The 55,068-nt window shown below is 61.9% G+C and carries 57 protein-coding genes (2 of these 57 cut by a window edge); 23 read left to right on the top strand and 34 right to left on the bottom strand.

Annotation, left to right across the window (positions count from 1 at the left end; all coding sequences use genetic code 11):
- Both ctaD and IVA95_RS03210 read left to right on the top strand, forming a co-directional pair.
- Positions 1–2,469 carry the 3' portion of a cytochrome c oxidase subunit I gene (gene ctaD / locus IVA95_RS03215; RefSeq protein WP_247509179.1) on the top strand. The gene continues 54 nt to the left of window position 1, outside the view, so only the last 2,469 of its 2,523 coding nucleotides appear in the window; its start codon lies off the left edge, out of view; the stop codon is at positions 2,467–2,469.
- Positions 2,466–2,843 (top strand): hypothetical protein, encoded by a 378-nt coding sequence (locus IVA95_RS03210; RefSeq protein WP_247509178.1) that lies wholly within the window; start codon positions 2,466–2,468, stop codon positions 2,841–2,843. The genes ctaD and IVA95_RS03210 overlap by 4 nt, the downstream gene beginning before the upstream one ends.
- Here the strand turns inward: IVA95_RS03210 and IVA95_RS03205 are convergent.
- From IVA95_RS03205 to xoxF5, 5 genes are all read right to left on the bottom strand, one after another.
- Positions 2,840–4,030, bottom strand: coding sequence for a fumarylacetoacetate hydrolase family protein (locus IVA95_RS03205; protein ID WP_247509177.1), 1,191 nt, complete (start codon positions 4,028–4,030; stop codon positions 2,840–2,842). The genes IVA95_RS03210 and IVA95_RS03205 overlap by 4 nt on opposite strands.
- 432 nt (positions 4,031–4,462) lie before the next feature.
- Complete coding sequence (gfa, locus tag IVA95_RS03200; protein WP_247509176.1) at positions 4,463–5,026, bottom strand: S-(hydroxymethyl)glutathione synthase; 564 nt, start codon at positions 5,024–5,026, stop codon at positions 4,463–4,465.
- Positions 5,027–5,060: 34 nt separating this feature from the next.
- Complete coding sequence (locus IVA95_RS03195; RefSeq protein WP_247509175.1) at positions 5,061–6,167, bottom strand: S-(hydroxymethyl)glutathione dehydrogenase/class III alcohol dehydrogenase; 1,107 nt, start codon at positions 6,165–6,167, stop codon at positions 5,061–5,063.
- 72 nt (positions 6,168–6,239) lie between these two features.
- A complete protein-coding gene (locus IVA95_RS03190; RefSeq protein ID WP_247509189.1) occupies positions 6,240–6,701 on the bottom strand; it encodes a c-type cytochrome, methanol metabolism-related in 462 nt (153 codons plus the stop codon).
- 114 nt (positions 6,702–6,815) lie between these two features.
- Positions 6,816–8,621 carry a lanthanide-dependent methanol dehydrogenase XoxF5 gene (gene xoxF5, locus IVA95_RS03185; protein WP_247509174.1) on the bottom strand — a complete coding sequence of 602 codons (1,806 nt, stop codon included), beginning with the start codon at positions 8,619–8,621 and terminating at the stop codon, positions 6,816–6,818.
- A gap of 416 nt (positions 8,622–9,037) precedes the next feature.
- On the opposite strand from xoxF5, the gene IVA95_RS03180 reads away from it, so the two are divergent.
- On the top strand, positions 9,038–10,006 hold the full coding sequence (locus IVA95_RS03180; protein WP_213252304.1) for a helix-turn-helix domain-containing protein: 969 nt from the start codon (positions 9,038–9,040) through the stop codon (positions 10,004–10,006).
- Between the two features lie 78 nt (positions 10,007–10,084).
- Here IVA95_RS03180 and IVA95_RS03175 read toward each other — a convergent pair whose 3' ends face one another.
- Positions 10,085–12,271, bottom strand: a complete 2,187-nt coding sequence (locus tag IVA95_RS03175; RefSeq protein ID WP_247509173.1) for a TonB-dependent receptor — start codon at positions 12,269–12,271, stop codon at positions 10,085–10,087.
- Between the two features lie 402 nt (positions 12,272–12,673).
- The gene (locus tag IVA95_RS03170; RefSeq protein WP_247509172.1) at positions 12,674–14,026 is read right to left on the bottom strand and encodes a histidine kinase; all 1,353 of its coding nucleotides are present in this window, start codon (positions 14,024–14,026) and stop codon (positions 12,674–12,676) included.
- 167 nt (positions 14,027–14,193) lie between these two features.
- Here IVA95_RS03170 and IVA95_RS03165 point away from each other — a divergent pair, with 167 nt between their 5' ends.
- The 7 genes from IVA95_RS03165 (at position 14,194) to IVA95_RS03135 (ending at position 20,249) form a co-directional block, all read left to right on the top strand.
- Positions 14,194–14,850 carry a response regulator transcription factor gene (locus IVA95_RS03165; RefSeq protein WP_247509171.1) on the top strand — a complete coding sequence of 219 codons (657 nt, stop codon included), beginning with the start codon at positions 14,194–14,196 and terminating at the stop codon, positions 14,848–14,850.
- Complete coding sequence (fghA, locus tag IVA95_RS03160) at positions 14,847–15,692, top strand: S-formylglutathione hydrolase (protein WP_247509170.1); 846 nt, start codon at positions 14,847–14,849, stop codon at positions 15,690–15,692. The genes IVA95_RS03165 and fghA overlap by 4 nt, the downstream gene beginning before the upstream one ends.
- Positions 15,693–15,807: 115 nt before the next feature.
- The gene (locus tag IVA95_RS03155; protein ID WP_247509169.1) at positions 15,808–16,989 is read left to right on the top strand and encodes an ABC transporter substrate-binding protein; all 1,182 of its coding nucleotides are present in this window, start codon (positions 15,808–15,810) and stop codon (positions 16,987–16,989) included.
- Positions 16,974–17,978, top strand: coding sequence for a YVTN family beta-propeller repeat protein (locus IVA95_RS03150; RefSeq protein WP_247509168.1), 1,005 nt, complete (start codon positions 16,974–16,976; stop codon positions 17,976–17,978). Before IVA95_RS03155 ends, IVA95_RS03150 begins: the two co-directional genes overlap by 16 nt.
- 68 nt (positions 17,979–18,046) lie before the next feature.
- Positions 18,047–18,796: an ABC transporter ATP-binding protein gene (locus tag IVA95_RS03145; protein ID WP_213252399.1), complete on the top strand. Its 750-nt coding sequence runs from the start codon at positions 18,047–18,049 to the stop codon at positions 18,794–18,796.
- Positions 18,793–19,641, top strand: coding sequence for an ABC transporter permease (locus IVA95_RS03140; RefSeq protein ID WP_247509167.1), 849 nt, complete (start codon positions 18,793–18,795; stop codon positions 19,639–19,641). Before IVA95_RS03145 ends, IVA95_RS03140 begins: the two co-directional genes overlap by 4 nt.
- A gap of 41 nt (positions 19,642–19,682) precedes the next feature.
- Positions 19,683–20,249 (top strand): hypothetical protein, encoded by a 567-nt coding sequence (locus tag IVA95_RS03135; RefSeq protein ID WP_247509188.1) that lies wholly within the window; start codon positions 19,683–19,685, stop codon positions 20,247–20,249.
- Between the two features lie 3 nt (positions 20,250–20,252).
- Here the strand turns inward: IVA95_RS03135 and IVA95_RS03130 are convergent, their stop codons facing one another.
- The gene (locus IVA95_RS03130; protein WP_247509166.1) at positions 20,253–20,828 is read right to left on the bottom strand and encodes a PQQ-dependent catabolism-associated CXXCW motif protein; all 576 of its coding nucleotides are present in this window, start codon (positions 20,826–20,828) and stop codon (positions 20,253–20,255) included.
- A complete protein-coding gene (locus IVA95_RS03125) occupies positions 20,825–21,709 on the bottom strand; it encodes a substrate-binding domain-containing protein (RefSeq protein WP_247509165.1) in 885 nt (294 codons plus the stop codon). Before IVA95_RS03125 ends, IVA95_RS03130 begins: the two co-directional genes overlap by 4 nt.
- 237 nt (positions 21,710–21,946) lie before the next feature.
- Between IVA95_RS03125 and IVA95_RS03120 the strand changes: the two genes are divergently transcribed.
- Positions 21,947–22,873 carry a quinoprotein relay system zinc metallohydrolase 2 gene (locus IVA95_RS03120; RefSeq protein WP_247509164.1) on the top strand — a complete coding sequence of 309 codons (927 nt, stop codon included), beginning with the start codon at positions 21,947–21,949 and terminating at the stop codon, positions 22,871–22,873.
- A gap of 50 nt (positions 22,874–22,923) precedes the next feature.
- Entirely contained in the window at positions 22,924–23,748 is an 825-nt protein-coding gene (locus tag IVA95_RS03115; protein ID WP_247509187.1) for a quinoprotein dehydrogenase-associated SoxYZ-like carrier, read from the top strand.
- Between the two features lie 212 nt (positions 23,749–23,960).
- Here the strand turns inward: IVA95_RS03115 and IVA95_RS03110 are convergent, their stop codons facing one another.
- On the bottom strand, positions 23,961–24,320 hold the full coding sequence (locus tag IVA95_RS03110) for a hypothetical protein (protein ID WP_247509163.1): 360 nt from the start codon (positions 24,318–24,320) through the stop codon (positions 23,961–23,963).
- An 85-nt stretch (positions 24,321–24,405) separates the two neighbouring features.
- On the opposite strand from IVA95_RS03110, the gene IVA95_RS03105 reads away from it, so the two are divergent.
- Genes IVA95_RS03105 through IVA95_RS03085 form a run of 5 tightly spaced genes read left to right on the top strand, consistent with a single transcriptional unit; the run spans position 24,406 to position 28,060 of the window.
- The gene (locus IVA95_RS03105; protein WP_247509162.1) at positions 24,406–25,380 is read left to right on the top strand and encodes an ABC transporter substrate-binding protein; all 975 of its coding nucleotides are present in this window, start codon (positions 24,406–24,408) and stop codon (positions 25,378–25,380) included.
- Position 25,381: 1 nt separating this feature from the next.
- Positions 25,382–26,119 carry an ABC transporter permease subunit gene (locus tag IVA95_RS03100; RefSeq protein ID WP_213252318.1) on the top strand — a complete coding sequence of 246 codons (738 nt, stop codon included), beginning with the start codon at positions 25,382–25,384 and terminating at the stop codon, positions 26,117–26,119.
- A complete protein-coding gene (locus tag IVA95_RS03095) occupies positions 26,109–26,837 on the top strand; it encodes an ATP-binding cassette domain-containing protein (protein ID WP_247509161.1) in 729 nt (242 codons plus the stop codon). Before IVA95_RS03100 ends, IVA95_RS03095 begins: the two co-directional genes overlap by 11 nt.
- A gap of 48 nt (positions 26,838–26,885) precedes the next feature.
- A complete protein-coding gene (locus IVA95_RS03090) occupies positions 26,886–27,680 on the top strand; it encodes a pentapeptide repeat-containing protein (RefSeq protein WP_247509160.1) in 795 nt (264 codons plus the stop codon).
- A 35-nt stretch (positions 27,681–27,715) separates the two neighbouring features.
- Positions 27,716–28,060, top strand: a complete 345-nt coding sequence (locus IVA95_RS03085; protein ID WP_247509159.1) for a hypothetical protein — start codon at positions 27,716–27,718, stop codon at positions 28,058–28,060.
- Positions 28,061–28,081: 21 nt separating this feature from the next.
- On the opposite strand, the gene IVA95_RS03080 is transcribed toward IVA95_RS03085, so the two are convergent.
- The 13 genes from IVA95_RS03080 to phnG all read right to left on the bottom strand — a co-directional run bounded on the left by IVA95_RS03080 (position 28,082) and on the right by phnG (position 37,796).
- Complete coding sequence (locus IVA95_RS03080; protein WP_247509158.1) at positions 28,082–28,318, bottom strand: hypothetical protein; 237 nt, start codon at positions 28,316–28,318, stop codon at positions 28,082–28,084.
- A 114-nt stretch (positions 28,319–28,432) separates the two neighbouring features.
- Positions 28,433–29,299, bottom strand: a complete 867-nt coding sequence (locus tag IVA95_RS03075) for a hypothetical protein (RefSeq protein ID WP_247509157.1) — start codon at positions 29,297–29,299, stop codon at positions 28,433–28,435.
- A gap of 308 nt (positions 29,300–29,607) precedes the next feature.
- Positions 29,608–29,688, bottom strand: a complete 81-nt coding sequence (pqqA, locus tag IVA95_RS03070) for a pyrroloquinoline quinone precursor peptide PqqA (protein WP_072824652.1) — start codon at positions 29,686–29,688, stop codon at positions 29,608–29,610.
- Between the two features lie 299 nt (positions 29,689–29,987).
- The gene (locus tag IVA95_RS03065; protein ID WP_247509156.1) at positions 29,988–30,314 is read right to left on the bottom strand and encodes a hypothetical protein; all 327 of its coding nucleotides are present in this window, start codon (positions 30,312–30,314) and stop codon (positions 29,988–29,990) included.
- Positions 30,315–30,890: 576 nt separating this feature from the next.
- Positions 30,891–31,502: a pyridoxamine 5'-phosphate oxidase family protein gene (locus IVA95_RS03060; RefSeq protein ID WP_247509155.1), complete on the bottom strand. Its 612-nt coding sequence runs from the start codon at positions 31,500–31,502 to the stop codon at positions 30,891–30,893.
- 13 nt (positions 31,503–31,515) lie between these two features.
- Positions 31,516–32,115 (bottom strand): phosphonate metabolism protein/1,5-bisphosphokinase (PRPP-forming) PhnN, encoded by a 600-nt coding sequence (gene phnN, locus IVA95_RS03055; RefSeq protein ID WP_247509154.1) that lies wholly within the window; start codon positions 32,113–32,115, stop codon positions 31,516–31,518.
- Entirely contained in the window at positions 32,112–33,266 is a 1,155-nt protein-coding gene (locus tag IVA95_RS03050) for an alpha-D-ribose 1-methylphosphonate 5-triphosphate diphosphatase (protein ID WP_247509153.1), read from the bottom strand. The genes phnN and IVA95_RS03050 overlap by 4 nt, the downstream gene beginning before the upstream one ends.
- A gap of 15 nt (positions 33,267–33,281) precedes the next feature.
- Entirely contained in the window at positions 33,282–33,980 is a 699-nt protein-coding gene (gene phnL / locus IVA95_RS03045) for a phosphonate C-P lyase system protein PhnL (RefSeq protein WP_247509152.1), read from the bottom strand.
- Positions 33,981–33,988: 8 nt separating this feature from the next.
- Positions 33,989–34,789 carry a phosphonate C-P lyase system protein PhnK gene (gene phnK, locus IVA95_RS03040; protein ID WP_247509151.1) on the bottom strand — a complete coding sequence of 267 codons (801 nt, stop codon included), beginning with the start codon at positions 34,787–34,789 and terminating at the stop codon, positions 33,989–33,991.
- The gene (locus tag IVA95_RS03035; RefSeq protein WP_247509150.1) at positions 34,782–35,666 is read right to left on the bottom strand and encodes an alpha-D-ribose 1-methylphosphonate 5-phosphate C-P-lyase PhnJ; all 885 of its coding nucleotides are present in this window, start codon (positions 35,664–35,666) and stop codon (positions 34,782–34,784) included. Before IVA95_RS03035 ends, phnK begins: the two co-directional genes overlap by 8 nt.
- Positions 35,663–36,766, bottom strand: a complete 1,104-nt coding sequence (locus IVA95_RS03030) for a carbon-phosphorus lyase complex subunit PhnI (protein WP_247509149.1) — start codon at positions 36,764–36,766, stop codon at positions 35,663–35,665. Before IVA95_RS03030 ends, IVA95_RS03035 begins: the two co-directional genes overlap by 4 nt.
- 3 nt (positions 36,767–36,769) lie before the next feature.
- A complete protein-coding gene (gene phnH, locus IVA95_RS03025) occupies positions 36,770–37,378 on the bottom strand; it encodes a phosphonate C-P lyase system protein PhnH (protein ID WP_247509148.1) in 609 nt (202 codons plus the stop codon).
- 4 nt (positions 37,379–37,382) lie between these two features.
- Positions 37,383–37,796: a phosphonate C-P lyase system protein PhnG gene (phnG, locus tag IVA95_RS03020; RefSeq protein WP_247509147.1), complete on the bottom strand. Its 414-nt coding sequence runs from the start codon at positions 37,794–37,796 to the stop codon at positions 37,383–37,385.
- A 152-nt stretch (positions 37,797–37,948) separates the two neighbouring features.
- Here phnG and phnF point away from each other — a divergent pair, with 152 nt between their 5' ends.
- Positions 37,949–38,674 (top strand): phosphonate metabolism transcriptional regulator PhnF, encoded by a 726-nt coding sequence (gene phnF, locus IVA95_RS03015; protein ID WP_247509146.1) that lies wholly within the window; start codon positions 37,949–37,951, stop codon positions 38,672–38,674.
- Between the two features lie 15 nt (positions 38,675–38,689).
- Here the strand turns inward: phnF and phnE (IVA95_RS03010) are convergent, their stop codons facing one another.
- From phnE (IVA95_RS03010) to phnC, 4 genes are all read right to left on the bottom strand, one after another.
- The gene (phnE, locus tag IVA95_RS03010; protein WP_247509145.1) at positions 38,690–39,544 is read right to left on the bottom strand and encodes a phosphonate ABC transporter, permease protein PhnE; all 855 of its coding nucleotides are present in this window, start codon (positions 39,542–39,544) and stop codon (positions 38,690–38,692) included.
- On the bottom strand, positions 39,541–40,428 hold the full coding sequence (phnE, locus tag IVA95_RS03005) for a phosphonate ABC transporter, permease protein PhnE (RefSeq protein WP_247509144.1): 888 nt from the start codon (positions 40,426–40,428) through the stop codon (positions 39,541–39,543). The genes phnE (IVA95_RS03010) and phnE (IVA95_RS03005) overlap by 4 nt, the downstream gene beginning before the upstream one ends.
- A 68-nt stretch (positions 40,429–40,496) precedes the next feature.
- Positions 40,497–41,405: a phosphonate ABC transporter substrate-binding protein gene (gene phnD, locus IVA95_RS03000; protein WP_247509143.1), complete on the bottom strand. Its 909-nt coding sequence runs from the start codon at positions 41,403–41,405 to the stop codon at positions 40,497–40,499.
- 75 nt (positions 41,406–41,480) lie between these two features.
- Entirely contained in the window at positions 41,481–42,296 is an 816-nt protein-coding gene (phnC, locus tag IVA95_RS02995) for a phosphonate ABC transporter ATP-binding protein (protein WP_247509142.1), read from the bottom strand.
- Positions 42,297–42,478: 182 nt separating this feature from the next.
- On the opposite strand from phnC, the gene IVA95_RS02990 reads away from it, so the two are divergent.
- From IVA95_RS02990 to IVA95_RS02980, 3 genes are read left to right on the top strand one after another with little or no spacing between them, the layout of a single operon-like run.
- Positions 42,479–43,141 carry a DapH/DapD/GlmU-related protein gene (locus IVA95_RS02990; protein WP_247509141.1) on the top strand — a complete coding sequence of 221 codons (663 nt, stop codon included), beginning with the start codon at positions 42,479–42,481 and terminating at the stop codon, positions 43,139–43,141.
- Positions 43,138–44,331 carry an alpha-D-ribose 1-methylphosphonate 5-triphosphate diphosphatase gene (locus IVA95_RS02985; protein ID WP_247509140.1) on the top strand — a complete coding sequence of 398 codons (1,194 nt, stop codon included), beginning with the start codon at positions 43,138–43,140 and terminating at the stop codon, positions 44,329–44,331. The genes IVA95_RS02990 and IVA95_RS02985 overlap by 4 nt, the downstream gene beginning before the upstream one ends.
- A 20-nt stretch (positions 44,332–44,351) precedes the next feature.
- Positions 44,352–45,041, top strand: a complete 690-nt coding sequence (locus IVA95_RS02980; protein ID WP_247509139.1) for a DUF1045 domain-containing protein — start codon at positions 44,352–44,354, stop codon at positions 45,039–45,041.
- Positions 45,042–45,053: 12 nt separating this feature from the next.
- Here IVA95_RS02980 and IVA95_RS02975 read toward each other — a convergent pair whose 3' ends face one another.
- Genes IVA95_RS02975 through IVA95_RS02965 form a run of 3 tightly spaced genes read right to left on the bottom strand, consistent with a single transcriptional unit; the run spans position 45,054 to position 48,020 of the window.
- Positions 45,054–46,553 (bottom strand): tripartite tricarboxylate transporter permease, encoded by a 1,500-nt coding sequence (locus IVA95_RS02975; protein ID WP_247509138.1) that lies wholly within the window; start codon positions 46,551–46,553, stop codon positions 45,054–45,056.
- Positions 46,554–46,580: 27 nt separating this feature from the next.
- Positions 46,581–47,030, bottom strand: a complete 450-nt coding sequence (locus tag IVA95_RS02970; RefSeq protein ID WP_247509137.1) for a tripartite tricarboxylate transporter TctB family protein — start codon at positions 47,028–47,030, stop codon at positions 46,581–46,583.
- A gap of 9 nt (positions 47,031–47,039) precedes the next feature.
- Positions 47,040–48,020 carry a tripartite tricarboxylate transporter substrate binding protein gene (locus tag IVA95_RS02965; RefSeq protein ID WP_247509136.1) on the bottom strand — a complete coding sequence of 327 codons (981 nt, stop codon included), beginning with the start codon at positions 48,018–48,020 and terminating at the stop codon, positions 47,040–47,042.
- Positions 48,021–48,255: 235 nt separating this feature from the next.
- Here IVA95_RS02965 and IVA95_RS02960 point away from each other — a divergent pair, with 235 nt between their 5' ends.
- Together IVA95_RS02960 and kdgD are read left to right on the top strand one after the other, a co-directional pair.
- Positions 48,256–49,152, top strand: a complete 897-nt coding sequence (locus IVA95_RS02960) for a LysR family transcriptional regulator (RefSeq protein ID WP_247509135.1) — start codon at positions 48,256–48,258, stop codon at positions 49,150–49,152.
- A 93-nt stretch (positions 49,153–49,245) separates the two neighbouring features.
- The gene (gene kdgD / locus IVA95_RS02955; RefSeq protein WP_247509134.1) at positions 49,246–50,196 is read left to right on the top strand and encodes a 5-dehydro-4-deoxyglucarate dehydratase; all 951 of its coding nucleotides are present in this window, start codon (positions 49,246–49,248) and stop codon (positions 50,194–50,196) included.
- A 240-nt stretch (positions 50,197–50,436) separates the two neighbouring features.
- Here kdgD and mmsB read toward each other — a convergent pair whose 3' ends face one another.
- From mmsB to IVA95_RS02935, 4 genes are all read right to left on the bottom strand, one after another.
- Positions 50,437–51,618 carry a multiple monosaccharide ABC transporter permease gene (gene mmsB / locus IVA95_RS02950; protein WP_247509133.1) on the bottom strand — a complete coding sequence of 394 codons (1,182 nt, stop codon included), beginning with the start codon at positions 51,616–51,618 and terminating at the stop codon, positions 50,437–50,439.
- Positions 51,615–53,177, bottom strand: a complete 1,563-nt coding sequence (mmsA, locus tag IVA95_RS02945) for a multiple monosaccharide ABC transporter ATP-binding protein (RefSeq protein WP_247509132.1) — start codon at positions 53,175–53,177, stop codon at positions 51,615–51,617. Before mmsA ends, mmsB begins: the two co-directional genes overlap by 4 nt.
- Positions 53,178–53,256: 79 nt before the next feature.
- The gene (chvE, locus tag IVA95_RS02940; protein WP_276577687.1) at positions 53,257–54,330 is read right to left on the bottom strand and encodes a multiple monosaccharide ABC transporter substrate-binding protein; all 1,074 of its coding nucleotides are present in this window, start codon (positions 54,328–54,330) and stop codon (positions 53,257–53,259) included.
- Positions 54,331–54,443: 113 nt separating this feature from the next.
- Positions 54,444–55,068, bottom strand: the 3' portion of a protein-coding gene (locus IVA95_RS02935) for an SMP-30/gluconolactonase/LRE family protein (RefSeq protein ID WP_247509185.1). Its footprint extends 260 nt past the window's final position; 625 of the gene's 885 nt are visible here — the last part of the coding sequence; its start codon lies beyond the right edge, outside the window — the gene reads right to left on this strand; it ends in the stop codon at positions 54,444–54,446.

Here is a 55,068-nt window from a genome sequence, read left to right as displayed (position 1 = left end):
GCTCAGCTCGAAGCAATATGGGCTATGCCTAGAGGCTGGCGGATCGTCACTGACGTCAACAACACCGTGATCGGCCTTTTTTATGCCGGTACTGCTGTGCTGTTCTTCCTGTTGGCGGGCATCCTCGCACTGCTGATGCGCCTTCAGCTCGCGGTGCCCAGCAATACCTTCCTCAGCCAGGACACCTACAATCAGATCTTCACGATGCATGGCACCGTGATGATGTTTCTGTTCGCCGTCCCCGTCGTCGAGGCAATGGGCATACTTTTGCTTCCCCAGATGCTCGGTGCGCGCGACCTGCCTTTTCCGCGACTCGGCGCTTACGCGTTCTGGGCCTATCTGGTCGGCGGTCTGATCTTCTTCAGCACGTTGTTCTTCGACCTCGCGCCAACGGGCGGCTGGTTCATGTATCCGCCGCTGACCAGTTCGCAGTTCTCGCCCGGACCGGGGGCGGACTTCTGGCTCCTGGGTATTGGTTTTATCGAGATCTCAGCGATCGCCGGTGCAATAGAAATCATCGTCGGCGTGCTGCGTACCCGCGCACCCGGCATGAGGCTTGACCAGATACCGATATTTGCGTGGACGATGCTGATCTTCGCCGGCATGATCGTCTTCGCATTCCCGGCCGTGATCCTTGCCACGCTGCTGCTCGAACTGGAACGCGCGTTCAATTGGCCTTTCTTCATCGCCGCGAGGGGCGGCGATGCGTTGCTCTGGCAGCATCTTTTCTGGTTCTTCGGACATCCGGAAGTATACATCATTTTCCTGCCGGCTGCCGGCATGGTGTCGATGATCGTGCCGACCATGTGCGGTACGCCACTTGTGGGCTATCGGCTTATCGTCGTGGCGCTGATCGCAACCGGCTTCTTCAGCTTCGGCCTGTGGGTCCACCACATGTTCACCACCGGAATTCCGGCGCTGTCGCTTAGTTTCTTTTCGGCCGCCAGTATGGCGGTGGCGTTACCAAGTGGCATTCAGGTTTTCGCATGGATCGCGACAATCGCGTCTGGCCGCTTACGGTGGACAACGCCGTCCCTGTTCGTGCTGGGCTTCCTCTTCATTTTCAGCCTCGGCGGCCTCACTGGCGTAATGGTCGCGATGGTCCCGTTCGACTGGCAGGCGCACGACACCTATTTCGTTGTCGCACATTTCCATTACGTGCTGGTCGGCGGAGTGGTGTTTCCGCTGTTCGGCGCATTTTACTACTGGGCGCCGGCATTTAGCCGTCTGGCACTATCCGAGCGACTTGGAAAGTGGATCTTCTGGCTGATGTTCGCCGGCTTCAACGTCGCGTTCTTTCCGATGCACCTCACCGGCCTGATGGGGATGCCGCGGCGCGTCTATACATATCCGGCAGTTATGCAATGGGACGTGCTGAACATGATCTCCACGATCGGCGCCTTTCTGTTGGCCGTCGGCATTGCCATGTTTCTGGTCGACTTAATTCGCAACCTGCGTCCCGCCATGTCGAAACCAGCGGGCAATATTTGGGGAGGAGCAACCCTCGAGTGGCTGCCCAATAATGTCTATGGGCTCCGCAGCATTCCGACCGTAACCAGTGCAGACCCGCTGTGGCATCATCCGCAGCTAGCCAGGGAGGTCGAAGACGGACGGCACTTCTTGCCCGGTTCGATCACCGGTCTGCGCGAAACCATCGTCACCTCGCCCTTCGATGCGACGCCGCAATACTTGCTTCGCCTTCCCGGCCCGGGCTGGACGCCGCTTTTGGCGGCGGTGCTCACTGCGGCTTTCTTTATGCTGCTCACCGTCAAGGCGGTGGTGCTTGCGCTGATCTGCGGGCTGCTCGGAATTGCGATGACGGTCGCGTGGATGTGGGGTAGCGACCTGAAGCCGCTGCCACCCGTCGATATCGGAGCGAACCTCAAGCTCCCAATCTATGCAACTGGTTCATTGTCGCATGCCTGGTGGGCGATGATCGTCCTGTTATTGGTCGCCGGTTCGCTCTATCTCTCTTATGTGTTTTCCTACCTCTATTTGTGGACTGTCTCACCACAGGTTTGGCCGAGGCTTTCAGCGCTTGCACCGATCGCATACCCTGTCTTATCGGCTTTGCTGCTTGTTTTTGGCAGTGCGATCCTGGAAATCGCCCGACGTGCTTTACCCGGAAGGTCTCGCAGCAGTGGCGCCTTCGTAGGGTTTGCCGGTCTCGCCGCGGCCGCGCTTACCGCCGCGCTGGTGATCGACGTGTTCGCGCAATGGCGGGCCGGGCTGCGCCCGGAATCCGATGCGCATGGGGCGATGGTCTATATGGCTGCCTTCCTGCAGGGGCAGTTAACCCTTGCGGTTCTGGCCATGACGGGATTTGCGATTGCGCGGAGCTTCGCTGGCCGTCTTGATCGAAAACGACGCGTGGTCTTCGACAATCTGGGTCTGCTATATCACTACACGGTCGGCCAAGGCCTGCTGGGGCTTCTCCTCGTGCACGGATTTCCGAGGCTTGCGGGATGAGCCACACTTTCAAGCCATCTCTTGGCAATCTTCTGCAGGTGCTTGCGCCGCTCCTTATCTGGTTTGTGCATCTGACCATCGTCTACGCCGCCGAAGCGCTGATCTGCATTGGACCAGCGGCCGCGGTCGCTACCATGATGGCCTGGACGATTGCTCTCGCCACTGCCGCAGCCTTAACCGCCCTCCTCCTGACAGCATGGACGCTCCATCGCGGTAATACCCGGCATGCCCAGAGCCCCGGCAGCTCTCGGTTCCTGCTTGGCGTATCACACCTTCTGATTCTGCTTTCGCTTCTTGGGATCGCGTGGACGATCCTGCCGGCTATCTTCCTGCCCACTTGCGCATTAGATTCCGAACTTGCTTCCGTCGGCTAGTTGCTGCTTCGGCCGGCGCCCTTACGGCGCATCAATGCGGCGAAGAGATCGGCCAAGCCGAACTGCCAGGGCTCGCAATCGCCGCTGTGACGCATCCGGTTGGTCAGCCGACCAAGTTTCGGCGTGGCGACCGTCACCAGATCGCCTTCCACATGGGTGAACCCCTGCCCCTTCGCCGCGCGATCCTGGATCGGCGCGAACATCGTGCCGAGGAACAGCACAAAGCCATCGGGATATTGATGGTTCTCGTTGATCGTCTGCCCGACAATGTCCGCCGGGTCGCGGCTGATCTGGGTCAGCGAGGATGTGCCGTGCAGCACGAAGCCCTCCGGCCCTTTTACCTCCAGCGAGATCTCCATCTTCCTGACATCGTCGAGCGTGAAGCTCGCGTCGAAAAATCGCACGAACGGCCCGATGGCGCAGGACGCGTTATTGTCCTTGGCCTTGGACAGGAGCAGCGCCGAACGTCCCTCGAAGTCGCGCAGATTGACATCGTTGCCGAGCGTGGCGCCAACGATGCGGCCATCGTTCGCCACCACCAGCACCACCTCCGGCTCCGGATTATTCCAGGTCGATTTCGGATGCAGGCCCGCATCCACGCAAGTACCGACCGCCGACAGCACGGGCGCCTTGGTAAACACCTCGGCGTCCGGCCCGATGCCGACCTCAAGATACTGGCTCCAGGCGTTCTGGGAAACCAGCACGTCCTTCACATGCTGCGCTTCGGCCGAGCCCGGCTTCAGTTGCGACAGGTCGGTACCGACGATCCGCGTCACCTCGGCCCGGATCGCCTCGGCCGAATCCGGATTGCCGCGCGCCCGCTCCTCGATCACCCGCTCCAGCATCGACACGGCGAACGTGACGCCGGCGGCCTTGATCACCTGCAGATCGATCGGGGCGAGCAGCCATGGCCTGGTCGGATCGCGGGTGTCAGGCGGCGTGTTGTCTAGGAGATCCTGCAGTGTGCCGACCCGCTCGCCACGCGCGGCGCGCAGCGCCTGGGCCGGATCGGCAGCGGCGGCAAGCTGGCTGGCAGTAGGGAAGTCCTCGGTAATGTCGAACACGCCGTCCTGGCGGATCGCGACCACCGACGGGCCGGCAAGATCGGGACGCCAGACGCGCCCCATCAGCGCGGCACCGGCGAAATCGTCGGGCAGAATGAAGGCGGCGTCGGTGACGATCGGCATCGTGGGGATCCTCGCGACATCTATGCGGTCAGCACCGTCCTTAGAAGGGAACCGCTCAATGGGTCAACACCTCCCGGGAATGTCCGTCCCCAGCATCGCGGCCGCCATGACATCCCACCGCACCGCAGCATGCAAAATCAGACGATCGGTCAAGTGCAGCCGATTGCACGCCCTGAAACAACCATGGCGGCATGGCGACTGCGCGAAGACTTCGAAGGGCTCCGATGTCTGGGAATTAGGCGCGGAACGCACCGCCGGCCCGATCGCTGAAGACTAGCGGCCGGCAGGCCTACTCATCTGTCGGCCCAACGGAAAGGACATGGGACCGCCTCGCCGTACGCTCAGAGCGCGGTTGCGCTGACTACGACCGCCCTCAGCGCAACTTTGGTAATCGTGCGAGCTCAGGCTGGTGCCCGCTCCAAGCCGGTTTGTTCAAGCAGCCTTGGACTTGGCCACGTGGCTTGAGATCGCATCCATCAAGGGCGGCGACAGGCAATCATACGGCTCCAGTCCGAGTTCCTTCAGCCGGGCTCTGATGCCGTCCATCTCGCTCGGTTGGACGCCGGACTCCAGCACGGACGACACGAACGCCGCAAACCCCGGAGCTGCCCACCCGCCTTCCTGGAACAGCTCGGGATGGATGAAGTCGAGGCCGTAGAACGGATGCCCCGTGTTCTCGATCCGGCCGTACATATGCGTCCCGCAAGCCTGGCAAGCGTAACGCTGAATCGCCGCCGCCGAGTCGACGATCTGCAGCTTGTCGCCGTTCTCGATGACTTTCACATTGTCGCGCGGGACCACGGCGACAACAGAGAAGATCGCCCCCGCGGGCTTCCAGCATTTGGTGCAGCCGCAGGCGTGGTTGTGGGCCACGTCGCCCTTGATGGCAACCTTGACCGGCCTGTCCGCGCATTTGCAGACCAGGGTGCCACCGGCGAAATTGCCCGTCCCCTGCTTTACGCCGCTGTCAATCGATGGGTGAATATGAACAGTCATAGGCCTATCCTCCTTGTGTTTGAAGTTCCCCGATTCAGAACACGACAACCGAACGGATCGACTTGCCTTCGTGCATGAGGTCGAATCCCTTGTTGATCTCCTCCAACTTGAGGACGTGGGTGATCATCGGATCGATCTCGATCTTTCCGTTCATGTACCAGTCGACGATTTTCGGCACATCCGTGCGGCCGCGCGCGCCGCCAAACGCCGTGCCCTTCCAGACGCGGCCGGTCACGAGTTGGAACGGCCGGGTGGCGATTTCCTTGCCGGCCTCAGCGACCCCGATAATGACCGAGACGCCCCAGCCGCGGTGGCACGCTTCAAGCGCCTGTCGCATCACGCCGGTGTTTCCGGTGCAGTCGAAGGTGTAGTCGGCGCCGCCGTCGGTGAGCCCAACCAGATGCTGGACGATATCGCTGACCTTGGTCGGGTTGACGAAATGGGTCATGCCGAAACGGCGGCCCCAATCCTCCTTGGAATCGTTGACGTCGACGCCGACGATCTTGTCGGCGCCCACCATCTTCGCACCCTGGATGACGTTGAGCCCGATGCCGCCGAGACCGAACACGACGACGTTGGCGCCCGGGGTCACCTTGGCGGTATTGACCACGGCGCCAACGCCCGTCGTCACCCCGCAACCGATGTAACAGCTCTTGTCGAAGGGCGCGTCCTCGCGAATTTTTGCCACCGCGATTTCCGGCAGCACGGTAAAGTTCGAAAATGTCGAGCAGCCCATGTAGTGAAAGATCGGCTTGCCCTGATAGCTGAAGCGCGAGGTGCCGTCCGGCATCACGCCCTTGCCCTGCGTCGCGCGAATGGCCGTACAAAGATTGGTCTTGCCACTCAGGCAGCTTTTGCACTGGCGACATTCCGGCGTGTAGAGCGGAATCACATGATCGCCGGCCTTGACCGACGTCACGCCCGGCCCGACTTCGCGGACAACGCCTGCACCCTCATGACCGAGAATCGAAGGAAAGATTCCCTCGCTGTCGAATCCGTCGAGCGTGTAGGCGTCGGTGTGGCAGATTCCTGTGGCCTTGATTTCGACGAGGACCTCGCCGGCCTTCGGGCCTTCCAGGTCGACCTCGACAATTTCAAGCGGCTTCTTGGCTTCGAATGCAACAGCAGCGCGGGTCTTCATCGTAAACTCCACCTTAGCTCTTCAAATCGCCGCACGGATGTACCAAGACTGCACCTCGCATGTTCGGCATGATCATTTGCTTCCCATGCAGGACTTTTCTGTCTCGGTGTACGCCTCGGGTTTGTCTTCCTTCTTCGCAGGGCGGACGCGCCCGACGGCGTCATGGGCGCGGGCACGCAGATACACATAAAGATCGTCCATGTAGCAGGCGACATTCGGATTATCGCCGAGGGCCGGCATGACGGAGTTACCGTTCTTGCGGCCGCTCGCGACGACTCCGACGAAGTCGCCGTAGCTCATCGTCTTCAGCGACTCCTGCAATGCCGGCGCATAGGTCGACCCCATCGCGTCAGGACCATGGCAGACGTGGCATTCGGAATGATAGCGACGGTATCCGGAATAGGTGTACCAATCGACCGTGCCGTCGGCCCCGACTTTGTACGTCGGATTTCCTTCCTTATCGAAATACTTGCCGTCCTCAGACTTAATCGCGGCAGCATCATCCGCAGCGAAGGCAACTGTTCCCGGCGCCACGAACGTGAGAGTGGCCGCAATCAACCAAATTTTACGCAAGAGCTCATCCTTGATCTTCGATGCAGACGAGCCGGCGCGTGGAGCGAGCCACGCGCCGGACGAGGTGGTCCTGTTTTACTGCGGCAGCGCGAACACGGTGAGCGTGCCGCCTAGCGCGGTATAGTTGCTCAGCGCGGCATAGCCGCCGACGGCACCAAGACCCGCAGTCGGATCAGTCAGACCTGCAGCAAGGCCTATACCCGCCCAGCCGCCGACGCCGGACAACACGGCCACATACTGCCTGCCGCCCTGCTCATAGGTCGTGACGTTGCCGATGATGCCGGACGGAGTCTTGAACTTGTACAGCTCCTTACCCGTCTTGGCGTCGACCGCCTTCAGGTAGCCTTCGAGCGTTCCGTAGAACACCACACCACCAGCGGTCGCTAGCGCACCCGACCAGACCGAGAACGGCTCCTTGTTCGACCACAGGATCTTGCCGGTCTTGTTGTCCCAAGCGATGAAGTTGCCCATGTGGGTTTCGCCGGGAGGCGGATACATCGAGAGCGTCGCGCCCACATAGGGCTGACCCGCCGTGTAGCTCACCTTGAACGGCTCATAGTCCATGCAGACGTGGTTGGTCGGCACGTAGAACATCTGCGTATCGGGCGAGTAAGCCGCCGGTTGCTGATCCTTGGTACCGAGCGCCGCCGGGCAGATACCCTTGACGTTTACGTCCTCACCAGCCTTGTCCGTCGAGTACTGGTCGACCACCTTCGGTCGGCCGTAGGTAGGCGAGTTCTTGTTCATGTCGACGCCGGTGGTCCAGTTGACCTTCGGGTCGTACTTCTCGGCCACCAGCAGTTCGCCGCTTTCGCGATCCATCGTATAGGCGAGCCCGTTGCGGTCGAAATGGGTCAGCAGCTTGCGAGGCTGGCCATTGAACGGCTGATCGGTAAGGATCATTTCGTTGACGCCGTCATAGTCCCATTCGTCGTGAGGCGTCATCTGATAGACCCACTTGGCCATTCCGTCATCGGCATTACGCGCGAAGATGGTCATCGACCATTTGTTGTCGCCGGGACGCTGTTTCGGATTCCAGGTCGAGGGATTTCCCGAACCGTAGTAGACGAGGTTCAGGCTGGGATCATAGGACATCCAGCCCCATGTGCAGCCGCCACCAATCTTCCACTGGTCGCCCTGCCAGGTCTTGAGGCTCGAGTCCTTGCCGACTGGCTTGCCGAGCTCGGTGGTCTTCACGGGATCAACCTTGATCATATCGTCCGGCCCCTCCGAGTAGGCGCGCCAGACCTGCTTGCCGCTCTTGAGGTCGTAAGCCGTAACGTGGCAATGCACGCCGAACTCGCCTCCCGAGATACCGATTAGAACCTTGTCCTTGACGACCAGCGGCGAAGAAGTGCCCGTCTCACCCTTGGCGGGGTCGCCGTTCTTTGTGGTCCACTCCACCTTGCCGGTCTTGGCATCGAGGGCGACCAGCGTGGTGTCGGCCTGGTGCAGCAAGATCTTGCCGTCGCCATAGGCTACGCCGCGGTTCACCGTGTCGCAGCACATCACCGGAATCACGTTCGGATCCTGCTTCGGCTCGTACTTCCAGACGATCTTGTTATCCTGCGAAAGGTCAAGAGCATAGACCTTGTTGGGGAACGGCGTATGGACGTACATCATGTTGCCGATGATGAGCGGCCCGCCTTCATGGCCGCGCAGCACGCCGGTCGAGAAGGTCCATGCGACCTGCAGCTTGCCGGCATTGGACGCGTTGATCTGGTTAAGCTTCGAGTAGCGTGTATTGGCGTAGTCGCCGGCCGGCTGCACCCAATCCTTTGGGTTCTGCGACATCTTGATCAGTTCTTCGTTGGCGTATGCGACGCCGACAACGAATGTCGCCATAGCGCCAAGACAGGCTGCGGATAGCACCTTGCGCATAGTGGTTTCCTCCAAGATACGGGTTTTGGGTTTCCGCCGAAACGGCCCATTCTTCCATTATTGGTCCCTATTCCTATCCCGTCCGGAAATGGGAAACTTGCCCAAGAGCGAAGCGCGTTTGCTCAATAGCGAACCCAATTAATTTTTTTAAATTTCGCCCTGGCGCGCGGTTTCGGCTCTGCCGTGATGCTGCGAAGCGTCATGCCGTGGGCGTGTTCCCCCGGTCTTTCCTGCGCGACTCTCGGTCTAGGTTTCCCTTGACGCCGCCGAAACTAAGTTGGAGGATTGTCAAAGGGATATTGGGAAGAATCTGCGCGACTTCCCTCACGACTGCCTAAATTGGGTCCAAATGTCGCAACCATTTGACCGACGCCTCGGCGAAGGTTGCAGCCTGTTCTCAAATCGGTGGCTGGGCAATGTCTGACACAGTCCGTTCACTCAGCACTTCCGGGTTGGCACCAAAGAAGCAGATCCAAACTTGGTCAGATGCACTGACCGATCTATGTGGCCAGTTTGACGTCGATCCGCTGGAAGGTTCCTCGCTGGAGGGGCGGATAAATTACACGACCGTCTCGCAGCTCAAACTCTGTCAGATCGAGGCCAGCCAGCATCGTATCGCGCACACGGTCTCGGGCACAAAGCTGAGCGAACATCCCTACGTCAAGATACTGTTCCAAACCTACGGCATCTCGCATTTCGAACAGAACGGCCGTCGCATCGACATCATGCCTGGCGATTGTCTTGCCTATGACGTCTCCTGTCCGCACACGATCGTCAGCCCCTCGCTGACGCGGCACGAGGTCGTGATCGTCCCCAAGGAGCTGCTTCACGAACGCGGCTTCCGCACGGCGAAGATGTTGCCTTGCAAGCTCTCCGCGCGCAACGGCACTGGCCGCATCGCCTACGACTTCGTGCACACCGCGTTTGATGAAGCAAAGAGACTGTCGCCGCACAACGCCATCGGCGTCGCCGATTCGCTCATCGATCTCTTGCTGTTGCCGCTGCGAGAGGCCGACACGATGTTCGACCGCGTCGGTCCCGAAGCGATGTACATTCGCGCGCAGGCCTTCATCCGGGAACATTTGCGCGACCCGGATCTTTGCATCGACCAGATCTCGGCAGCATTGGGCTGCACCAAGCGCTATCTGCACATGCTGTTCAGCGACAAGGGCATGACCGTCAGCGATTACATCTGGCGGGCGAGACTGCTGCACTGCCGACAGGAGCTGGAGACCCAGAACGGAAAGACGATCACGGATGTCGCATTTTCGTGGGGCTTTTCGAGTTCGTCGCACTTCAGCCGCGTGTTCCGGAAGCATTTTGGCTTCGTTCCGTCCGCGATCCACAAGGCGCACTGCGTCGATCCGGCGACGGATGCTTCCTGACGAGAACGTCCCGGTGGCGCGGCAAGCTGAACGCTCTGCCGCGAATCATCGCTGAGCCGCCTTTACGCCTCCCGTTCTCTAGAAAGTTGCCTTCAGGCCCGCGTAAAAGACGCGCGGCCGCGCCGGGCTCACCGTGCGAGGGTCGGTGAAATCCACGCCGCCGTTGGTGAAATTCGGTACGTCTCCGGTCTCGAAGAACGTCCCGTAAGTCGCATAGCGATTATCCAGGATATTGTCGATGCGGCCGTAGATCTGAAACGTCTTGTTGATCTGATACGAGGCGTGCAGGTTGAAAACCGAATAGCCTGGCAATCTCGCCGCCTGATTGGATTCATCGCCGACAAAATACTGGCTGCCGACGAACAACGCATCGCCCCCGACCTTGAAGGCGTCGGTGACCCAGTAGTCGATGCCAACCTTGACCCGGTTGCGAGGTATCGCCGGAATTCGATTGCCCGGCAGGACCTGGACTACACCGTCAACGGCGAACGGGCTATTGGAGCCGATCTGCAGGGCGTCGAGAAAGCGCGCATCTACGAGGGCATAGCTGGCATAAAGTTGCAGCGTCTTCGACGTCAGATTGACCTGAGCCTCAATGCCCTGGCGCCGCGTCCTGCCCACGTTCTGGAAATAGCCAAACCCCTGAAACTCCGGACTGGGAATCGCCAGAATGTCATCGGCATTCGTCGCGCGGAACGCGCCGACCTTCCACCCGAGCGTTCCGATATTCAGCTCCTTGGTACCGCGCAGACCGGCCTCAACAGTGCGGGATACAACCTGCTTCAGCGGCGGGTCCGCGATCAGGAAGGCCGCGATGAGACAGGGGCGCGCGGGGTCGGCGCATGCGAGTTCCAGCGGCGTCGGTGCGCGATTGGCTTCGGAATAGCCGGCATAGGCCGTCAGTTCCGGCGTAATCTTGTAGGTGCCGCCGATCATCGGATTGAAGCGGCTGAAGGTATGATTGCCGTTGAGCGCGGTGCCGATCTGATCCTGAAGGACGATGTTTGCATAGTTGAACCGGCCGCCGCCCGAGATAGAGAACGCGTCCGTGACGTCGAACGTGTCGAGCGCATAGACGCCGGTGTACCGGTTGGTGGCGCGGAGCGAGACCGGGCCGATGGATACCGGCTCACCGGACGGGCCGAGGAATATGCCGCTGCCGCTGACGACGTAGTTCGAGCCGATCGTGCCCAGTTCCGCGCTGGCTCCGAAGCGGGTGACGCCAGAATCAAAACTGGTGCCAATCATGAACTGATTGTTGTGGCCGAACAGCTGGTCGGTGTTGGTTGCCTGCAGGGTCGCCCCTGTCGTCGTCGAACGGGTTGTGGTCCGATCGATCTGCCCCAGCACTGCAGTGTCGGGGAACAGATTTGCAAGCTGGACGCCGTTAAGGCCCCTTGCCGGCACGTCATCGTCGTTGAAGCAAAGTAGCCCGGGGTCGGCGGCACATCGCTCCGTCTCGGTCGGGTTTCCGTCCACCGTCTTCTGCCGGAAGGCGCGGACGCGCGCCGAGCCTTCGATCGTCCAGGTCGGCGTCACCTCGACCTTTCCGGTCAAATTGGCGTAGGCAACGCGATTGTCCGTGGTCTGCGGTGTCGTATAGGTCGCCCCCCAATACCTCTGCAGCAGTTCGACCGGCACCGCCGCCGCGGCGCCGAAATTGTTCTTGGCAACGCCCACGTTGAGGTGAAATTCACTGCTATCGGTTCGGTAGCCGACGTCCCCGTAAAAACGGCGAATCGCCGACTCCGAAAAATTGCGATAGCCGTTGTCACGCACGCCTTCGAGCGCGGCATAGACGGAAAAATTGTCGATCTGCTTGCCATACTGCGCCGAGCTCTGGATGCGCCCGAACGAGCCGCCCATCGTGTTGATTTCGGCACCTTGATAGCTGAAACCGTCCTTCATCAGTACGTTGACGGCTCCGCCGAGCGCGTTGAGGCCGAATGCCGGGTTATTGGTCACGACGGTGACCGACCTGATTGCGGCTGTCGGAATCAGATCCCAGTTGACGGTGTCGCCGAACGCCTCGTTGATGCGCACCCCGTTCTGGTAAACTGCCAGTCCCTGAGGCGTGCCCGCCACTGGCGATGCAACGAAACCTCGAAACTGTACATCAGGCATAAAGGGATTTCCGGTCGTGTCACTTAGGACGATACCCGGCACCTGTTGCTGTAATGTATCTGCGATGTTCAGCGAGCCCGTGCGCGCAATCTGCCCGGCTCCAACCGCATTGATCGCTGCCGGCACCTTATCGACATCCATTCCCGATCGTGCCGTCGGCGTAGGCGCGGTCGGGTAAATATAGACCCTGCGCACATTTCGGGTGGGTCGAGGTGCGGTACTGCCGCGGGCTGGTCTGGCCGCTGGTCTGGCTGATGTCGTCGGGGCGACTACCTCGATGGCGGGCAACACCTCACTCTCGCCAGATGCGGTTTGGGCCTCGGCACGGTCGATTCCTGGAACCAGGCATAGTGAGATTGCCCCGATCACCAGTACGCGTGCGCCCATGTCCCCACCCCACTACACTCCGGCGAATTGGCGATGCCGGTTCGATGCAGACGATACTAGTGAGAAGACATCGACACGCGCTAGCCGCAAAAGGTCGGGTTCCCTAAATGCCTTCCTTCCCGAAGAGATCGGGAAAATTTCCCGATTCGCCATCCATCAATGGTGCGATCCATGGGGAACGATCGCTTCTACCGTGAGGCCCCCGTTGCCGGAGACGACATTCAGCGTACCGCCCAGCGCCAGTATTCTCTCGCGCATGCCGATCAAGCCGAAACCCAGCTTGTGATCCGGTGCCAAACCGCGGCCGTTGTCGCTGACGCGCACCAAGGCGCAGGCGCGACTTCCGTGCATTCCTGCGGCCTGTTCCACCGTGACGCTGACGGCGGTCGCGTCGGCGTGGCGGAAGGCGTTTGTCAGGGCTTCCTGGACGGTACGATAGATCGTCAAGTCCGCGACTTCTCCGGTCTCGCCCGGCGCGCAGGCAATGTTCGCCTCAATGGCAACGTCGGGACGGGACTCACGCCACAAACGCAAGAGCACGCCGAGCGCCTCGCGAAGTCCAAGCTCTGCAAGTCCAACAGGCCGCAGCTTTTCCAGTATCCTGCGGTTGAATTGCTGGAGCGCGTTGATCTGCTCCATGATGGCGGTGCCATGCTTGCGTAACGCATCCGCGCTCGGCGTGCGCCCGTCTTCCGCTAGCCGCATCAGGGCGCCAGCGTGGGCGCGCAGCGTAAAGAGATAGGGCCCAAACTCATCATGCAGCTCGCGCGCAATCTCCTTGCGTTCCATATCCTGCAGCGAGACCGTGCGTTCGGCGAGCCGCCGCTTGTCTTCGACAGCTTCGCCAAGAGCGCCCGCGAGATGGTTCAGCTTGGCACAGATCGCCGCCAGTTCGGGCGTGCCGCCGGGCTCGACGCGTGATCCATAGTGGCCGGCCTCGATGCTTGCCATGGTCTGCGAAAGCGCCTGCAGCGGCGCCAGCGCGCGGCCAACCACGACTATCGTAACCATAAAGAGCGCGATGGCGAGCGCGGAACTAACCGCTAGCTGGGTAACGATTCCGTCCCAGATTTCGGCCATTTCGTCGTTCGGATGCGAAGTGATCAGGAGCGACTGCGGCTTTCCGTGGATCGTGATTGGTACGCTCACGGTGGTCGTTTCCGGATGCACGAGCGCGATAAACCATGCCGGCGGCGATCGTTCGTCGCCGCCATCGCCCGGGCGCTCGGCCACGGTTGCATCGCCCTGCCGTGTGATACTGACGTGACGGAGCCTGCTGAGGTCGTGGACGATCTGGTTCAGCCGCGCCTCCGGATCGGCCGCCTCATTCAGGCCGGGAACGATCGTCTCCACGAACTCACGCGCCAGCCGGATGACGCTTTGATCTTCCGCCCGGACACGGGGCCCCGCCTCCACCACCAGCCGCGCGATGTTGATGGCCAAGCCAAGCGTGAGACCCAGCGCCAGCAGCAAATTAATCCGCCCACGCAACGATAATTTCTGCCACATGAGGTTTGCCCCAATCGCGTCGCAATCTGTCCCCCGTCGAGAGGACCGTTGACAGTCAAAAAACGGACGATCAGATTGAAGCGTACAGCAATCTCGCGGGCGATGCATGACAAGCCAGCCTGACGCGATGCAGCAAGGGACCGAAGCAGCTATCGAGGATCGATGCAATGCGTGTTCTGATCGTCGACGATCATCCCATCGTTGCTTCGGGCTGTCGCACCGTATTTGCCGACGAACCGGAGGTCGTGCTGCTGGAGGCCGCCGACGCGGAGAGCGGCGAACGCGTATTCGTCACTGAGCGCCCCGACATCTGCGTGATCGATATCAACCTTCCGACCGTCTCGGGGTTCGAACTGGCGCGGCGCATTCTTGCGCGCACTGCGTCGGCACGAATCATCATGTTCAGCATGAACGACGATCCGGTCTTCGCCGCGCGCGCCATTGAAATCGGCGCCAAGGGCTATGTCGCGAAGACGGGCGATCCGCAGGATCTCGTCGAGGCCATCCGTGAGGTCGGCAAAGGCGGCGTCTACCTGCCCTCCGCGATGGCGCGAAGCATTGCATTCGCCGGACCCGCTTTCGCTCGCAGCCCGCTTGCAAAACTCACTTCGCGGGAAATGGAGATCCTGCGCCTGCTCAGCGCGGGCAAGAGTCTTTCCGAGATCGCGTGGCTGGTTCATTCCTCCTACAAAACCGTTGCCAACACCTCGTCGATCATGCGCCAAAAGCTCGGCGTGCGAACTTCCGCCGAACTGGTGCGGCTGGCAATCGAAAGTGGCATTGGCGTAAGCGTGCCGCACGGCGCCGGAGTAGCAAGACCATGAGCATGCAGACGGTTTCACTGAACAAGGCATATGGCGGAACGCAAGGCGTCTACCGGCACGCCAGCCGCGAAACGCGAGCCGACATGACCTTCTCGGTGTATGTGCCCCCGCACGCCGCCGGCACCAGGCCGCCGGTCGTCTGGTATCTCTCGGGCCTGACCTGCACCCACGCCAACGTGACGGAAAAGGGCGAATTCCGCAGCGCCTGCGCCGAACTTGGCCTGATCTTCGTTGCGCCCGACACCAGCCCGCGCGGCGAAGGCGTGCCGGGCGATCCCGCCAATGCCTACGATTTCGGGCTTGGCGCCGGCTTCTATGTCGATGCGACGCAGGAGCCGTTCGCCCGCAATTACCGCATGTGGAGCTATGTCACGGAGGAACTGCCAAAACTGGTTGCCGAAAACTTTCCAGTCGACGCAAGCCGGCAATCCATTCTTGGCCATTCCATGGGCGGCCACGGCGCACTGACGATCGCTTTGCGCCATCCCGGCCGTTACCGCGCTGCCAGTGCCTTTGCGCCGATTGTCGCACCCTCGCAGGTGCCATGGGGTATCAAGGCGCTCGGCGGTTATCTCGGCACCGATCGGCAAGCATGGCGCAAGCACGATGCGGTAGCGCTGATCGAGGACGGCGCCAGATTATCCGATCTGCTGGTCGACTATGGCGATGCCGACCAGTTTCTGACCGAACAGCTCCGCCCGGAGCTGCTGCAAAGCGCATGCGAGAAAGCCAAAATCCCCCTCACCTTGCGCCGACAGCCCGGCTATGACCACAGCTACTACTTTATCTCCACGTTCATGGCCGATCATCTGCGTTGGCACGCCGCGCGCCTGAAGGGCTGAAACGGCGTGATGCCGCCCCAACGGAGAATTGGGTTGCAAGCCAAAACAATTCGGTCATGGTTCAAGCCAAAGGCTTTCCACGCGGCGGCGTGAAAAGGCCTGTCAGGGAGGAACTATGATCCGATGCTTGGTCGCTGCGATCGGCTTGAGCATTGCAGCTACCTCCGTGCTCGCGGCCGCCCCTATCGAGATCGGCGTCGGCTATCTTGGCCGCGCCGGCATCAAGGCGAAATTGTCCCTCGTCGAACTGCCGGCGGAGAACGACGGGCTTGCCGGCGCACGCCTTGCCATCGAGGACAACAACACCACGGGCAAGTTCCTCAATCAGCGCTTCACGCTGGAAGAAGTTCGGCTCAAGGACGATGAGGACGTCGCGAAGGCGGCGGCGGCGCTTGCCGAGCGCACCGGCTTCATCATTGCCGATCTTCCGGCGGACGACCTGCTGAAGGCCGCCAACGCGCTCCGCGAACGTGGGACGTTGCTATTGAACGCCGGAGCAATCGACGATCGCCTGCGCGAGCAGGATTGTCGCGCCAACGTGATCCATGTCGCGCCGACGCGCTCGATGCTTGCGGATGCGCTCGCGCAATATCTGGTGTGGAAGCAATGGAAGCGCTGGTTGCTTGTGGTCGGCTCGCATGATCAGGACAAGCTCTACGCCGACGCACTGCGGCGCGCGGCCACGCGCTTTGGCGCCAAGATCGTTCAGGAGCGAACATTTGAAGATACCGGCGGCGCGCGCCGCACAGACAGCGGCGTCACCCTGATCCAACGGCAAATTCCGGTATTCACCCAGCAAGCACCGACCTATGACATCCTCGTGGCAGCCGACGAAAGCGAGGTGTTCGCGTCCTACCTGCCCTATCGCACCTGGGATCCGCGCCCGGTTGCCGGCTCGGCGGGCCTTGTTCCGACAAGTTGGCACGCCGCGCAAGATCAGTGGGGCGCGATCCAGATTCAGAACCGATTTGCCAAACTGAACTCGCGACACATGAGCGCATTGGACATGCAGGCCTGGACGGCAGCACGCATGGTCGGTGAAGCTGCATCGCGCACGAAGTCCGGCGACCCAAAGGCGGTGTCGGATTTTCTTAGAGGGAAAGACTTTTCCGTTGCTGCGTTCAAAGGCCGGCGGTTGACGCTGCGGGACTGGAATTTGCAGCTTCGCCAGCCGATCCTGCTGGTCGATGGACGCATGGTGGTCTCGGTTTCTCCGCAGGAGGGATTCCTCCACCAGGTCTCCGAGCTCGACACGCTTGGCTTTGATCGACCGGAAACCAAATGCAGGTTGAATTGAAGGAGGATGGATTGCATATGTGGCGTCATTGCCTGCTTTTCGGGGTGGCTGGATGGCTAGCGGCGGCGACGCCCGCATCGGCCTTCATCGCTTATGTATCCAACGAGAAGAGCAACACCGTATCGGTGATCGATACGAACAGTTGGACCGTTACCAAGACCATCAAGGTTGGCCAGCGGCCACGCGGCATCGAATTCACCAGGGACGGCAAATTTGTGTTCGTGGCGGTTGGCGACGACGACAGCATTCAGGTCATCGACGTTGCCAAGCAGGAAGTAGTCGACACCCTGCCCTCCGGCCCGGACCCCGAACTGTTCGCCCTCGATGCTGACGGCAAGATCCTCTACGTCGCCAACGAAAACGACAACACGGTGACCATCATCGATGTGGAGAAGCGCGCCCGTCTCGGCGAAATCCAGGTCGGTGTCGAGCCCGAGGGCATGGCGATCAGCCCGGACGGCAAGATCCTAATCAATACGTCCGAAACGACCAACATGGCGCATTTCATCGACACCACGACGCGCCAGATCGTCGCCAACGTTCTGGTCGATGCGCGCCCGCGCTTCGCCGAGTTCAAGCGTGACAATTCGGAAGTGTGGGTATCGTCGGAGATCGGCGGCACCATTTCGGTTATCGACCCGGTCAAACGGGAGGTGATGAAGAAGATTACATTCGAAATTCCCGGCTTGCGGAGCGAAGCCATCCAGCCGGTCGGCATCGGCATGACCAAGGATGGCAAGACCGCTTTCGTCGCGCTCGGCCCAGCTAATCGCATCGCGGTCGTCGATGCCACCAGCCACAAGGTCACCAAATATCTGCTCGTGGGTCAGCGTGTCTGGCACGTGGCATTCACCCCGGACGAAAAATATCTGATGGTCACCAATGGCGTATCGAACGATGTCTCGGTGATCGACGTTGCCGCGCAGAAGGTCATCAAGACAATTCAAGTCGGCGAACTGCCCTGGGGTATCACGATTGCGCAACCATGACGGCCACTGACGCATTTTCCACCGGTCAGAACATGCGGGACATCTCTTCCCGGCCCGAGGCCGCAGATATGCCTGCATTATCGATCGATGGCGTCAGCCATTCCTATGGCGCCCGACAAGCGCTGATCGACGTCGGCTTCACCGTCGCACCGGCAAGTTTCACGGCGTTGCTTGGCCTCAATGGTGCCGGCAAGAGCACGCTGTTCTCGCTGATCACGCGGCTTTTTGGAATTCAGCGCGGTCATATCGGGATTTTCGGTCACGATATCGCGCAAGCGCCCGGCGAAGCCTTGCGGCTCCTCGGCGTGGTGTTTCAGCCCCGCACGCTCGATCTCGACCTTTCAGTGATGCAGAACCTGCTTTATCACGCCGCTCTGCACGGCATTGCCAGGCGCGACGCCCGCGCGCGCAGCGGCGAGGTGCTGGCCCGTATCGGCCTTGCAGACCGCGCCGGCAGCAAGGTGCGCGACCTCTCCGGCGGCCAGATGCGACGACTGGAAATCGCGCGGGCGCTGCTGCACCGGCCGCGCCTCCTCCTGCTCGACGAGGCGACCGTCGGCCTCGACGTCAAGGCGCGCGCCGACATTCTGAGCCACGTGCGCCAGCTCGTTGCCGAACAGGGAATTAGCGTGTTGTGGGCGACGCATCTGTTCGACGAGATCGGCTCGACTGATGATCTCGTTGTCCTGCATCAAGGCCGGGTATTGGCCCGAGGCAAGGTTGCGCAGGTTATCGCCGACGCCGGCGGTAACGATATCAACACGGCGTTCATGCGGCTGACCGGCTCCGCCGCGCAAAGCGGGAGCCCGACGTCATGACATCGGTCACCATAAGGCAAATCCGGAGCGGCTTCTCGCTCGCCGAATATCTTACCTGCCTGAACGGCATCGTATGGCGCGAGGCGCTTCGCTTCCTGCACCAGCGCGAACGTTTTGTCTCGGCGCTGGTGCGGCCCTTGGTATGGCTCTTCATCTTCGCCGCCGGCTTCCGTCAGGTGCTCGGCCTTTCCATCATCCCGCCCTACGAAACCTACATTCTGTATGAGGTGTATATCGCGCCCGGCCTGATGGCGATGATCCAGCTCTTCAACGGCATGCAGTCCTCGCTCTCGATGGTCTATGACCGCGAGATGGGCAATATGCGGACTTTGCTGGTGAGCCCGCTGCCGCGATGGTTCCTGCTGTCCTGCAAGCTTCTGGCGGGAACCGCGGTCTCGCTGCTCCAGGTCTATGCCTTCCTGTTGATCGCCTGGTTCTGGGATATCGCGCCGCCTTCAACCGGCTATATCACGGTGCTGCCCGCGCTGGTCCTGTCGGGCCTGATGCTCGGCGCGTTGGGCATGCTGATCTCTTCCGGCATCAAGCAGCTCGAGAACTTTGCGGGTGTGATGAACTTTGTCATCTTTCCGATGTTCTTTGCTTCCTCGGCGCTTTATCCGCTGTGGCGCATTCTGGAGAGCAGCCCGATGCTCTACTATGTCTGCCTGTTCAATCCGTTCACGCATGCCGTGGAGCTGATACGTTTTGCGCTGTATGGACAGATGAACTGGATTGCGCTCGCGGTGGTGGGAGGCTGCACGATTACTTTCATGATCGGCGCCATCCTCGCCTACGATCCATCGCGCGGCCTGATCCGCCGCGGGCCGGCCGGAGGCGAGACATGAGGTACCGGACTGCGTTCGCCGTATTTCTTGCCGTCGCGGCCATGAGCGGGTACGGCCATGCCGCCGATCCGCGCTATCCGGACTGGCCGTGCACGCAGGCCAAGGTACCCGAGATATCCGTCGCCGCGGTGTGGGCAGGCCCGCCACTCGACGACGTCGCCGGCAAGTGGAAGGACGATGCCACGGTCAGCGCGCTGGTCGCGAAGCTCGCGGCAAGGCGAACGCCGCTTGAGGAGGCGCAAAAGGCAATCACGGAATATCTGAACAGTTCAGCCGACAAGACCGCAAGCGGGAAACTGCTATTTGCCGGCCTGTTTGAATCCCTCAATGCCCAACGCTCCCAGGTGATGAACGGGCTGGAGCGCGTCACCCGCAAGCAGCGCGAGGCAGCGGATAAGATCCGCAACGACACGCTTGCTTTGCAGGCGCTGCAAAGCGAAACGCCGCCCAACCAGGCGAAGATAGACGAGCTCTCAAATCAGCTTATCTGGCAGACGCGCATCTTCGAAGACCGGCGGAATGTCATCAAATTCGTCTGCGAGGTGCCGACGGCGATCGACCAGCGGCTGTTCGCCCTCGGGCGAACGATTCAGCAGGAGATCGAATAGTCGCTAACGCGGCGATGCGGTCTCCTCACCTGTCCTCGGCTCCGGTTGCGACTCCGCCAGCGTCAGGCCAGCCCGTTCCCAACCGTCGGTCCCGTCAGGGTACCACGCCACGTTGGAATAGCCGTAACTGAGGATGCGCTTGGCCGCGTTCCAGGACATCCAGCAATCGGCAAGACAGTAGATCACCACCAGCGCAGCATTGTTGCCTGCCGTCGCGCGGACAAGCCCGCGCCGCAGATAATCTTCCGTCACGGCCGCGAGCTTTCCGTAGCCGGTGTCCGGCAGCCACACGCTGCCGGGAATGTTGAGCCGCGGCTGATCGCGCCAGATAGTGCCCTCAGGAAGGTTTTGCGGTTTCGGCGCGCGGGGCATTACGTCGATGAATGCACCGGCCTTGGCTCGCCAGATCGCCTCGGCCTCTGCGGTGGTCAGCACGCGTACACCGGCAAGGGTCGAAGGAACCGGCGCACGGTAGTCTTCCATGCGGTACCCGCCGGGCTCGGGAGGGCTCTCCTGCGCAAAGCTCGAGACGATGAATGGGAATGCCGCAAGGATCAGGCCTGCGAGCGCTTCTCTCATGGCTTCTTTGTTGCCGTCTCCGCGCCGATCGGTCGGTCATTCTCGTCGAGCAAGGGAACGCCGAAGTCCAGCAGTATCTTGTTGACGGCCGGCTGGTTTTCCTGGATCAGGCGATTGAGCTGCCGCTTCCAGTTCTGGTCGGCCGCCCGCACCCCCATGCCGATACGATACGCCAATCGAGGACCTGTCTTTTCCTTCACGAGTGGCGTGACATGGAGCGGCGGGTCCGCCTTCTTCGCATAGAAGCCCGCCATCGGTCCCCAGAGAATGCCGGCGTCGATCTTACCGGACATCAGGTCGGCTATCATGGCCTCTGCTGACGACTCCAAGCGGGTATCGACCATCAACTGATACGGTTTGGCATTTACCATCAGGCCGTTGACCGCCATATTCGTGGCAGGCGGTGTCCCGGCCACGATGCCGATATGCTTGCCCTTGAGACGCTCGTCTTCCAGCGTGGTTACCTCGTCGAGGCCGCTGCCCTTCTTAGCGACCAGCGCGTAGGCGGTGCGGTAGTAGGGATTGGTGCCCTGAACGAGATCATCTCCCTGCGGGAAGCCCATGATGACGTCGCAGCGATGGGCGCCAAGCGTCATCCGGACGAAACCCGTCGCCTGCGGGAAGTACATGTAGTCCAGCTTCTTGTGCAGCTTCTCGGCGAAAAGTTCGGCGATTTTGTTCTCGAATCCCTCGCCCTTGTCGTTGGAGAACGGCAAGTTATGCGGGTCGGCGCAGACGCGCAGCACCTTGGGATCGACGAGCTCAATCGACAGATCGCCGCCTTCCTTGATCTGCGCGCGCGCGGGCGCATGACCTAGGAGCGTGGCGATGATCGTCACCACGAAAAACGACAGCCAGCACTTTCGCCCGGCACTTGTCATCGAAAGCTTCTGCACTTCCGGCCCGCCTTGTTGCCAATTTCGACTTGTATCGGCAACCTCGACGAACCGAAGTTCTATTGAAGCCGCAGACACGCAAAATGCTATGCTTGTCGGTTGAAGGCTGCAACAGGAATAATCCTCGCGGCGAATTGGCCGCTTGTGCTGCGATGCAACGATCGTTTCGATGGAACACGGGGAATTGCCGATCACGCTTCGTGGTAAGACGGAGGTCGAAACATGGCTTATCGCGCGTTGATCGTTGCCGTGCTCGCAACGTTCGCTCCGGCGACAGCCTCGCTCGCGCAGCAACGGGAGCTGCCCGTCAACTCCATTGCGGACGGCGTATTCGTGCACAACGGCCAAATCGCGCAGATGACGCGCGAGAATAACGGCGCGATCGCCAATGTCGGATTCATCGTTGGCCAGGATGCCGTCGCGGTGATCGATACCGGCGGCAGCCTCCGCGAGGGACGGCAATTGCTGGCAGCCATTCGCGCCCGGACCGACAAGCCGATCCGCTACGTCATCAATACGCACGGCCACCCCGATCATGTCTTCGGCAATGGCGCTTTCGTGCAGGACGGAGCGACGTTTGTCGGCCACGCGAACCTGCCGCGCGCGCTGGCCGCGCGCGGTCAATTCTATCTCGACGCATTTCGCCGCACGATGGGCGATCAATTGATCGACGAAATACGTATCGTGCCGCCAACGCTGCTCGTCAGCGGCACGCTCCAGCTCGATCTCGGCGGACGAACCCTCGCCGTACGGGCGTGGCCTGCCGCGCATAGCGATTGCGATCTCACGGTGCTTGATGAAACGACCAGAACCCTGTTCGCGGGCGACCTCGTGTTTCTCACCCACACGCCCGTGCTGGATGGTAGCATCCGCGGCTGGCTGGCCGTCATCGGTGAGCTCGGTGCCATGCCTGCGGAGCGCGTGGTTCCCGGTCACGGTCCCGTGAGCGGATGGCCGGCCGCCTTCGCTGATCAGCGCCGCTATCTCGAAACGCTGGCCTCAGACGTACGCGGACTCGTCGCCCGCGGCGAGCCGATAAAAGCCGCGGCGGGTACCGCAGCGAGCTCCGAGCGATCTCGGTGGGAATTGTTCGACGACTTCAATGCCCGCAACGCAACCGCGGCATTTTCGGAAATTGAATGGGAATAGCACGCGCATTGTCCTATATTGCGCGCGTTGCTTCCAACCGTGCGAAGGTCGTGACCATGCCCGGATATCTGTTCCGCCTCGTCGGCGTCGTTGGCTTGCTGCTGTTCGGCGCGCCCTTGCCGCTCGCGGCGGAGACAAACGGCCTCTGGCCCGGCCTGGTGCAGGACATCTTCAACAATCGCCCGATGAACGATGGTAGCGACGTGATCGGCATTGAAATGCCGTCGCGTGCCGAGGACGCCGCAATAGTCCCGGTGACCTTGCGAACGAAACTTGCGGCCGGCGATAGCCGGCAGGTGCTGAGCATTACGCTGGTCATCGACCAGAACCCCGCGCCGATGGCGGCGAAGTTCCAGCTTGGACCGGACGCCAAGGTCTCGGAAATCTCCACCCGCGTGCGCGTCAACAATTACACCGATGTCCATGCGGTGGCCGAACTCAGCGACGGCAAACTCTACATGACCAAAACCTATGTGAAGGCCTCCGGCGGCTGTTCGGCACCTGCCGCCAAGAACGCCGACGATGCCAAGGCCAGGCTCGGCCAGATGCGCTATCGGCAGTTCGCGAAGGCCGGCGAAGGGCCGGCCAGTGGCGCGCGCGAAGCCCAGATCATGATCGGGCATCCCAACAATTCCGGCTTGCAGATGGACCAGGTCACGCACCTGTATGTCCCGGCTTTCTTCGTCAATGAACTGCGGCTCTGGCAGGACGACAGCCTGGTGTTGACGATGGAAGGCGGCATTTCCATTTCGGAAGACCCCAATATCAGGTTCACCTACGTCTCCAATGGCGCGAAACGCTTTCGCGCCGAAGCAAAGGATACCGAGGGGCACGTCTTCCAGCGCGAATGGAAGATCGACGATTCCGGAATCTGATGCCTCTACGGTTAGAATAGCATCATGTCCCGGACGCGGTGCAGCGCGACATCGCTGCTCCGCAGAGCCGGGACACATTGCGGACATCGTGCGCTCTGGTGACATGGGCCCCGGCTCTGCAGCGCCTTACTCGCGTGCTGCGCTGCGTCGGGGCAAGAGAGAAAAACGGTTGCCGCCTGGTCGTCGTCCCCGAAGCGGCGGCCGCGTCGCACTCAGAAGCAGCGCACTTCCGCTTCGGCCTGGGCCCGCCTCAGCTCGTTGACGGCGCTTGCCGCCTGCTCCGACGTGCGGAACGGGCCGCCCAGATCGCCCCGGACCTGCGACATGCTAAGCACGGTTTCGGCCGTGACATAGCGCTGATAGGGCATGAGCGAAGCGATAACATCGATCGAACAGGAGCATTGCTCGATCGCTTGCCGCGTCTCGCCATTCGCCTTCAAACAGCCAAACGCGTATTCGACGCGCGCCGACGTCGGGTAATCGTTGAGGTCCTCGGCGCGCGCGATCACCGCAATCGTCATCAGCGCTGTCAACGTGGCGACAATACGTCGTACCCATCCGGCAAGCGTCATCGTCTTCCTCCGCTGCTAACTGTGGAAGCTATGCTATGACTGGCCCGCTGAAAAGCAGACGTTCAAGGATACGGCTCAAGGCACCATGACGCATTTTGTTCGCACGCTGCTTGCTACGATTGTCCTGATCTCGCTCGGCACGTGCTGCAGCGCCGAAGCCTTACGCGTTGCGGTGCAGAAGACCGGAACATTCGCCTGGGAACTTGCAGTGATCCGTGCGCACGGCCTCGACAAGCAGGCCAACCTTTCGGTCCAGGTTCTCGAACTGGCGAGCCCCGAGGCGGGCAAGATTGCGCTTCGGGCCGGGAATGCCGACATTGTGGTCACCGACTGGCTTTGGGTGTCGCGCGAACGCGGGCTTGGCGCCAAACTGACCTTCTATCCCTATTCTAGCGCGCTCGGGGCCGTCGTGGTCCCTGCCTCATCGCCGGTCCGGACCTTGGCCGATCTCAAGGGCCGCAAGCTCGCCGTCGCGGGCGGACCGATCGACAAGAACTGGCTGCTGCTTTTGGCATGGTTTAAACAGGGCGGCATCGACCTGAAGTCGGACGCGACAATCGCTTACGGCGCGCCGCCGCTGCTGGCAGCCAAGACGCTCAGCGGCGAAATGGATGCGACCGTGAACTACTGGAATTTCTGCGCGGCACTGGAGGCGAAGGGCTTCCGCCGCATCGCCGGCATCGAGGATCTGCTGCCGAAGCTAGGCGCCAAGGGCCGCACCGCGATGCTCGGCTACGTCTTCGACGAAAAATGGGCGAACACAAACCAGGACAAAATTGCCCGCTTCATCGCCATGACCCGCGCGGCGAAAGAGATTCTGTCGACCTCGGATGCCGAGTGGGAGAAAATTGCGCCGCTGACCGGCGCTCCAGACGCCGCAACGTTGCGCGCCTATCGTGATCGCTATCGAGAGGGAATTCCGCGTCGGCCGATCGCCGATGAAGAGGCCGACGCGCGTATTCTCTACCGCGTGCTGGCTGAAATCGGCGGCCACGAACTTGTCGGGCCCGTGCCTGAACTGGCTGCCGGAACGTTCTATCACGCGATCCCGGGAGATTGAGGTGGCACGCCTGCTGTCTTTCGCGGTGTTCGTCGCAATCTGGTGGATCGCCTCGCTGCTTGCCGGTGACGCGAAGCTTCCACCTCCCCCCACCGTGCTCACGGCCATGATTGCGGAAGCCCGATCGGGTAACCTGTTCTTCCATCTCGGCGCGACATTGGCACGCGTTGCGCTCGCCTTCACTCTGGCGATGGCGCTGGGCGCGGCCATCGGATACCTGATGGGCCGGGTGCGACTTGCCGATCGGCTTGGTGACCCCTGGCTGATCCTGCTGCTCAATCTGCCGGCGCTCGTGGTTATCGTGCTCGCCTACATCTGGGCCGGATTGACTGAAGTGGCCGCAATTGCGGCAATCGCCATCAACAAGCTCCCGACCGCTGTCGTGACGTTGCGCGAGGGAGCACGTGCCCTCGACGCGGCGCTCGACGAAATGGCGACGGTATTCGCGTTGCCGCGCTGGAGCAGGTTTCGACACGTCATTTTGCCGCAACTGTCGCCGTATATCGCAGCCGCCGCACGATCAGGACTTTCCCTGGTCTGGAAGATCGTACTTGTTGCGGAATTGCTTGGACGTCCAAACGGTGTTGGTTTCGAGATTGGCGTGGCGTTCCAGCTATTCGACATTCCACTATTGCTGGCCTACTCGCTGAGCTTCGCCGCGGTCGTGCTTCTCATTGAAACCTTGCTGGTGCAGCCGTTTGAGGCCCGGGTATCCCGGTGGCGTCCCCGTGCGGCTTGAAGTCGATATCGCCAGCAAGACGTTCAAGAGCGCGGCGGGCGAACAGCACGACGTGATCGCCGGGGTCGCCTTCGCTCTTGATGCAGGCGAGGCCGGAGTATTGGTCGGCCCATCCGGCTGCGGCAAGAGTACGATGCTCCGGATTCTCGCTGGTCTCGACCCCGATTTTCAAGGGCGCGTCTCGCGTCCTCCCGGCGCGCGGATCGGCTTCGTGTTCCAGGAGCCGCGGCTGTTGCCGTGGCGGTCGGTCGAGGAGAATGTGCGACTTGCCGCGCCTGCCGCCGATGAAGCGAAGCTTTCAGCACTCTTCGAAATTCTGGAGCTGAAGGCACATCGCAACCATTTTCCCGGCGAGTTATCGCTCGGCCTCGCGCGGCGCGTTGCGCTTGCCCGCGCGTTCGCCGTCGAGCCGGAGCTGCTCATTCTCGACGAACCGCTTGCCTCGCTCGATGCTGCTCTTGCGAGCCGCCTGCGCGATGAGATCGCCACGTTGATGGACGGTCGGTCCATGATAACGCTGCTGGTCACCCACGATGTGGACGATGCGGTTCGTCTCGGCGATCGCGTGATCCTGCTGTCGCCACGCCCGGCCCGGATTCTCGCAGACCTGCCCATCCGCACGCCGCGAAGCGTACGCGGAGAAGTCGAGATCGCCGCAATCAAGTCGGAAATCATGCGGCGGATCAATGGCGATACCACCAAGCAGGCTGCCTTGTAGGCAGTGCCCGAGGCCGGTGCTAGGATGCGTGATCGGTTGGGATTGACGATGAAACGCTCGATCGGAATCGCAGCGCTCGGTCTTTCTCTTGTGGCCATGACGGCAGCGGCCCAAGACATGATGCGTCATGTTGACCTGTCGTCGCCCGATATGACGTCGGCCGAAATGACTCGCGCCGAGGTCGAGGCCGCGCTTGCTGCGGCGACCACCGCCGCACCCGCTGACTTCACGGGGAAAAGACTATCCGGCCTCGATCTGTCCGGGCTCAACCTGTCCGGCGCAATTTTCCGCGCGGCCAGGCTCAACAAGACCAAGCTCGCCGGCGCCAAGCTCGACCGTGCCATTCTCGACCAGGCATGGCTGCTGGAAGCGGACTTCACTGGCGCAAGCCTCAGGAGCGCAAATCTGTTCGCCTCGCAGATGGCCCGCGCCCGCCTTGACGGCGCCGACCTTTCGCGCGCACGCGTTGCTGCCGACCTAACCGGCGCGAGCCTCGTCGGAGCCTCGATCGCGGAAGCAAATCTTGGCGCCGACATGCGTAATCAGTCTATGGGGCTGATGCGCGCGGTGCTGAAATCCGCCAATCTGGAACGGCTGAACGCGCGCGGCGCCGACCTGTCTCGCGTCGATCTCGAATTTGCGGTGCTGAAGGGCAGCGACCTCACCGGTGCTTCTCTCAAGGGTGCCCAACTCGGCGGGGCCGACCTGACCGGCGTCACCGTCATCGACACCGATTTCGAGGGTGCCGATCTCGATACGGCCCGGTTGATCGCCCCAATCGGTCTCGATCGGGCGAGAAACTTCGATAAAGTCAGAAATCGAGACCGACTGGTAAGGCAATAATGGCTCCCAGCGCCCCGCGACGAAAGGATGGCCCGATGCGATGGATACTGGCTTTGGTTGCACTGTTGTCAACGAGCGCCAATGAGGTGGCCGCGCAGGGAAAAGGCATCCGATTATGGAATCTTACCACGGCGACGATTTCCGAATTTCAGCTTTCCGCGCCCGGAAAGAACGACTGGGGTCCTAACCTCACCCTGAACGACAAGGACAAGGAAGTAGACCACGACGAGCGCCTGCGTATCACCGGCGTGCAGCCGGGGCGCTACGACGCCAAAGTCGGCTACCGCGGCTCAAAGCACTGCTTCGTACGCGACATCGAAATCAATGCCGACGCCGTGTTTTCGATCGCGGACAAGGATTTGAAGGACTGCAACAAATAGCCGCCACTACCGGACGACTATTCAGCCTACCGACCACACGGCGTCGCCGGAAGCCTTTCGATTGAGGCCTGGATATTCGCAACGCCACTTGACCGCGGTCCATTTCGGGTGTTCGCCAACCCACTGCGCGATATAGGGCTGCGCAGCCATGGCGCATTGTTGCAACGAAACATTTGAAGAGAAGACCAGATGGGTTTCCTCGCACGTGGTGGGCGAGAGCACCGCACAGACGGTCACGACCAAGTCTATCGGGGTCATTGCTGATATCCCTTGATTAGTTCCCGGATAGATAACGCAAAGAGCTACGGCAATAGGCGAAGCAAGGTTTCACTACACCGTGAAAAGGCCGGAACCCGGCCGTGCATCCCCGCGCTAGAAGTTAACGCCAAATACCAGCCGCGCCTGATGGCGGTCGAAATTGACCAGATCAAGGCTGGCAGTTGACCCGGCCGGACGTCCCCACGCCTGAACGCTCCAGCTCGCGGTCAGCCGCGAGTGCTTCGACAATTGGAAATACGCTGTCGGACCGACGAACATCGCCTGCCCGACAAGTTCCTCCAAACCGATCCCCTCATACTTCCGGGAGTACCGCGCCTCACCGCCCAGCAGAAAACCCGGCCGCACCTGTGCCAGCACCCCGAGCGCCACGCCCGCGGCGGAGTCACGCTCCATGGCGCTACTGCCGACCAGGCGCGTCCATTCTGGTTCGTAGATCAAGTTGAACGCCGCGATGACGCGATTCGGGACGAGCTCCCGATCGAACGCCAACCTGAATTCAGTCCCGAAACTCCGCACCCCTTCAGCCGTCGTTTCATCGACACGATGCGCGTGGATTTCTGTCGCGAACGTGAGCCCGAACGGCGCCACCTCCCTATCGAGAAAACGGTAGCGCAAATCGACCGATGCGCCCTGCCACGATAGCCGGCGCTGATCGTCAAGACCCGGCACGCCGCTGATCTTTTGCGATGCAAACGTGCTACCCACCTCGATTCGAAAATTCCGGACAGGTACAAACTCCAGCTCAAACTCCTGGCCGACAGCCCGATAAGTACCGCCGCTCCTGCCGAAGCGCCCGGTCGTGTCCGTTTGAAACTCCCGTTCGCCGACGCTGCCGACATCGGTTCCGATCATGAAGCCGAATATATGCTCGGTATCGAAGGCCTCCGCGTGGGCGCAGGCCGGTAGCAGCGCAACAAGAGACACGACCACAGCCTGGAAGGTCTCTGCACGCGTCAACATTCGCATTCAGGGGGTCATGAGGTTGAACGGGTAAGTCCGTGGTATCAGCCGAGACTTACCCTAGCATGAGGCAGGGACCGTCGGCGAGCCAAGGGACAAATTGGAATCCAGATAGGATAAGCTTGCGAGCCTAGACCGGATGGACTTCGGGCGGCCGCCTACGGCGATTCCTGTCCAGTTGGTCAGGATCCGCGCTTGCAGCAAGCAGTGGAAAACTTACTTGGGAAGTCCTGCAGCTGGAGCGCGCGCAGTTGCCCGGCCCGCGGCAACAGGCCGTTGCCGGAGCCGGGCAGACCGTTTCGACGCGTCTATTTACGCGCCGCGCAGGCGTACATGTTGATTTCCATGCCCACCGGCACTTCGACGATCTTCGGAGTCTTCCAACTCATCAGGGTCCTCCCAAGCAGTGCTGGCACGACGTTCGTGCCTGGACGAAAACTAGGGTCACCGTGGACAGAGCGCAAGTACGCGGGGGTCGAAGGTCGCACTATGCGCACTATCTCCGAAGCAAGAAGTTCGCTCTTGGACAAGCCTACTTCCCTCTTGGACAAACCATGCGGATCAGGGCGCCGAATCGACGCATGCACCGCGAGGGTTCGTCCAATCACCGCTCGAACGATTTCTGTTACGCATCCGCGCTCGTCTGCCGAAGCGGCATGACGGCTAGGGTCTAGGGTCGATAGTTATTTCAGCAGTCCTTGTCTGCCTCTGTGACCTTGTCGGCCTTGGCACCCTCAGCCTGCTGTGCCGCCGTCGGTTCGCCTTGCATCTGCCGCTGCGTATCTTGTGAAGAGGCTGCAGTTTCTCCAGCCGCCCGGTTCATGGTGCCGGTCGGCGGATGTTGGCTGGTGCTGCTCGCCATACCCGTTGTTTGACTGTCGCCTGTCTGGGCCGGGCCGGAGCCTGCGTCCTTCAGGTTGGCGGCGCGTCCCGTATCGCAGGGACCGGCCAGTGCTGTGCCGGTGCTCAAGACCAGGACGGAGCAACCAGCAAGAATGAGCCGTTTCATTTTCATCTGCCTCTCCTTTCAGCGCCCACAACGCGATGAGAGGCAACCGATCCGTTGTCCGCAGGTTCCGGGTGGCTACGTGAATATCGACATGTTTATCTGACGCGTGATTTCTGGTGAGGATAATCCAATGGAACCGATTCACCGCGGGTTGATCAGTTTTCTCTTGGCGCTGTGCTTTGCATCGGGGGTGTTTGCGCAGGAAAGGCAGCCTGGCCAAACCGCACCGAACGCGGAAACCGCCCTGCCCGCTGACGGGTCGTCGCTGACCGGAAAAGAGCGCTTGGGAAAAAAGTGGATGGACGAGCAACGGATCGACAATTGCAACGTGCCCACCGACAGGCGCGGCAGCAGACCGCGATCCGTCACCTGCCCGCATGTTCCGGCAGGATGATCAGCGACGACGGTGCAACGGTCGACATCGACCAGACGAACTCGTGCGTGCCGCGGCGCTGGTCCGGAATTTTCTCAAATGCGCGGAAAAGGTGATCCGCTACGCCTGAATACTATCGGCATGCTCGCGCGGTCGTCTGAATGGCTTGCCGTATGCCCGCTGCCGAATCGCGATGCGATATCAGGGCATCACCACATCGTTTGCCGGGCGCGCTCCGGCCATTCCCGATCGTATTTCTCGCCGCCAACGGTGTTGTCGCTCATCTCGGCCAGGATCTGGCCGGGCGTCGGCAAGCTCCTGGGATCGACCCGCTTGTCGGGATTCCAAAGATCGGATCGCACGATGGCACGCGCGCACTGGAAGTAAACTTCTTCGACCGTCATGACGATGACGGTACGCGGCGCTTTGCCTTCCATCTTGAACGACGCGAGCAGCTCCGGATCGGCCGAGACATGCGCGCGGCCGTTGACGCGCAGCGTGCTGCCGGAGCCGGGGATGAGAAACAAAAGCGCCACCCGCGGATCGCGCACGATGTTGCGCAGCGAATCGCAGCGGTTGTTGCCACGGCGATCCGGCATCATCAGCGTCTTCTCATCGGGGATGCGAACGAAGCCCGCAAGGTCGCCGCGCGGCGAGCAGTCCAGCCCTTCCGGTCCGCAGGTCGCGAGCGCTGCGAACGGCGATTTGTCCATCAACGCCCGATAGGCTGGCGTGATCCTGTCCGCGACCTTGACGGTCGAGGCATCATTGGGAAAGCCGTAGATAGCCTCAAGCTGCTCGATGGTCGCGACAACGGTCATTTCCGGTCTCCCCTCAGCGGTCCCATTTCTCACCCTTGATGACGCGGACGAGCTGACGGGCATGATATTCGGCACTGCCGGTATTGACGATGGTGACGTCGGGCGCGGCCCCGGCGTCCTCCACCGTACGACTCAAGCGGGCTTCGAGCCTGCCGTCGCTGCTCCGCCGCCGCATCGCAAGCCGTTCGGCCAGAACGTTTGGCGGGGCCGTGATCGAAACCACCGCCACGTCGGCATAGGCGCGACGCATCGCGCCAATCACGGTGCGCGATACATTGGCAACGATGGTTCGCCCGGCGCGGATTTCGTCATCGATCGCGCGCGACAGTGCGTAGCAATGGCCGTGGGCTTCCCAATGCATGGCGTATTCGCCACGCGTCAGCGCCTCCTGAAAGGTTCCGGCGCTGACCTGTTCGTTTTCTTCCGACGCCGATGCCTCGCGCGTGATCACGCGGCGGGGAAACACAATGTTGCGGTCATCGGCGCAGGCTGCCCTGGCGAGGCCGAGCAGCGTGTCCTTGCCGGCACCGCTCGGACCGACCACCAGGATCAACCGGCCCGGCCCGATTACGGTCGTCTGATCTGGCGCTGTGGTTGTCAGCGATTCCGTCATGCCACGCGCCGCCCTTCCCGCCAGGCGCTGCGCACCACTGGAATGTTACGGGCGACATGCACCCGGATGACATCGGCGCGCTTGCCGGGTGCAATCTCGCCACGGTCCGCAAGGCCCACGGCCTCGGCCGGCGTCTTGGTGACGGTGCGAACGGCGGCGGCCAGATCGATCGCCGGCACATGCTGCGGCAATTGCAGGGCTGCCATCAAGAGGCTCGATGGAATGTAGTCGGAGGACAGGATATCCAGCAGTCCTTCGCGGGCGAGATCGATCGCGGCGATGTTGCCGGAATGCGAACCGCCGCGAACCACGTTTGGTGCCCCCATCAGGATGCCGATGCCGGCCTGATGCAGGCCGCGCGCGGCTTCCATCGTGGTCGGAAACTCCGCCACGGCGACGCGATCCTGGATCGCATCGGCGACGTTTTCCTCGGTCGTATCGTCGTGGCTGGCGAGCGGAATTTCATATTGATGCGCAAGCGCGACGATTTCGCGCATGTTGGCCGCGGCATAGGTTTTTTGATAGTGAAAGCGCTTCTCGAACAGCGCATCGAGCTCGGCGTCGGTCTTGCCGCCGCCCTTGCCGCGGTAATAATCGCGGAGCTTGACCTCGTCGCGGAACTGGCGCTGGCCCGGCGTGTGGTCCATCAACGACATCAGCCGCACGTCCGGCCGCTCGATCAGCTCCTTGGCTTCCTCGACCACGCTGGGCATCGGGATTTCGCAACGCAGGTGCAGGAAGTGGTCGGCACGCAGCAGGTTTGCCTCGCGCGCGGATGTAATCGCCTCCGCCAAGAGGCCTGCCCTGCCGTCAACCTCCTCGGCGCCGTCCTCGCGCCAGACCCGCAGCGAATCCAGAACCGTGGTAATGCCCGACGTCGCCAGCTGTCCGTCGTAGGAGACCACCGCCGCGATCGGGTCCCAAAACACCTTTGGGCGCGGCACATAGTGCATTTCGAGATGGTCGGTGTGCAGCTCGATTAGGCCTGGCATGATCAGGTCGCCGCCGGCGTCCTCGCTGCCTGACGGCGCAGTGCCCTCGCCGTATTCGGCGATTCGGCCATCTGCGAAAACGACCCAGCCGTGCTCGATCACGCGATCGGCCAGGACGAGGCGGGCATTGCCGAGGATGGTTTCGTGCTTCGAAGTCATCTCATATCTCTTCCTTCAGGCCGCGGCGGCAAACGATGTCGCGTCGACAACGCGGTCGGCGATCAGATGGCGAATTTCATCGTCATGGACGATCGCCACCATCGCGACGCGCTGTCGTTTCTTCTGTTCAATCAACTCGACGACAACCGCTCGATTGGCGGCATCGAGCGAAGCTGTGGGCTCGTCCAGCAGCAGAATCGGCAGATCGGAAATGAAACCACGCGCGATGTTGACGCGCTGCTGTTCGCCGCCGGAGAACGTCGACGGCGGCAGCGCCCACAGGCGCTCGGGAATGTTGAGGCGGCGCAGCAGCGCGCCCGCCCTCTCGCGAGCTTCCGCGCGTGCAATTCCGTTCGCGATCAGCGGCTCCGCCACCACGTCGATGCTGGCGACCCGCGGCACCGCCCGCAAGAACTGGCTGACATAGCCGATGGTCGAGCGGCGCACGCTGAGCACCTGCCGAGGTTCGGCCGTGGCGAGATCGATCACCGTGCCCTGATGCCGGATGCCGATCTGGCCGCCGTCGCAACGGTAATTGCCAAAGATCATTTTCAAGATTGAGGATTTTCCGGCGCCTGAGGGACCGGACAGCACGACGCATTCGCCCGGCTCGACCTGAAACGAGACGCCGCGTACCACGGGCAGCTCGACGCCGCCCTGCAGGTGCATGGTAAAGGTCTTTTCGGCGTTGGTGATGTCGATCATCGCAGTCATTGGCGCGCTCATGCCGGCAGGATCGAGGAGACGAGCAATTGAGTATAGGGCTCGCGGGGATCGTCGAGCACCTGGTCGGTCAGGCCGGTTTCGATGACGCGACCACCCTTCATCACCATCACACGGTGCGACAACAGCCGCGCCACCGCGAGGTCGTGGGTGACGACGATGGCGGCAAGGCCGAGCTCGCTGACGAGATTGCGCATCAGATCGAGTAGCCGCGCCTGCACCGACACGTCGAGCCCGCCGGTCGGCTCGTCCATGAACACCAGCCGCGGCTCGGTGACGAGATTGCGCGCGATCTGCAGCCGTTGCCGCATGCCGCCCGAATAGGTCCGCGGCGTGTCGTCGATACGCGCGGTATCGATCTCGACGCGCTCCAACCAGGATGAGGCGGTGCCGCGGATGCGGCCGTAATGATTCCAGCCCACCGCCATCAGCCGCTCGCCGACATTGGCGCCGGCCGAGACCGCCATCCGCAGGCCTTGCGCGGGGTCCTGGTGCACATAGCCCCAATCTGTGCGGAACAGAAAGCGACGCTCGGCCTCGCCGAGGCTGGCGAGATCGCGCAACACGCCGTCCCGCATCCGGTACGACACCCGCCCGGCGCTCGGCGCGAGTTGCGCGGATAATAGTTGCAGCAGTGTCGACTTGCCCGAGCCGGACTCGCCGACAACTGCCAGCACCTCGCCAGGATAGAGCGCAAAGGACACATCTCGGCAGGCAGTCAACCGGCCATAGGTCTTGCCTAGGTTTTTGGCGACCAGCAGCGGCTGGTCGTCCTGCATGGGGTCTCGCGGCTCAGCCATGCGCCCTCTCCTTGTGCGGCGCTGCGCTCTCACTGCCGCGATGACCGGCCAACTGGCGAGACTCGCAATAATCGGTATCCGAGCAGACGAACATCCGCCCGCCCTTGTCATCGGTGATGATTTCGTCGAGATAGGAATCGCCGGCGCCGCACAGCGCGCAAGGCGCATCGAACCGGTAGCGCGTGAACGGGTGGTCTTCGAAATCGAGCGATACCACGTCCGTGTGAGGCGGGATCGCGTAAATGCGCTTCTCGCGACCGGCGCCGAACAATTGCAGCGCCGGGCAATTGTCCATCTTCGGATTGTCGAATTTCGGTGTCGGCGACGGGTCCATCACATAGCGGGCATTGACCTTCACCGGATAGGCATAGGAGGTCGCGATATGGCCGAAGCGCGCGATGTCCTCGTACAGCTTGACGTGCATCAGGCCATATTCGCCCAGCGCATGCATGCGCCGCGTCTCGGTCTCGCGCGGCTCGAGGAACCGCAGCGGCTCGGGGATCGGCACCTGATAGACCAGCACCTGACCTGCATGCAGCGGCGCTTCGGGAATCCGGTGCCGAGTCTGGATCACGGTGGCGTCGGCCGTGGACGTGGTTGTCGCGACACCAGCGGTCTTGCCGAAGAATTTCCGGATCGAGATCGCGTTGGTGGTGTCGTCCGAACCCTGGTCGATCACCTTCAGCACATCCTGTGGCCCGAGGATCGCCGCCGTCACCTGCACGCCTCCGGTGCCCCAGCCATAGGGCATCGGCATCTCGCGGCTGGCGAACGGCACCTGATAGCCGGGAATCGCGATCGCCTTCAGGATTGCGCGACGGATCATCCGCTTTGTCTGTTCGTCGAGATAGGCGAAATTGTAAGCCGGCGCCTTCATTCCGCGGCCTCCTGCATGTCCGGCGCCTCATTGGCCTCGGCGAACTCCTTGCGCAATTTGCGCAGCAGACCGAGCTCGGATTGAAAGTCGACGTAGTGCGGCAGCTTTAGATGCTCGACGAAGCCGGTCGCCTGAACATTGTCCGAGTGCGACATCACGAATTCCTCGTCCTGGGCCGGAGCGATCACTTCCTCGCCCAGCTCGCGGGCACGCAGGCTGCGGTCGACCAACGCCATCGACATGGTCTTGCGCTCGCTTTGTCCGAAGGCCAGACCATAGCCGCGCGTAAAGCATGGCGCTTCCGTCGCTGAGCCCTTGAACTGGTTGACCATCTGGCACTCGGTCAGCTCGATCGAGCCGAGCGGGACGGCAAAGCCCGCATCCTCGGCGTAGAATTCCACCTCTACCTCGCCGAAGCGGATTTCGCCGGCAAAGGGATGGTTGCGGCCATAGCCGCGCTGCGAGGAATAGCCGAGTGCAAGCAAGAAGCCCTCGTCGGCACGCGCAAGGTTCTGCAGCCGCAGATCGCGGTCGGCCGGAAAGCTGAGCGGCTCGCGCGTGAGATCGCCGACCGTCGCATCGGCATCCGCGGCCGGCGACGATTCGATCAAGCCATCGCGACCGAGAATGTCGGTGACGCGCGGCATTTCCGTCTGCGTTGCCTCCGACGTCGCCGGCTGCTCCGGCACAAAACCGTCCGCAAGCTGCGGGTCTAGCAAACGATGGGTATAATCGAAGGTCGGCCCCAGGATCTGGCCACCTGGAATATCCTTGAAGGTCGAGGAGATGCGCCGACGCACCTGCATCTCGCCCGTATTGACCGGCTCGGTCGGGCCGAAGCGCGGCAATGTGGCGCGAAAGGCGCGGACCAGGAAGATCGCCTCGATCAGGTCGCCGCGCGCCTGCTTGATCGCGAGTGCCGCCAGCTCGCGGTCGTAGAGCGAGCCTTCGGTCATGACGCGGTCGACGCCGAGCGAGAGCTGCTCGGCGATCTGCGCCAGCGAGAGTTCGGGCACATCACGGTCGCCGCGCCGCTCATGCGCCAGCAGGCGGTGGGCGTTCTCAATGGCGCGTTCGCCTCCTTTGACGGCTACATACATGGGCTACGCTCCGCTTGCGACCAGCCGCGTGGTTCGGGGGATCGCGACGATCAAGTCGTCATGGACCAGCACGACGTCGAGGCCGCGCGGGAACAGGCCTTCGTTGATGGTGAGCCGCTGAAAGAGGTCGCGCGGTTGGAGCATCGCCTGCAGCAGCGCTGTACCGTCGATGCCCGGCCCCTTCACCTCGAAGGTCGGTCCCTGTGTCAGGCTCTCGACCTGTAGGATCAGTGTCGTCGACTGATCAGGATACTCGTTACTGCCGAACGCGAAGCGATCGAGCGCCGGCAGGTTCCCGGCGTCGCCGACTAGCGCGAAGCTGGCGATCGAGGAATCCGCGATCACCGGCGCACTGGTATGGAACTTGAGCCACTTCGCAACGTCAAGCGTGACCGACATCGCGGCGTCGAGCCAGATCGGCGTGTCGTGATCGAACAGCGTCAGCGCGATCGCCGCCGCGCCGCGCATCATCCCGGCCGGCGCGCCGACGGCCGCCGTGACCCGTTGCACGCTGCCGGGACGCGCCATCGCGTCCATCACGGAGCGGAAGGTCGACTGCGCCGACAGCACCTTGTCGGCAAACCCCGCGGGCAATTCTGCAACTGTCGTCATCGCATCACCCCTCGCCGCGCACCATGGTGTAGAAATCGACCCGCGTCGCCGCCGTCTCGGCCGCCTTGCGGCTGCGATCGGCGCTCATGGCGGCACGTAATGGCCCGATCACCTTGGTCTCGACCTCACCCGAAAACTCCGTCGACTGCACCATGGCATCACACAGCGCGATCATCTGCGCCTTCTGCCTGTCGCGGCCGAGCACGTAGCCAAATCCGATCTCGCCGGTCGCAAGACGCACCGCCGCGCGCGACACGGTGGCCTCGCCAAGATTGAACGGCGCACCGTCGCCGCCGACGCGGCCGCGCACCATCACGAGGCCATTCTCCGGCTCGCGCAGGTTTTCGTGTTCGGGTACCGCGATTGCCGCGAGATAGCCCGCAATGTCGCCAGTCTCGGAATGCGCGAGCACCGCCATCGCGGCCCTCCGCTGCGCCTCTCCGCTGTTCCGCCCGGTCAAGCTCATGAGCCATCTTGCCTGAATCAAGTTGTCTATGATAGTAGACAACTTGATAACGAAGCGCCATGACTGTTTCGTGACAAACGGATAATTTCTGGTATCACCAAGCCATGAGCCTGCAGGAGAGTTCCGGCGTCGCCTTGTGGCGCCAGGTCGCCGACGGTATCGAGCGCGGCATTGCCGACGGCCGCTTTGCAGCGGGCGAAAAGCTGCCGGGCGAGATCGAGATCGCCGATACCTATCGGGTCAACCGCCACACCGTGCGGCGCGCACTGGCTGCGCTTGCCGAACGCGGCCTGGTGCGCGCCGAACGCGGCAGCGGCACCTATGTCGAGGCGCAGCGCATCGCGTATCCCTTGCGCTCGCGGACGCGATTTTCCGAAATCGTCGGCGCCGGCGGCCGCGAGCCCCGCGGCCAATTGATCGATGCCTCCGAAGAGCCCGCGACGCGCGAGTTGGCCCGTGAGCTCGGACTGAGGACCGGTGCGCCCCTGATCCGGATCGAATCGGTGCGGCTCGCTGACCGCACGCCGATCTGCGTCAGCACCAGTTGGCTCTCCGCCGATCGCTTCCCGGGCGCCGGAACCGTCTTCGCCAACGCACGCTCAATGACCAAACTGCTGGCGCATTACGGCGTTCGCGATTACCGCCGCGCCTCAACCCGCGTCACCGCCGGGATCGTGGACGCCACCGATGCCGCAAGGCTCGATCTCGCGCTCGGGCGTCCCGTGCTGGTCGTTGACAGCACGGACGTCGATACCGACGATAAGCCGATCGTGACCAAGCGCTCGCGCTTTGCTGCTGAGCGTGTCGAATTCGTGGTCGAGGGCGGCTAGCCTAGCCATGAGATGTTACGCGATTGGCCGCTGCCCGATGATCGCGAAACGCAGTTTGCCCGAGATCCAATCAATTGCCGATACCGTCATCAGGATAAGCAAAATCAGAAACGAAACCTTTTGCCATTCCAGCACCCGGATTTGTTCGGCAAGCTGAAGTCCAATTCCACCTGCTCCAACGATTCCGATAATCGTCGCTGACCGCGTATTCGATTCAAAATAGTAGAGCACCTGGCTCAACAGGATTGGAAAGACCTGCGGCAAAAACCCGAACCGGACGCTATGGAGATGGTTGCCCCCCGATGACTGGACTCCCTCAGCGGGGTTCTTGTCGGCAGCCTCGATCGCTTCCGAGAATAACTTTCCAAACGTCCCAAAATCGCTGCAGATAACCGCAAGGATACCTGCGAACGGGCCCAGCCCCACGATACCGACCCAGATGAGAGCCCAGATCAAGATATCGACACCACGGATGGTGTCGAGACTGCGGCGCGTCAAAAAGTGAACGATCCGGTTTGCAACTACATTGCGCGCCGCCAGCAGGGATACGGGTAACGCGAGCAAAGCCCCGCCCAGCGTGCCGAGAAATGCGATCGAAACCGTCTCTCCGAGCGCATGCAGATACTTCAATACTTCCGCCCAAGAGCCAGGATGGGGCGGCAACATGAGCTGAACGAATCCACCCAGCCTGACCATTCCGTCAGAGAGCCGGTGAAAGGGAATTTCGAGTTGGATGATCCCGAACAGAAAAAGCGCGACCGCCCCGCCAACGCCTATTGCGATTTTTCCCCGGTGCCACCAGTCCGGGCGGAAAATATCCGGATGACGTTCGACGATGCCGGCCTGGTTTTCAAAACTGAAGGAGTTCATGCCGCGGAGCCCTCCAGCCCGAGGAGGCGGTGGCGCGCGCGCTCCGTGATAAAGTCGATCAGCATGACGGTGACGACAATGAGCAAAAGGATGGCACTGACATCGGTGTAATAGAACTTGCGAACGGCCTCGATCAAATCCTGGCCGATCCCGCCGGCGCCGACAAAACCCATCACAGCCGCGCCCCGAACGTTAATCTCGAATCTCAGCAGGGCATAGCTTACGAAATTCGAAAGAACCTGAGGCACCGCGCCAAATCGGACAATCTGAAGCCAGCTTCCTCCGCTCGCCGCTATCCCCTCGATCGGTTTACTGTCGATATTCTCGACAACTTCAGCGAACTGTTTGCCTAGCGCACCGGTGGTATGGATTGCGATCGCGAGAACGCCCGGCAGCGGTCCCAGACCGAATGCGAGCACGAAAATCAAGGCAAAGACGATCTCTGGCACGGTCCTGCAAAATTCGAGAACGCGCCGCGTGACAAAAACGGTCGTACGCGACCTGACGAGGTTGGCCGACGCGAGGAAGCAGAGAACGAAACCGCAGATCGCCCCCGTGAGCGTTCCCATATACGCGACCAGCAACGTGTCTCCGAGAAGCCGCGTCCAGCGAGGCAGCCCCCAAAGCCACTCAGAGAGATCAACCCACGCAGTCGAGAACGAGAACTTTGGAGCGATGCTGGCGAAGTAAGCTGGCAAGCGCCAGAAATTCTCGACGAAACTCCAAAGATTGACGTCACCCATCCAGCCGGCAGCGATCGTGGCGGCGATCAGGACCGCCGAACCCAGCCATACGCGCCGCCGCTTGGCCGCAACCGCAGCCGCATAGCGATCGGCGAGCTCTCGCAGCCTGGTTTCCGGGAATTCGGGGACTGCTGTTCGCATAGGATGTTCAGGCGAGAGAATGGGCAGATCTCACGATCTGCCCGATCCATCTGGAGCCGCAGCTCCGTTCAGGATTTCTGCTTGCGAATGCTATCGACAAACTTGGTCAGATCGATCACGGCGTCATAGGCCTTGTGGTCAACCTCGACGAATGGCAACTGCTTCCCTTCGTAAATCTTGTCGAAAGCGGCCTTGTCTTTCACCGCGATTTCCAGCACGGCCTTCTTGATTGCCGCCTTGAGGTCGGCGGGCAGGCTGCTGAGATATGCCATCGGCGAATTCACAATCTGCTCGGACTTCATGATGATCTTGAAATCGGCGGCCTTCGCCATGCCCTTCCGTTCCATCCGGAGCAGGTTCGACTCGTTCTCGTCGTTCCACCAGTTGAACGCCGCGTCGCAGGTCCCTTGCGCAAGTCCGATCACCGCGTTTTCGTGGCTTCCCGAATAGACCACCTTGGAGAAGAACCTTTCCGGGTCGATACCCATCTTGTCCATCGCGAAACGCGGCACGTTGTTGCCTGACGTTGAATTGGGGTCGACAAGGCAGAGATTCTTGCCCTTCAGGTCCTTGATGTCCTTGTAGCTGGAATCGCTTTTGACATAGAGAACCGAATAATAGCCCTTGGTTCCGTCGCCATTCACTTCGATCGCGAACGGCTCGACCTTAGCACCGATGATATAAGCGCGCGCGTAGGCCGAGGGACCGTACATCGCGATGTGGATGTTGCCTGCCCGCTGGCCTTCGATAACAGCGGCGTAATCGTTGGCGATCCGCAGTGTGACTTTGGTGCCGAGCTCGCGGGACAGATACTCCGTCAGAGGCGTCCATCGGTTGGTTGTGCCCGAGGCATTCTCATCGGGAACCTTTGCGAACACCAATTCAGGATATTTTGCCTTCCAGTCCTGAGCCGTGGCAGCCGAGGCCGAGAACGCCAATGCCGCTGCAGCGGCGAAAATCATACGACGGTCTATCATGACGTCTCCTGTTTCGCAGTGATGAAGCCAGCGGATCTAGATGCCGCGCAGCTCCTGGTTTTCAGACGCAAAGGCTCAGGCTGCGGCAACCGTACCGAGCGCGGGAATCGGAGCACGGACCGGCACATGCTCTCGCGCCGCGTCCATCACCTCGTCCGCCTCGAGATCGTAGAGCTCGCGCGCGATATGATCGGTCAGCATCGCCGGTGCGCCGTCGAACACAACGCGACCTGCCGACATGCCGATCAGGCGGTCGCAGTAGCTGCGCGCCAGATCCAGCGAATGCAGATTGCACACCACCGTTATCCCGAAGTGCTTGTTGATGCGCAGCAGCGCGTCCATCACGATCCGGGTGTTGCGGGGATCGAGTGAAGCGATCGGTTCGTCGGCAAGGATGATGTCGGGCTCCTGCACCAGTGCACGCGCAATCGCGACGCGCTGCTGCTGACCGCCCGAGAGCTGATCCGCGCGCTGCGCCGCAATCGACGCCATATCGAATTGCTCGAGCGCCGACATCGCAATGGCCTTATCATGTTCGGGCCACAACTGCGCCAGCGACCGCCATGTCGGCACCGTTGAAAGTCTTCCCATCAACACGTTGGTCAGGACATCGAGGCGGCCGACCAGATTGAACTGCTGAAAGATCATCGCCGAGCGCGCACGCCACTGCCGCAAATCCTTGCCGCGCAGCGCCGTCACGTCGACGCCTTCAAAGAGGATGCGCCCTTCGGAAGGTTCGGCGAGGCGGTTGATCATCCGAAGCAGCGTGGACTTGCCGGCACCGGAGCGGCCGATCACGCCGACAAAACTGCCCGGCGCGATCGAGAATGACGCATTATCCACCGCAGCTTTGGTGCCGAAACGGCACGTCAGACCTTCCACAACCAGCATGCAGCGCTCCAGAGTCCTATCGTGGAGCATCGCTACCGGCTCGATCTTACAGTTGTGTGACAACGAGTGCTGCGGTGCGGCGTTCGTCCACAGCCGTGCGGCGTCATGCATACGTCATGATACTGTCATCAAGCGCATCGAAGAGGAGCAGGACCTTCCTGCAACTGCCGACGGACCTACCGATGGCTGGCAACACGCTTTCCACTGAACCGACCGTCGACCCCACCGCGTCAGTGCGCGACTGCCAGCTTGGCGCCTATACCGAGGTCGGCGCCCGGACCATTCTGCTCGAGGTCACGATGTCCGATTATTCCTACGTCGTAAACGATGCACAGATCACCTACACAACAATCGGGAAATTCTGTTCGATCGCTGCGATGACACGGATCAATCCTGGCAATCATCCGATGCACCGAGCCTCGCAGGCACATTTCACCTATCGCGCCAGCAGTTATTTTCCGGGCGAGAGCGACGATGCCGAGTTTTTTGCGTGGCGCCGTAAGCATCACGTCCATATCGGCCATGACGTCTGGATCGGCCATGGTGCGGTCATTCTGCCTGGCCGCTCGATCGGCACCGGCGCGGTGATCGCGGCCGGCGCCATCGTGACCAAGGATGTCCCCGCCTATACGATCGTTGCAGGCGCCCCGGCACGGCCGATCAAGCGGCGTTTTCCGGAATCCATTGCCGGGCGGCTTGCGGAGCTTGCGTGGTGGAATTGGGACCATGAGACGTTGCGCCGCGCACTGCCAGATTTCCGCAAGCTCGATGTAGAGGGCTTTCTCGAAAAGTACGAAGCCGCCGCATCGGACCGCCCCCGTTTCAACCAGAGTGCTGCATCGTGACCGAACTGTTCATCGAAGGTGGCCGTGCCCTGCTCGGCGATGAGATTGCCGAAACCACGCTGCGGATCGCCGGCCGCGAGATCGTCGCCGTCGGTACGAATAGCAGCCATGGTTCGTCCAGTATCGATGCAGGCGGCTTGCTGGTGCTGCCGGGCATCGTCGATCTGCATGGCGATGCCTTCGAGCGGCAGATGATGCCGCGGCCCGGGGTCGATTTCCCGATCGATGTGGCGCTTGTTGACAGCGACCGGCAGGCGATCAGCAATGGGATCACGACCGTCTATCATGCCACGACCTGGTCGTGGGAGCCCGGCCTGCGCAGCGCCGACAATGCCAGGCGCTTGCTGGAGGCGATTGAGCAGATGAGGCCGCAGCTCGCCGCCGACACCCGCTTTCATCTGCGGCACGAGACCTACAATCTCGACGCGGAAAGCGAAATCATCGACTGGCTATCGGAAGGACGCGTCGACCTGTTCGCCTTCAACGACCATATGGACTCGACGGTCGCTAGCCTTGCCAAGCCGCAAAGGCGCAGCCGAATGGTCGAGCGCACGGGTCTCAGCAATGAGGCGTTCGATCGGCTGGTGGAAAGCGTGGTCTCCCGCGGCCACGACGTGCCGGCTTCGATCGCCCGGCTGGCGCAGGCGGCGCGGGCGGCAAACATCCGGATGCTCTCGCATGACGATGAAAGCCCGGCGATGCGGCAAGCGTTTCGAGCACAGGGCGTTGCCATCGCCGAATTTCCGGTCAACGAGGAAACCGCCCGCGACGCTGCCGAGGCCGGCGACTTCATCGTGTTCGGCGCGCCCAACGTGGTGCGGGGCGGCAGCCATACCGGCTGGACCAGGGCATCCGACATGATCGCCAAGAGCCTGTGTTCGGTGCTGGCGTCGGACTATTATTATCCGGCGCCGCTACTGGCAGCGTTCCGGCTTGCGACCGACGCCGTTCTGCCACTGCCCGCGGCATGGAAATTAATCTCGGCGGCACCGGCGCGCGCCGCCGGCCTCGCCGATCGCGGCATGCTCGCTGTGGGGCAGCGTGCCGACATCATTCTTATCGATGACACGTTGCCATTGCGCCCGCGCATCGTCGCGGTCATTGCCGCGGGACGTCTCGTGCATCTGACGGAGGCAAACCGCCTCGTCCGTTCGTCAGCAACACCACGCAAGGCGGTTGCAGCCGCGTGAGGCAGCCCTATTCTGGCGCAATGGCAAATTACCCCCGTTACGCGATCTATTACACCGCCGCGCCCGACAGCACGCTCGACCGGTTCGGCGCCTCGCTGCTCGGCTATGACGCTTACAGCGGCGAAGACCTGCCCTTTCCGGATGGGCTCCCCTCCGACTGGCGCGAACTGACGCGGGATCCGCGTAAATACGGATTTCACGCTACGCTGAAGGCGCCGATGGTGCTGGCCGACGGCAAGGCCGAGGCGCAGCTTGCTGCGGCATGCGAATTATTCGCCGATCTGGCCCGGCCAGTGCCGGTGATCCAACCGGTCATCGATTCGATCAGCGGTTTCATTGCGGTAATTCCCGCCGAACCGTCGGCAGATCTCGACCTGCTTGCCGCCCAGGCGACCAGGGCATTCGATTCACTCCGCACTCCACTTGGTGCGGAAGATCGCGCGCGGCGAAATCCGGACGCGCTAACGCCACGCCAACGCGACTATCTCGACCGCTGGGGCTACCCTTACGTCTTCGAAGAATTTCGTTTCCACATGACATTGACGGGGCGGCTTCCCGCCGAACGGCGCGAGCCGATTGTGGCAACGCTACGCAGCAAGTTTGCGGCGACGGGCGTCGGGCCGCTCGCGATCGACGCCATCGCCTTGTGCCGTCAAGACAATGCGAATTCGCGGTTTCGGGTCATCGGCCGATGGCAATTGCGCGACTGACGCCCCCATCACTCATTCCGCGAGCGCCTCCTTACGCGTTCTCAGAATTGCCGGCGAAAGCATTGCCAGCAACAAGGCGGCGACGACTGCGAGGACAACCGCGCTGATCGGCCGCGACAGAAACACGGTGAAATCGCCGTCAGCGATCAACATCGCACGCCGGAAGTTTTCTTCCAATTGCGGACCGAGCACGAGGCCAAGCAGCAGCGGCGCCGGCTCGACACCGATCTTGATGAAGAAATAGCCGATCATGGCGCAGCCCATCATCAGCCAGACATTGAACAGGCTGTTGGCGATCCCGTAAGTGCCGATGCAGCAGAACAGGACGATGGCGGGAAACAGCAGGCGGTAGGGAATTTTCAGCATCGAGACCCACAGGCCGATGAGCGGCAGGTTGATGATCAGCAGCATCAGGTTGCCGACCCACATGCTGGCGATGACGCCCCAGACGAGCTTCGGCTGCTCGGTCATGATCTGCGGACCGGGCTGGATGCCCTGCATCATCAACGCGCCGATCATCAGCGCCATCAAAGCGTTGGCGGGAATGCCGAGCGTCAGCAGCGGAATGAAGCTGGTCTGGGCGCCGGCATTGTTGGCGGCCTCCGGACCGGCAACGCCCTCGATCGCTCCCTTGCCGAAGCGTGAGGGATCGCGGGCGAGCTTCTTCTCCAGCGCGTAGGAGGAGAACGGCGGAAGCGCAGCACCGCCGCCGGGCAACACCCCCAGCACGGAGCCCAGTGCTGTGCCGCGCACCACGGCCGGAAAAGCCGCCCGCAAGTCTTCCCAGCTCGGGATCAGGCTGCGGATCGACTGGCTGACCACGCGGCGCTCCGCGGGTCTCTCCAGATTGGCGATGATTTCACCCAGCCCGAACAGGCCCATTGCGATCGGCACGAAATCAAGACCATCCGATAGCGCTGGGATGCCGAAGGTCATGCGCGCGACGCCCGAGCTCACATCGATTCCGACGAGGCCGAGCAACAGCCCCAGCAGCACCATCGCCAGCGATTTGGCGACCGAACCATGCGCGAGCACGACCGCGGCAATCAGGCCGAGCACGAGGAGACTGAAATATTCGACCGCGGTGAATTTGAGCGCGAGCACCGACAACGGCACGCTGAGTACGGCGATCACGATCGTCGCCATCGTGCCGGCAAAGAACGAGGCAATCGCCGCAATGGCGAGCGCGGTTCCGGCCCTGCCCTGCTTGGCCATCTCGTGACCGTCGATACAGGTGACGACCGACGACGTCTCGCCCGGCACATTGACCAGGATGGCGGTGGTCGAGCCGCCATATTGCGCGCCATAGAAGATGCCGGCCAGCATGATCATGGCGCTGGCAGGCGATAGGCCGAAGGTGAAGGGCAACAGCAACGCCACCGTGGGGATCGGACCGATGCCGGGCAGCACGCCGATCGCGGTCCCGATGACCACGCCAATCAGGCAGAACAACAAGTTGTTGAGTTGAAGGGCCGTCGAAAGACCCATCAGCAGATTATCAAAGAGTTCCATATGCGTCTGCCTGCGAAGCGTGCCGCCCTAGCGGGGCCAGATCGGGATCGGCAAGCCCAGCAACTTGACGAACAGAAGAACGGCGGCGCCCGAAAGCACGATGGCAAACGCCACGGTCTCGACAAGCCGGCCTTCTCGCGTGGCGAAGCTGGCGAGAATCACGGCGGCGACGGAGGTGATCGCAAGGCCCAACCGCTCCGCCGTCAGCGCGAAAACGCCGACAGAAGCCAGGATAGCCAGCAGCGGTCGCAACTGAACGGGCGCGATGCCGCGACCCGCACGCCAGAGCCCGCGTCCGCTGAAGAAAAGGCCGAACGCCATCAGCGCGAGTGCGACGACGCGGGGCATGTAGCCCGGCCCCATATCGGCCGCGTGGCCGATCGCCAGATTGCGCGTGGCGACCAGGGTACCCGCCGCCACCGCCACCAGGAACAGGCCGAACAGCAGATCCTGCAGGTCGATCCGGGAACGCGTCATCGGCCCGCCTCAGCTACCCTTGATGCCGGCCTCGCGGATGATCGTGCCCCAACGGGCCGTCGCATCCTTGAGCCAGCTGCGGAACTCCTCCGGCGATTGAGCCTTCACGACGCCGCCCTGCTCGGCGATCTTCTGCTGAATTTCGGGCATCTCCAGGATCTTGCGGATTTCGGCGTTCAATCTCGCAACCATGGCCGGCGGCGTTCCGCCCGTGGTCAGGATGCCTTGCCAGGTCCCCGCATCGCCGCCGGGCAGGCCCGCCTCCTTGAAGGTCGGCAGATCGGGGGCCGACGCAATGCGCTGCTCGCCGGTCACGGCAAGTCCGACAAGCTGCTTGTTCACCACGAAGGGCATCGTTGCCGCAGCGCCGTTGATGATCACGCCGCTCTCGCCAGATACGACGGCGCGCGAGGCAGCCGCCCCGCCCTTGTAGGGAATGTTCTTCCACTGAATTTCGAGTTGCTTCGCCATCGCCACGGCCGTGATGTGGGTGGCGCCACCGACGCCTGAATTGGCGATCGTGAGCTTGTTCGGATTGGCCTTGGCGTAGTCGATCAGTTCCTTCGTCGACTTCACCGGGACCGATTCATGGACGGCCAGGACGTAGGGGCCGAACATCACCATGGAAATGGGCGCAAGGTCCTTCTGAACGTCGAAAGTGAGATCGGAGAACAGGCTGGGCGCCGTCGCGAGCGAGGCGACGTCCATCAGCAACAAAGTGTGGCCGTCAGGCTGCGCCTTGGCGACGGCATCGGCCCCGAGATTGCCGGCCGCGCCGGGCTTGTTCTCGACCACGACCGACTGACCGATGGCGGCAGATAGTTTTGGGCTGATCAGGCGTGCCAGGATGTCCGAGGTGCCGCCGGGAGCGAACGGCACGATCAGCCGCACGGGCCGCTCAAAATTCTGCGCGCCGGCTCCGCTTGGCGCCAAGGCACACACCGTAAGGACAGTGGCGGCGATCGCCCGGGCGAGAGATAGCATGGACATCGGTCGTTCCTCCGTTTCAAAGCGCAATTCAGCGCGATCCCGCCGTTTCACCGGTAGGCTGCAAACCTTCGAGGCAGCGTTGGGAGGAATGATAGGTCATGGGCAGGGTGGCCTATGAACTAGTCTGCGGATAGGTCGATACCTTTTTTGGATGGATCAGCCACGCATCAGCCGATAGAAGCAGGAGATCCGGCAGGTCGCCGATCCCTCGTTTCAGGTCGAAGATTCAAATTTCATGTTCGAGTTGAGCCAGTTGCGCTGCTTCGTTGCAGTTGCGGAAGAACTGCATTTCGGGCGCGCGGCGCTGCGGCTGAACATGACGCAGCCGCCGCTCAGCCGCCAAATCCAGATTCTCGAACGCGTCCTTGACGTGACACTGCTGGAGCGCAGCAACCGGGCCGTCCGGCTGACGCCGGCGGGGCAGCGTTTTCTTATCGATGCGCGGCATCTCCTCAAGCTCGCCGAAAGCGCGGCCGTGCTGGCCCGGCGGATGGCAACCGGCAAGGCCGGATCGATCAATATCGGCTTCACGGCCACATCCGCCTACAGCTACGTGCCGGCGCTGGTCGCGGCGTGCCGGCGTGAACTTCCCGATATCGAGATATCGCTGAAGGAAATGGTCTCCAGCGACCAACTCAAGCGGCTCGATTCCGGAGAGATCGATATCGGCCTGCTCCGCCCGCCGATACCGCGCGGTGGTCTTGACGCCTTCCGTGTGACGGCGGAACCGCTGGTCGCGGCACTCCCGAGCGACCATCCGCTGGCTCAGGCGGACGAGCTACGTCTGGAGTATCTCGCAAGCGAGCCCTTCATCATGTACGAGCCCTATGAAGCCCGCTATTTCCACGATCTCTTGGTCGAGCTGTTCTCACGCGCAAATCTAGTGCCGAATTACGCGCAGCATCTTGCGCAGATCCATTCGATCCTCGCCATGGTGCATTCGGGTGTCGGCGTGGCGTTGGTCCCCGAGACCGCGGCGAATCTACGCTTCAGCGGCGTAGTGCTGCGGTCCGTCCTGATGCCGTGGCAGCGGCCGGCCGAATTGTTCTTTGTCCGCCGCGGCGACAATGACAATCCGCTTCTCCCCGTCATTGCCGGCATCGCCCGAGACTTGGCCGGCCAACCGGCTTGATCCAATCAATGGATCGATCGATACAGTGAATGGGTCTCCATTCGTGGCCATCTTGCATTAATCCTTCGGCGTAAGCCGCTGAAGGATCAGAGCATGAGCAGGATGACCCCCAAGGAGATGGCCAGCCGGATCGGCGATGGCCTGCTGTCGTTCCCCGTCACGCCGTTTGGGCCTGACAACACGTTCAACGAGACCCGCTACCGCTCCAATCTCGACTGGCTGTGCGGGTATGAGGTGGCGGGTCTGTTTGCCGCCGGCGGCACCGGCGAATTCTTCTCGCTGAGCCCTGCCGAGGTCGCGAAGGTCGTGGCAACGGCTGTGGAAGAGACCAAGGGACGCGTGCCGGTGCTCGCCGGGATCGGCCATGGCACCGCGATGGCGACGCAACTTGCCATTGAAGTCGAGGCGGCCGGCGCCGACGGCGTGCTGCTGCTGCCGCCCTATCTGGTCTTTTCGGAACAGGAAGGACTGGCTGCCCATATTGAAGCGGTATGCAACGCGACCAAGCTCGGTGTCATCGTCTACAACCGCGATAATGCAATCCTGAACGAGGATACGCTGGAGAAACTGTGCCAGCGCTGCCCCAACCTGGTCGGCTATAAAGATGGTATCGGCGACATCGAGCTGATGACCCGCATCCATCTGCGCATGGGCGACCGGCTGACCTATATCGGCGGACTGCCGACGGCCGAGACTTTTGCACTGCCTTATCTGGAAATGGGCGTAACCACTTATTCCTCGGCGGTATTCAACTTCGTCCCGGAGTTCTCGACCAAGTTCTACGCGGCCGTGCGGCGCCGCGACCGCGAGACGGTGCAGGCCGGGTTGCGCGACTTCATCTTGCCCCTGATCGCGATCCGCAATCGCAAACGCGGCTATGCCGTCTCGATCATCAAGGCGGGGATGAAGGTGATCGGCCGTGACAGCGGCCACGTCCGTTCGCCCCTGACGGACCTGACGCCGGCCGAAACCGAGGAACTGGCGGCACTCGTCGCGCGCCTCGATACCTGCGAGTTCGCAAAGCGGGAGCTGGCGGCCGCCTAGAGCGGGATGGGTTGGAGTCGAATCGATTCGCCGTTAGTGCGAAGCACTAACGATCTCGTGTCCCGGACGCAGTGCAAAGACCCTTCGGCGGTATACCGCAGGTCCCGGACCCAAAATCGCGAAAACAACCCCATGCAAAGTAGAATGGGCCCGGCTCGCAGCACCGCCACTTGCGTCCGGGGCACGAGATGATCCGTCGTCACGGCCCAACCTAATCTCATCCTGCTCTAGCCCGCCCCCCTATCGCCGCTGGTTATAGACGTCAAGGCAGACCGCACCTAGCAGCACCAGCCCTTTGATCACCTGCTGATAGTCGATGCCGATGCCGAGGATCGACATGCCGTTGTTCATGACGCCCATGATCATGGCCCCGATCACGGCGCCGCCGACCTTGCCGACGCCGCCATAGGCGGACGCCCCGCCGATGAAACAGGCGGCGATGACGTCGAGTTCGAAGCCGGCGCCGGCCTTTGGCGTCGCCGTATTGAGCCGCGCCGCGAACACGAGGCCGGCGAGAGCCGCCAGCACGCCCATGTTGACGAAGGTCAGAAACGTCAGCCGTTCGGTCTTGATACCGGACAGGCTGGCGGCCCTGGCGTTGCCGCCGATGGCATAGATCTGGCGGCCGATCACGGTGCGGGTGGTGACGAAGCCATAGAGCGCGATCAGCGCCGTCATGATCACCAGCACGTTGGGCAGGCCGCGATGCGAGGCGATCAGGCCGGCGAAGAACACGATCACAGCGAACAGCACCGCGCTCTTGGCAACGAAGAAACCAAACGGCTCGACCTCGATGCCGTGCGAGGCCTGCCGCGCGCGGCTCTTGGCGCTGGTATAGACCAGGGCCACCGCCAATACCGCACCGATCAACAGCGAGGTCGGATAAAGCGTGCCGGCGCCGGGAAACAGTTCCGGGATAAAGCCCGAGGACAGTTTCTGGAAGGTCGGCGGAAACGGCCCGACCGATTGACCCGCCAGGATGGCGAGCGCAAGTCCCTTGAACACCAGCATGCCGGCCAGCGTGACGATAAAGGATGGTATTTTGAAATAGGCGACCCAATAACCCTGCGCGGCGCCGATCAGCGCGCCAACGAGCAGGCAGGCGATGAAGGCCAACGGATAGGCAACGTGGTAGCGCACCATCAACACGGCAGCGACCGCGCCGACGAAGCCCGCCACCGAGCCGACCGACAGGTCGATGTGGCCGGTGACGATGATCAAGAGCATGCCGAGCGCCATAATCACTATATAGCTGTTCTGCAGCACCAGATTGGTCAGGTTCAGCGGCTGCAGCAGCGTGCCGTCGGTCATGACCTGGAAGAACAGCATGATCGCGAATAGCGACAGCAGCATACCGTAGTTGCGCAAATTGTTCTTGATGAAGCCGGCGTGCCCGGGCAGCGCAACCGTCTTGTCGGTCATGGCCGCAAGTCTCCCTGAAGTACCTTCTTGTCGATTTCCTTGTTGCGCATGATGGCGCGCATGATCCTTTCCTGGGTGGCTTCTGCGGCGGTGAATTCTCCGACAAGGGTGCCGTCATTCATCACGCAGATGCGGTCACAGACGCCGAGCAGCTCCGGCATCTCCGACGAGATCATCACTACCCCTTTGCCTGTCTCGGCCAGCTCGTTGATGATACAATAGATTTCGTATTTTGCCCCGACATCGATGCCGCGCGTAGGCTCGTCGAGGATTAATACTTTCGGATCGGTCATCAGCCATTTCGACAGCACCACCTTCTGCTGGTTGCCGCCGGAGAGCTGGCCGGTCTCCTGATAGACGTCGGAACAGCGAATCCGCATGCGGTTACGGTACTCGCTCGCGACACGCAGCTCGGACATGTCATCGATCCTGCCCTGCCGCGCCACGCGGCCAAGGCTCGCCAGCGTGATGTTCTTGCGGACGTCGGAATCGAGAATCAGGCCGAGCTGCTTGCGGTCCTCGGTGACGTAAGCGAGGCCGGCGTCGATCGCCGCCGCCACGCTCGACAGGTTGACTTCCCTTCCATCGAGCCAGACGCGGCCGCTGATCTTTTCACCCCAAGCGCGACCGAACAGGCTCATGGCGAATTCGGTACGGCCGGCGCCCATCAGGCCGGCGATCCCGACCACCTCGCCGCGCCGGACCTCGAAATCCACGCCCTTGATCACCCTGCGGTCCCTGTGAAGCGGGTGATGCACCGTCCAGTCCTGCACGGCGAAAACCGGTTCGCCGATCGTGGCGGTGCGTTGCGGAAAGCGATGCGCCAGGTCGCGATTGACCATGCTGCGGATGATCCGGTCCTCTTCCACCGGCTCGGCCCGGCAATCGATGCTGTCGACCGTACGGCCGTCGCGCAGCACCGTGATCCGGTCGGCGACGCGCGCGACCTCGGATAATTTGTGCGAGATCAGGATCGAGGCGATGCCCTGCGCGCGGAACGCAAGGAGGCGATCCAATAGCGCCGCGCTATCGTTCTCGTTCAGGCTGGCAGTCGGCTCGTCGAGGATGAGTAATCGCACCCTCTTGGATAGCGCCTTGGCGATTTCCACCAATTGCTGCTTGCCGACGCCGAGGTCGGTCACCAGCGTATCGGGCATCTCGGTGAGGCCGACCTGAGCGAGCAGTTCCTGGGTCCGGCGATAGACCGTGTCGCGATCGATCACGCCGAGACGCTGAGGCGGATGAGACAGGAAGATGTTCTCCGCGATCGACATCAAAGGAATCAGCGCCAGTTCCTGGTGAATGATGATGATGCCAAGCGCCTCTGAAGCGTTGACGTCGCGAAAGCGCCGCTCCTCGCCGTCGAAGATGATGCTGCCTTCGTAGTCGCCATGGGGATAAACGCCGCTGAGAACCTTCATCAAGGTCGACTTGCCGGCGCCGTTCTCGCCGACCAGCGCATGGATCTGCCCCGCCTCCACCGTGAAGTTGACATCGCGCAGGGCCTGCACACCGGCAAAGCTCTTGCTTACGCCGCGCATTTCGAGAATTGCGGTCATCGCGCCATCGCATCCTTATCTGCGGTCGGATACAGGCAGGTGGCGGCGCCGGCGATGACCGGCGCCGCCATCCTCTTTTTTAGTCGATCTGCGAACGCTTGTAGTAGCCGCTCGCGATCAGCACCTTCTCCCAGTTGCTCTTGTCGACAACGACGGGCTTCAGGAGATAGGAAGGTACCACCTTGACGCCATTGTTGTAGGTCTTGGTGTCGTTGACGGTCACTTCCTTGCCGCTGAGGGCCGCGTCCACCATGTCGGCGGTGACGCGGGCAAGATCGCGGGTGTCCTTGAAGATGGTCGAATACTGCTCGCCGCGCAGCATCGATTTGATCGACGGCACCTCGGCATCCTGGCCGGTGACGATCGGCATCGGCATGTTGCCGCTGCCGTAGCCGACGCCCTTCAGCGACGAGAGAATGCCGATGGAAAGGCCGTCATAGGGCGAGAGCACCGCATCGACCCGCTTGCGGCCGTAGAAAGCGCTCAGCAAATTGTCCATTCGTGCCTGGGCGGTGGCGCCGTCCCAGCGCAGCGTCGAGACCTTGTCCATGCCCTTCTGGCCGCTGCCAATCACCAGCTTGCCGCTGTCGATGTAGGGCTGCAGCACCGACATCGAGCCATTGTAGAAGAAGTAGGCGTTGTTGTCGTCCGGCGAGCCGCCGAACAGTTCGATGTTGAACGGCCCCTTGCCTTCCTTCAAGCCAAGCCCCTGCTCGATCGATTGGGCCTGCAGCACGCCGACCTGGAAGTTGTCGAACGTGGCATAGTAGTCGACATTGGGCGTGTCGCGGATCAAGCGGTCATAGGCGATCACGATGATTCCCTTGGCCTTGGCCTGCTTCAACACGTCGGACAGTGTGGTGCCGTCGATCGCCGCGATCACCAGCACCTTGGCGCCCTTGGTGACCATGTTCTCGACCTGCGAGAGCTGGTTCGGAATGTCGTCCTCGGCATATTGCAGGTCGGTGCCGTAGCCGCGCTCTTTGAGGATCTTGACGATGTTGTTGCCGTCGTCGATCCAGCGCGCCGACGATTTGGTCGGCATCGCGATGCCGACGGTGCCCTTGCTTTGCGCGAACGCGCCAGTCACCGCTGTTGCGGCCATAGTTGCTGCCAGCGCCACGGCCGACAATGTTGTCTTCAGACTAGTCATGCTTCACTCCCTTGATCATCGAGGATCTGTGATTCCTGGATTGTCGGACCGCTGGATGCGGTTCTTAAAACTCGGCCGTTCTGCGCGTTTGTGCCGCGGCTCGTCTTCCTCCATCAACCCGTTGCTAGTTTGACGTCTGGTTCAGGGCGGCCACGCGCTGCGACATCGAGTACGAAGGTGCGGCCGTGATCGGGATCGGCGCGTTTCGCGTCCTCCCCCATCCTCTGCCAGGCCGAGGTAACGAGCAGGCGCGAAAAATCTTGGCCGACAAAAGCGGGACAACTCGATTGCCGTGCCGGAACGCGGAGACTGCGCAGATGCTCGCCTTGCGGGCTGTAGACGTCAATGCAGCCGCCACCCCAGCGCGCGTTCCAGATCAGCCCGTCGGCATCGACCACCGCGCCATCGATGCCGCCGCCGCTCCGGCGGGTAACCAGCGCGCTCGGCTCGCCGCACGGCAGGCCGGTCGCCGCATCGAGATCGACGCGGAACAGCACATTCTCCCGTGTGTCAGCGAAATAACCGATAGTCCCGTCCGGCGAGAAGCAGATCGCATTCGGGATCGTGATTTGATCGTAGAGGCGCGACAGCTCACCGCGATGCAGCGCATAGATGGCACCCAGCCCCCGCTCTGCCTGGCGGCCCATGGTGCCGATCCAGAATGTGCCGGACGGATGAACGCGGGCATCGTTCGAACGCGTCGCGGCATTGTCGGCTTCGAGCGAATGGTACAGCGTC

Source organism: Bradyrhizobium sp. 157 (assembly GCF_023073815.1).
In the GTDB taxonomy this organism is placed as follows: Bacteria; Pseudomonadota; Alphaproteobacteria; order Rhizobiales; family Xanthobacteraceae; genus Bradyrhizobium.
Note: the sequence above shows the minus strand (reverse complement) of the source record. Positions and strands in the feature narration are given on the sequence as shown.

What these genes read in the sequence shown, in the direction of transcription:
- IVA95_RS03210 (WP_247509178.1), top strand. Translation starts at nt 2,466, where the DNA reads ATGAGCCACACTTTCAAGCCATCTCTTGGCAATCTTCTGCAGGTGCTT.
- IVA95_RS03205 (WP_247509177.1), bottom strand. Translation starts at nt 4,030, where the DNA reads ATGCCGATCGTCACCGACGCCGCCTTCATTCTGCCCGACGATTTCGCC.
- gfa (WP_247509176.1), bottom strand. Translation starts at nt 5,026, where the DNA reads ATGACTGTTCATATTCACCCATCGATTGACAGCGGCGTAAAGCAGGGG.
- IVA95_RS03195 (WP_247509175.1), bottom strand. Translation starts at nt 6,167, where the DNA reads ATGAAGACCCGCGCTGCTGTTGCATTCGAAGCCAAGAAGCCGCTTGAA.
- xoxF5 (WP_247509174.1), bottom strand. Translation starts at nt 8,621, where the DNA reads ATGCGCAAGGTGCTATCCGCAGCCTGTCTTGGCGCTATGGCGACATTC.
- IVA95_RS03180 (WP_213252304.1), top strand. Translation starts at nt 9,038, where the DNA reads ATGTCTGACACAGTCCGTTCACTCAGCACTTCCGGGTTGGCACCAAAG.
- IVA95_RS03175 (WP_247509173.1), bottom strand. Translation starts at nt 12,271, where the DNA reads ATGGATGTCGATAAGGTGCCGGCAGCGATCAATGCGGTTGGAGCCGGG.
- IVA95_RS03170 (WP_247509172.1), bottom strand. Translation starts at nt 14,026, where the DNA reads ATGTGGCAGAAATTATCGTTGCGTGGGCGGATTAATTTGCTGCTGGCG.
- IVA95_RS03165 (WP_247509171.1), top strand. Translation starts at nt 14,194, where the DNA reads ATGCGTGTTCTGATCGTCGACGATCATCCCATCGTTGCTTCGGGCTGT.
- fghA (WP_247509170.1), top strand. Translation starts at nt 14,847, where the DNA reads ATGAGCATGCAGACGGTTTCACTGAACAAGGCATATGGCGGAACGCAA.
- IVA95_RS03155 (WP_247509169.1), top strand. Translation starts at nt 15,808, where the DNA reads ATGATCCGATGCTTGGTCGCTGCGATCGGCTTGAGCATTGCAGCTACC.
- IVA95_RS03150 (WP_247509168.1), top strand. Translation starts at nt 16,974, where the DNA reads ATGCAGGTTGAATTGAAGGAGGATGGATTGCATATGTGGCGTCATTGC.
- IVA95_RS03145 (WP_213252399.1), top strand. Translation starts at nt 18,047, where the DNA reads ATGCCTGCATTATCGATCGATGGCGTCAGCCATTCCTATGGCGCCCGA.
- IVA95_RS03140 (WP_247509167.1), top strand. Translation starts at nt 18,793, where the DNA reads ATGACATCGGTCACCATAAGGCAAATCCGGAGCGGCTTCTCGCTCGCC.
- IVA95_RS03135 (WP_247509188.1), top strand. Translation starts at nt 19,683, where the DNA reads ATGAGCGGGTACGGCCATGCCGCCGATCCGCGCTATCCGGACTGGCCG.
- IVA95_RS03130 (WP_247509166.1), bottom strand. Translation starts at nt 20,828, where the DNA reads ATGAGAGAAGCGCTCGCAGGCCTGATCCTTGCGGCATTCCCATTCATC.
- IVA95_RS03125 (WP_247509165.1), bottom strand. Translation starts at nt 21,709, where the DNA reads ATGACAAGTGCCGGGCGAAAGTGCTGGCTGTCGTTTTTCGTGGTGACG.
- IVA95_RS03120 (WP_247509164.1), top strand. Translation starts at nt 21,947, where the DNA reads ATGGCTTATCGCGCGTTGATCGTTGCCGTGCTCGCAACGTTCGCTCCG.
- IVA95_RS03110 (WP_247509163.1), bottom strand. Translation starts at nt 24,320, where the DNA reads ATGACGCTTGCCGGATGGGTACGACGTATTGTCGCCACGTTGACAGCG.
- IVA95_RS03105 (WP_247509162.1), top strand. Translation starts at nt 24,406, where the DNA reads ATGACGCATTTTGTTCGCACGCTGCTTGCTACGATTGTCCTGATCTCG.
- IVA95_RS03090 (WP_247509160.1), top strand. Translation starts at nt 26,886, where the DNA reads ATGAAACGCTCGATCGGAATCGCAGCGCTCGGTCTTTCTCTTGTGGCC.
- IVA95_RS03085 (WP_247509159.1), top strand. Translation starts at nt 27,716, where the DNA reads ATGCGATGGATACTGGCTTTGGTTGCACTGTTGTCAACGAGCGCCAAT.
- IVA95_RS03080 (WP_247509158.1), bottom strand. Translation starts at nt 28,318, where the DNA reads ATGACCCCGATAGACTTGGTCGTGACCGTCTGTGCGGTGCTCTCGCCC.
- IVA95_RS03075 (WP_247509157.1), bottom strand. Translation starts at nt 29,299, where the DNA reads ATGTTGACGCGTGCAGAGACCTTCCAGGCTGTGGTCGTGTCTCTTGTT.
- pqqA (WP_072824652.1), bottom strand. Translation starts at nt 29,688, where the DNA reads ATGAGTTGGAAGACTCCGAAGATCGTCGAAGTGCCGGTGGGCATGGAA.
- IVA95_RS03065 (WP_247509156.1), bottom strand. Translation starts at nt 30,314, where the DNA reads ATGAAAATGAAACGGCTCATTCTTGCTGGTTGCTCCGTCCTGGTCTTG.
- IVA95_RS03060 (WP_247509155.1), bottom strand. Translation starts at nt 31,502, where the DNA reads ATGACCGTTGTCGCGACCATCGAGCAGCTTGAGGCTATCTACGGCTTT.
- phnN (WP_247509154.1), bottom strand. Translation starts at nt 32,115, where the DNA reads ATGACGGAATCGCTGACAACCACAGCGCCAGATCAGACGACCGTAATC.
- IVA95_RS03050 (WP_247509153.1), bottom strand. Translation starts at nt 33,266, where the DNA reads ATGACTTCGAAGCACGAAACCATCCTCGGCAATGCCCGCCTCGTCCTG.
- phnL (WP_247509152.1), bottom strand. Translation starts at nt 33,980, where the DNA reads ATGACTGCGATGATCGACATCACCAACGCCGAAAAGACCTTTACCATG.
- phnK (WP_247509151.1), bottom strand. Translation starts at nt 34,789, where the DNA reads ATGGCTGAGCCGCGAGACCCCATGCAGGACGACCAGCCGCTGCTGGTC.
- IVA95_RS03035 (WP_247509150.1), bottom strand. Translation starts at nt 35,666, where the DNA reads ATGAAGGCGCCGGCTTACAATTTCGCCTATCTCGACGAACAGACAAAG.
- IVA95_RS03030 (WP_247509149.1), bottom strand. Translation starts at nt 36,766, where the DNA reads ATGTATGTAGCCGTCAAAGGAGGCGAACGCGCCATTGAGAACGCCCAC.
- phnH (WP_247509148.1), bottom strand. Translation starts at nt 37,378, where the DNA reads ATGACGACAGTTGCAGAATTGCCCGCGGGGTTTGCCGACAAGGTGCTG.
- phnG (WP_247509147.1), bottom strand. Translation starts at nt 37,796, where the DNA reads ATGGCGGTGCTCGCGCATTCCGAGACTGGCGACATTGCGGGCTATCTC.
- phnF (WP_247509146.1), top strand. Translation starts at nt 37,949, where the DNA reads ATGAGCCTGCAGGAGAGTTCCGGCGTCGCCTTGTGGCGCCAGGTCGCC.
- phnE (WP_247509145.1), bottom strand. Translation starts at nt 39,544, where the DNA reads ATGAACTCCTTCAGTTTTGAAAACCAGGCCGGCATCGTCGAACGTCAT.
- phnE (WP_247509144.1), bottom strand. Translation starts at nt 40,428, where the DNA reads ATGCGAACAGCAGTCCCCGAATTCCCGGAAACCAGGCTGCGAGAGCTC.
- phnD (WP_247509143.1), bottom strand. Translation starts at nt 41,405, where the DNA reads ATGATAGACCGTCGTATGATTTTCGCCGCTGCAGCGGCATTGGCGTTC.
- phnC (WP_247509142.1), bottom strand. Translation starts at nt 42,296, where the DNA reads ATGCTGGTTGTGGAAGGTCTGACGTGCCGTTTCGGCACCAAAGCTGCG.
- IVA95_RS02990 (WP_247509141.1), top strand. Translation starts at nt 42,479, where the DNA reads ATGGCTGGCAACACGCTTTCCACTGAACCGACCGTCGACCCCACCGCG.
- IVA95_RS02980 (WP_247509139.1), top strand. Translation starts at nt 44,352, where the DNA reads ATGGCAAATTACCCCCGTTACGCGATCTATTACACCGCCGCGCCCGAC.
- IVA95_RS02975 (WP_247509138.1), bottom strand. Translation starts at nt 46,553, where the DNA reads ATGGAACTCTTTGATAATCTGCTGATGGGTCTTTCGACGGCCCTTCAA.
- IVA95_RS02970 (WP_247509137.1), bottom strand. Translation starts at nt 47,030, where the DNA reads ATGACGCGTTCCCGGATCGACCTGCAGGATCTGCTGTTCGGCCTGTTC.
- IVA95_RS02965 (WP_247509136.1), bottom strand. Translation starts at nt 48,020, where the DNA reads ATGTCCATGCTATCTCTCGCCCGGGCGATCGCCGCCACTGTCCTTACG.
- IVA95_RS02960 (WP_247509135.1), top strand. Translation starts at nt 48,256, where the DNA reads ATGTTCGAGTTGAGCCAGTTGCGCTGCTTCGTTGCAGTTGCGGAAGAA.
- kdgD (WP_247509134.1), top strand. Translation starts at nt 49,246, where the DNA reads ATGAGCAGGATGACCCCCAAGGAGATGGCCAGCCGGATCGGCGATGGC.
- mmsB (WP_247509133.1), bottom strand. Translation starts at nt 51,618, where the DNA reads ATGACCGACAAGACGGTTGCGCTGCCCGGGCACGCCGGCTTCATCAAG.
- mmsA (WP_247509132.1), bottom strand. Translation starts at nt 53,177, where the DNA reads ATGACCGCAATTCTCGAAATGCGCGGCGTAAGCAAGAGCTTTGCCGGT.
- chvE (WP_276577687.1), bottom strand. Translation starts at nt 54,330, where the DNA reads ATGACTAGTCTGAAGACAACATTGTCGGCCGTGGCGCTGGCAGCAACT.